General features: G+C 59.5%; 52 protein-coding genes, 1 tRNA gene and 1 riboswitch (2 of these 54 running past the window's edge). Of the genes, 21 read left to right on the top strand and 32 right to left on the bottom strand.

Annotated features, from left to right (window positions below):
* Positions 1–120, bottom strand: partial view of a cobyric acid synthase gene (locus PY649_RS02225; protein WP_285866453.1) — the start only. It extends 1,335 nt beyond the left edge of the window; the window shows 120 of its 1,455 coding nt (coding positions 1–120); the start codon lies at positions 118–120; its stop codon lies beyond the left edge, outside the window.
* 137 nt (positions 121–257) lie between these two features.
* On the opposite strand from PY649_RS02225, the gene PY649_RS02220 reads away from it, so the two are divergent.
* The 5 genes from PY649_RS02220 to bmt all read left to right on the top strand — a co-directional run bounded on the left by PY649_RS02220 (position 258) and on the right by bmt (position 5,710).
* Positions 258–497: a hypothetical protein gene (locus PY649_RS02220; RefSeq protein ID WP_285866452.1), complete on the top strand. Its 240-nt coding sequence runs from the start codon at positions 258–260 to the stop codon at positions 495–497.
* 831 nt (positions 498–1,328) lie between these two features.
* Positions 1,329–2,327, top strand: a complete 999-nt coding sequence (locus tag PY649_RS02215) for an ABC transporter substrate-binding protein (protein ID WP_285866450.1) — start codon at positions 1,329–1,331, stop codon at positions 2,325–2,327.
* A gap of 246 nt (positions 2,328–2,573) precedes the next feature.
* Positions 2,574–3,485 (top strand): ABC transporter permease, encoded by a 912-nt coding sequence (locus PY649_RS02210; protein ID WP_285866449.1) that lies wholly within the window; start codon positions 2,574–2,576, stop codon positions 3,483–3,485.
* Positions 3,478–4,530 carry a quaternary amine ABC transporter ATP-binding protein gene (locus PY649_RS02205; RefSeq protein WP_285866448.1) on the top strand — a complete coding sequence of 351 codons (1,053 nt, stop codon included), beginning with the start codon at positions 3,478–3,480 and terminating at the stop codon, positions 4,528–4,530. The genes PY649_RS02210 and PY649_RS02205 overlap by 8 nt, the downstream gene beginning before the upstream one ends.
* Before the next feature lie 166 nt (positions 4,531–4,696).
* A complete protein-coding gene (bmt, locus tag PY649_RS02200; protein ID WP_285866447.1) occupies positions 4,697–5,710 on the top strand; it encodes a betaine--homocysteine S-methyltransferase in 1,014 nt (337 codons plus the stop codon).
* 120 nt (positions 5,711–5,830) lie between these two features.
* On the opposite strand, the gene glf is transcribed toward bmt, so the two are convergent.
* The 6 genes from glf to PY649_RS02170 all read right to left on the bottom strand — a co-directional run bounded on the left by glf (position 5,831) and on the right by PY649_RS02170 (position 13,819).
* On the bottom strand, positions 5,831–7,006 hold the full coding sequence (glf, locus tag PY649_RS02195; RefSeq protein ID WP_285866446.1) for a UDP-galactopyranose mutase: 1,176 nt from the start codon (positions 7,004–7,006) through the stop codon (positions 5,831–5,833).
* A gap of 156 nt (positions 7,007–7,162) precedes the next feature.
* A complete protein-coding gene (locus PY649_RS02190; RefSeq protein WP_285866445.1) occupies positions 7,163–8,977 on the bottom strand; it encodes an FkbM family methyltransferase in 1,815 nt (604 codons plus the stop codon).
* Between the two features lie 74 nt (positions 8,978–9,051).
* On the bottom strand, positions 9,052–10,515 hold the full coding sequence (locus PY649_RS02185; protein ID WP_285866444.1) for a glycosyltransferase family 2 protein: 1,464 nt from the start codon (positions 10,513–10,515) through the stop codon (positions 9,052–9,054).
* Positions 10,516–10,622: 107 nt separating this feature from the next.
* Positions 10,623–11,345 (bottom strand): phosphodiester glycosidase family protein, encoded by a 723-nt coding sequence (locus PY649_RS02180; RefSeq protein ID WP_285866572.1) that lies wholly within the window; start codon positions 11,343–11,345, stop codon positions 10,623–10,625.
* Positions 11,346–11,441: 96 nt separating this feature from the next.
* Entirely contained in the window at positions 11,442–12,137 is a 696-nt protein-coding gene (locus tag PY649_RS02175) for a 4Fe-4S dicluster domain-containing protein (RefSeq protein ID WP_285866443.1), read from the bottom strand.
* A gap of 101 nt (positions 12,138–12,238) precedes the next feature.
* Positions 12,239–13,819: a trimethylamine methyltransferase family protein gene (locus PY649_RS02170; protein WP_285866441.1), complete on the bottom strand. Its 1,581-nt coding sequence runs from the start codon at positions 13,817–13,819 to the stop codon at positions 12,239–12,241.
* A gap of 261 nt (positions 13,820–14,080) precedes the next feature.
* Between PY649_RS02170 and PY649_RS02165 the strand changes: the two genes are divergently transcribed.
* The gene (locus PY649_RS02165) at positions 14,081–14,782 is read left to right on the top strand and encodes a corrinoid protein (protein ID WP_285866440.1); all 702 of its coding nucleotides are present in this window, start codon (positions 14,081–14,083) and stop codon (positions 14,780–14,782) included.
* 59 nt (positions 14,783–14,841) lie between these two features.
* On the opposite strand, the gene PY649_RS02160 is transcribed toward PY649_RS02165, so the two are convergent.
* Positions 14,842–15,003: an entericidin domain-containing protein gene (locus tag PY649_RS02160; protein ID WP_285866439.1), complete on the bottom strand. Its 162-nt coding sequence runs from the start codon at positions 15,001–15,003 to the stop codon at positions 14,842–14,844.
* An 18-nt stretch (positions 15,004–15,021) separates the two neighbouring features.
* Here PY649_RS02160 and PY649_RS02155 point away from each other — a divergent pair, with 18 nt between their 5' ends.
* From PY649_RS02155 to PY649_RS02125, 7 genes are all read left to right on the top strand, one after another.
* Positions 15,022–15,660, top strand: a complete 639-nt coding sequence (locus PY649_RS02155; protein ID WP_285866438.1) for a DUF1638 domain-containing protein — start codon at positions 15,022–15,024, stop codon at positions 15,658–15,660.
* Positions 15,661–15,896: 236 nt separating this feature from the next.
* Positions 15,897–16,199 carry a virulence factor gene (locus tag PY649_RS02150; protein ID WP_285866437.1) on the top strand — a complete coding sequence of 101 codons (303 nt, stop codon included), beginning with the start codon at positions 15,897–15,899 and terminating at the stop codon, positions 16,197–16,199.
* Positions 16,192–16,770, top strand: a complete 579-nt coding sequence (locus PY649_RS02145; RefSeq protein WP_285866435.1) for a methylenetetrahydrofolate reductase C-terminal domain-containing protein — start codon at positions 16,192–16,194, stop codon at positions 16,768–16,770. Before PY649_RS02150 ends, PY649_RS02145 begins: the two co-directional genes overlap by 8 nt.
* Positions 16,771–16,773: 3 nt before the next feature.
* Entirely contained in the window at positions 16,774–17,880 is a 1,107-nt protein-coding gene (locus PY649_RS02140) for a methylenetetrahydrofolate reductase (RefSeq protein ID WP_285866434.1), read from the top strand.
* A 105-nt stretch (positions 17,881–17,985) separates the two neighbouring features.
* Positions 17,986–18,951 (top strand): methyltetrahydrofolate cobalamin methyltransferase, encoded by a 966-nt coding sequence (locus PY649_RS02135; RefSeq protein WP_285866433.1) that lies wholly within the window; start codon positions 17,986–17,988, stop codon positions 18,949–18,951.
* 2 nt (positions 18,952–18,953) lie between these two features.
* Positions 18,954–19,304: a hypothetical protein gene (locus PY649_RS02130; protein ID WP_285866432.1), complete on the top strand. Its 351-nt coding sequence runs from the start codon at positions 18,954–18,956 to the stop codon at positions 19,302–19,304.
* Between the two features lie 45 nt (positions 19,305–19,349).
* Positions 19,350–21,353 (top strand): ASKHA domain-containing protein, encoded by a 2,004-nt coding sequence (locus PY649_RS02125; protein WP_285866571.1) that lies wholly within the window; start codon positions 19,350–19,352, stop codon positions 21,351–21,353.
* A gap of 17 nt (positions 21,354–21,370) precedes the next feature.
* Here PY649_RS02125 and PY649_RS02120 read toward each other — a convergent pair whose 3' ends face one another.
* Positions 21,371–22,309 (bottom strand): LysR family transcriptional regulator, encoded by a 939-nt coding sequence (locus PY649_RS02120; protein WP_285866431.1) that lies wholly within the window; start codon positions 22,307–22,309, stop codon positions 21,371–21,373.
* A gap of 79 nt (positions 22,310–22,388) precedes the next feature.
* Here PY649_RS02120 and PY649_RS02115 point away from each other — a divergent pair, with 79 nt between their 5' ends.
* The 3 genes from PY649_RS02115 (at position 22,389) to PY649_RS02105 (ending at position 24,236) form a co-directional block, all read left to right on the top strand.
* Positions 22,389–22,634, top strand: a complete 246-nt coding sequence (locus PY649_RS02115) for a hypothetical protein (RefSeq protein ID WP_285866429.1) — start codon at positions 22,389–22,391, stop codon at positions 22,632–22,634.
* Positions 22,635–22,710: 76 nt separating this feature from the next.
* On the top strand, positions 22,711–22,917 hold the full coding sequence (locus PY649_RS02110; protein ID WP_285866428.1) for a DUF1127 domain-containing protein: 207 nt from the start codon (positions 22,711–22,713) through the stop codon (positions 22,915–22,917).
* A gap of 299 nt (positions 22,918–23,216) precedes the next feature.
* On the top strand, positions 23,217–24,236 hold the full coding sequence (locus tag PY649_RS02105) for a GlxA family transcriptional regulator (protein ID WP_349644401.1): 1,020 nt from the start codon (positions 23,217–23,219) through the stop codon (positions 24,234–24,236).
* An 18-nt stretch (positions 24,237–24,254) separates the two neighbouring features.
* Here the strand turns inward: PY649_RS02105 and PY649_RS02100 are convergent, their stop codons facing one another.
* From PY649_RS02100 to PY649_RS02050, 11 genes are all read right to left on the bottom strand, one after another.
* A complete protein-coding gene (locus PY649_RS02100; protein ID WP_285866425.1) occupies positions 24,255–25,586 on the bottom strand; it encodes a diguanylate cyclase in 1,332 nt (443 codons plus the stop codon).
* A gap of 201 nt (positions 25,587–25,787) precedes the next feature.
* Positions 25,788–26,618, bottom strand: coding sequence for a response regulator (locus tag PY649_RS02095; protein ID WP_285866424.1), 831 nt, complete (start codon positions 26,616–26,618; stop codon positions 25,788–25,790).
* A 146-nt stretch (positions 26,619–26,764) separates the two neighbouring features.
* Positions 26,765–29,278 (bottom strand): GcvT family protein, encoded by a 2,514-nt coding sequence (locus PY649_RS02090; protein ID WP_285866423.1) that lies wholly within the window; start codon positions 29,276–29,278, stop codon positions 26,765–26,767.
* 243 nt (positions 29,279–29,521) lie between these two features.
* Positions 29,522–32,143, bottom strand: a complete 2,622-nt coding sequence (locus tag PY649_RS02085; protein WP_285866422.1) for a mechanosensitive ion channel family protein — start codon at positions 32,141–32,143, stop codon at positions 29,522–29,524.
* A 173-nt stretch (positions 32,144–32,316) separates the two neighbouring features.
* Positions 32,317–32,877: a DUF924 family protein gene (locus PY649_RS02080; protein ID WP_285866421.1), complete on the bottom strand. Its 561-nt coding sequence runs from the start codon at positions 32,875–32,877 to the stop codon at positions 32,317–32,319.
* A gap of 74 nt (positions 32,878–32,951) precedes the next feature.
* The gene (locus PY649_RS02075; RefSeq protein WP_285866570.1) at positions 32,952–33,962 is read right to left on the bottom strand and encodes a FecCD family ABC transporter permease; all 1,011 of its coding nucleotides are present in this window, start codon (positions 33,960–33,962) and stop codon (positions 32,952–32,954) included.
* Between the two features lie 60 nt (positions 33,963–34,022).
* Positions 34,023–34,982: an ABC transporter substrate-binding protein gene (locus PY649_RS02070; RefSeq protein ID WP_285866420.1), complete on the bottom strand. Its 960-nt coding sequence runs from the start codon at positions 34,980–34,982 to the stop codon at positions 34,023–34,025.
* A 13-nt stretch (positions 34,983–34,995) separates the two neighbouring features.
* Complete coding sequence (locus tag PY649_RS02065) at positions 34,996–35,775, bottom strand: ABC transporter ATP-binding protein (RefSeq protein ID WP_285866418.1); 780 nt, start codon at positions 35,773–35,775, stop codon at positions 34,996–34,998.
* A gap of 10 nt (positions 35,776–35,785) precedes the next feature.
* Positions 35,786–36,199, bottom strand: coding sequence for a DUF1636 family protein (locus PY649_RS02060; RefSeq protein WP_285866417.1), 414 nt, complete (start codon positions 36,197–36,199; stop codon positions 35,786–35,788).
* A gap of 108 nt (positions 36,200–36,307) precedes the next feature.
* A riboswitch (cobalamin riboswitch) is annotated at positions 36,308–36,524 on the bottom strand.
* A gap of 205 nt (positions 36,525–36,729) precedes the next feature.
* A complete protein-coding gene (locus PY649_RS02055) occupies positions 36,730–38,145 on the bottom strand; it encodes an FAD/NAD(P)-binding protein (protein WP_285866415.1) in 1,416 nt (471 codons plus the stop codon).
* Positions 38,146–38,507: 362 nt separating this feature from the next.
* Complete coding sequence (locus PY649_RS02050; protein WP_285866414.1) at positions 38,508–39,107, bottom strand: RBBP9/YdeN family alpha/beta hydrolase; 600 nt, start codon at positions 39,105–39,107, stop codon at positions 38,508–38,510.
* Between the two features lie 196 nt (positions 39,108–39,303).
* On the opposite strand from PY649_RS02050, the gene PY649_RS02045 reads away from it, so the two are divergent.
* The gene (locus PY649_RS02045; protein ID WP_285866413.1) at positions 39,304–40,521 is read left to right on the top strand and encodes an SfnB family sulfur acquisition oxidoreductase; all 1,218 of its coding nucleotides are present in this window, start codon (positions 39,304–39,306) and stop codon (positions 40,519–40,521) included.
* Between the two features lie 32 nt (positions 40,522–40,553).
* A complete protein-coding gene (locus PY649_RS02040; protein ID WP_285866412.1) occupies positions 40,554–41,402 on the top strand; it encodes a protein-L-isoaspartate O-methyltransferase family protein in 849 nt (282 codons plus the stop codon).
* A 20-nt stretch (positions 41,403–41,422) separates the two neighbouring features.
* Here the strand turns inward: PY649_RS02040 and PY649_RS02035 are convergent, their stop codons facing one another.
* The gene (locus PY649_RS02035) at positions 41,423–41,893 is read right to left on the bottom strand and encodes an RrF2 family transcriptional regulator (protein ID WP_285866411.1); all 471 of its coding nucleotides are present in this window, start codon (positions 41,891–41,893) and stop codon (positions 41,423–41,425) included.
* A 212-nt stretch (positions 41,894–42,105) separates the two neighbouring features.
* Complete coding sequence (locus PY649_RS02030) at positions 42,106–43,563, bottom strand: FAD/NAD(P)-binding protein (protein WP_285866410.1); 1,458 nt, start codon at positions 43,561–43,563, stop codon at positions 42,106–42,108.
* A gap of 988 nt (positions 43,564–44,551) precedes the next feature.
* On the opposite strand from PY649_RS02030, the gene PY649_RS02025 reads away from it, so the two are divergent.
* Complete coding sequence (locus PY649_RS02025) at positions 44,552–46,129, top strand: MFS transporter (RefSeq protein ID WP_285866409.1); 1,578 nt, start codon at positions 44,552–44,554, stop codon at positions 46,127–46,129.
* 224 nt (positions 46,130–46,353) lie between these two features.
* Positions 46,354–47,358 carry an HlyD family secretion protein gene (locus PY649_RS02020; protein WP_285866569.1) on the top strand — a complete coding sequence of 335 codons (1,005 nt, stop codon included), beginning with the start codon at positions 46,354–46,356 and terminating at the stop codon, positions 47,356–47,358.
* A gap of 238 nt (positions 47,359–47,596) precedes the next feature.
* Here the strand turns inward: PY649_RS02020 and PY649_RS02015 are convergent.
* From PY649_RS02015 to PY649_RS01975, 9 genes are all read right to left on the bottom strand, one after another.
* Positions 47,597–47,672, bottom strand: a tRNA-Lys gene (locus PY649_RS02015).
* Between the two features lie 124 nt (positions 47,673–47,796).
* The gene (locus PY649_RS02010; protein ID WP_285866408.1) at positions 47,797–48,714 is read right to left on the bottom strand and encodes a PhzF family phenazine biosynthesis protein; all 918 of its coding nucleotides are present in this window, start codon (positions 48,712–48,714) and stop codon (positions 47,797–47,799) included.
* A gap of 83 nt (positions 48,715–48,797) precedes the next feature.
* Complete coding sequence (locus PY649_RS02005; protein WP_285866407.1) at positions 48,798–49,544, bottom strand: NUDIX hydrolase; 747 nt, start codon at positions 49,542–49,544, stop codon at positions 48,798–48,800.
* Positions 49,541–50,653, bottom strand: a complete 1,113-nt coding sequence (locus tag PY649_RS02000) for an endonuclease/exonuclease/phosphatase family protein (protein WP_285866406.1) — start codon at positions 50,651–50,653, stop codon at positions 49,541–49,543. Before PY649_RS02000 ends, PY649_RS02005 begins: the two co-directional genes overlap by 4 nt.
* A gap of 42 nt (positions 50,654–50,695) precedes the next feature.
* The gene (locus PY649_RS01995) at positions 50,696–51,136 is read right to left on the bottom strand and encodes a 2OG-Fe(II) oxygenase family protein (RefSeq protein WP_285866568.1); all 441 of its coding nucleotides are present in this window, start codon (positions 51,134–51,136) and stop codon (positions 50,696–50,698) included.
* Positions 51,137–51,166: 30 nt separating this feature from the next.
* Positions 51,167–51,694 carry a 2-oxoglutarate and iron-dependent oxygenase domain-containing protein gene (locus tag PY649_RS01990; RefSeq protein ID WP_285866404.1) on the bottom strand — a complete coding sequence of 176 codons (528 nt, stop codon included), beginning with the start codon at positions 51,692–51,694 and terminating at the stop codon, positions 51,167–51,169.
* Positions 51,695–51,781: 87 nt separating this feature from the next.
* Positions 51,782–52,813, bottom strand: a complete 1,032-nt coding sequence (locus PY649_RS01985) for an ABC transporter ATP-binding protein (protein ID WP_285866403.1) — start codon at positions 52,811–52,813, stop codon at positions 51,782–51,784.
* Positions 52,801–54,495: an ABC transporter permease gene (locus PY649_RS01980; protein WP_285866402.1), complete on the bottom strand. Its 1,695-nt coding sequence runs from the start codon at positions 54,493–54,495 to the stop codon at positions 52,801–52,803. The genes PY649_RS01985 and PY649_RS01980 overlap by 13 nt, the downstream gene beginning before the upstream one ends.
* Positions 54,496–54,512: 17 nt before the next feature.
* Positions 54,513–55,493: an ABC transporter substrate-binding protein gene (locus PY649_RS01975; RefSeq protein WP_285866401.1), complete on the bottom strand. Its 981-nt coding sequence runs from the start codon at positions 55,491–55,493 to the stop codon at positions 54,513–54,515.
* 175 nt (positions 55,494–55,668) lie between these two features.
* On the opposite strand from PY649_RS01975, the gene PY649_RS01970 reads away from it, so the two are divergent.
* On the top strand, positions 55,669–56,727 hold the full coding sequence (locus PY649_RS01970; protein ID WP_285866399.1) for an aldo/keto reductase: 1,059 nt from the start codon (positions 55,669–55,671) through the stop codon (positions 56,725–56,727).
* A 215-nt stretch (positions 56,728–56,942) separates the two neighbouring features.
* Here the strand turns inward: PY649_RS01970 and PY649_RS01965 are convergent, their stop codons facing one another.
* Positions 56,943–57,671, bottom strand: the 3' portion of a protein-coding gene (locus PY649_RS01965) for an aminotransferase-like domain-containing protein (RefSeq protein ID WP_285866398.1). It continues 501 nt past the right edge of the window; only the last 729 of its 1,230 coding nucleotides appear in the window; its start codon lies beyond the right edge, outside the window; it ends in the stop codon at positions 56,943–56,945.

Below are 57,671 nucleotides of genomic sequence, written 5' to 3'. Positions count from 1 at the left end.
CTGCGGCTTGAACGGGCGCACACGAACGCCTCGGTTGGCGAAAAGACGGCAGAGCCCGGCGACCAATACCGTTTTTCCGACATCTGAGCCGGTCCCCTGCAGCATGATCGCCTTCGTCATCCCTTATCGCTCCGATATGGCACTACCGCCAAAAACCCCGGGGTTCGCCTTGATTCCGCCGCGATGATTAACGGCAAAAACCGGATCTCCGGGGCAAAAAAGCATCACTTGCTTATATACTCCATTTGCGACATCCGATGACGACTCCATCCATTGTTCGCAATCCTGAAGATGATTATCTCAGCGCCAATTCAAACAACGCCCGCCGGTCGATCCGGCCCGAGGAAACCCCGATGCTCTTCATCTTCAACAACAAGAATTCCATCCAGATCGCCTGGAATTCGAAGCTGCCTTCACGCCGCCCTGAGAGCCGCCTGCAGCAGCTCGATACCCGCTTCGGCCCCATCGGCTTCATCCGCACCTATAACGTCGGTTGATGGGCCGTCAAGCCGCCACCCCGCCTCACCGCAAGCCGCCATGCGACCGCATCGGCGGCTTTGCTGTTTCCGCCATTCAGATGCGCGCCTGTATCGGGTGCCGTGGGCACCTAACTCTCATCTTATATCGATTCTCGGTGAGGCCGTAACGACAAGCCATAAAATGCGAAAACCGCGTGATCCGTGGATCATCGCGGTTTGCCAAAAACGCCGGCTCGCTTGCATCTTACACTGCAAGGCTCGCTTTCTCCGGTACGCACAACCTGATCCGGAGAGGCAGCGGTGTCCCCCGCCACGCTCTGATAGATAGCCGGACATCGTTACCGGAGGGTTATTAATGCCTTAAATAAGGGTGAATCCGAAAATTTTTCGAAAATTTTTCTGGTTTATCTCCAGGGCCAAAAACGACGCGAATGGAATATAAAAAGTCTCCGTCGGACGCGATATTTTAGCAATCGTTAATCTCACCCCACTCGGAGAGCGCAGCCCGCGCCTTCAATGCCCATTTTACAGCCACGAATAGCGGAAAATGGGCCAATTCAAGCGCTTATATAAGCTTTTCGACAAGCCGGAGTAAGTCCGTTCGCTTGGCGACCGGTTGATTTCTTCACTTAAATCCTTAGGCTGCTTGCCGTCGATGCGAAAAGAACACGGCTGCGACAGGGTTCCGCCGCCGCCCAAAGAGGGAACGCACGGCAGCAGGCAGGGGACCGGGCAAACGTCGTCAGCGGCGGGTGAACGGTTGCGGTTCGACCACGCTGACGGGAATCGACAGGCATCTGCCTGGCGTCGATACTGGTAACTTAACGGGAAACTGGGAGACATTATCCAATGAAGAAGCTTATCGCTTCCGCCATCTTCGCACTCGGTGCCTACGCTTTGGCTGGCTCGGCACATGCTGCGGAATGCGGCGACGTTTCGATCGCAGAAATGAACTGGGCGTCCGCCGGCGTCGCCGCGCAGGTCGACAAGATCATCCTGCAAAACGGCTATGGCTGTAACGTAACGCTCGTGACTGGCGACACGCAGCCGACCTTCACCTCCATGGACGAAAAGGGCGAGCCTGACGTCGCGCCTGAGCTATGGGTCAACGCAGTGCGCACGGCGCTCGACAAAGCCGTTTCCGAAGGCCGCCTGATCGAGGCAGCCCCCCTTCTCAGCGACGGCGGCGTCGAAGGCTGGTGGATTCCGAAGTTCCTCGCCGATGCCCATCCGGACATCAAGACGGTCCAGGACGCATTGAAGCATCCGGAGCTCTTCCCTGCCCCGGAAGATTCCTCGAAGGCCGCCATCTACAATTGCCCGTCGGGCTGGAACTGCCAGATTTCTACGGCCAATCTCTATAAGGCGCTTGGCGCCGAAAAGCTCGGCTTCACGTTGGTAGACACCGGTTCAGCCGCCGGCCTTGACGGCTCGATCGCCAACGCCTTCGAAAAGAAGACCGGCTGGCTGGGCTACTACTGGGCTCCGACCGCGATCCTCGGCAAATACGACATGGTGCGCCTGAGCTTCAACGTGCCGCATGACAAGAAGGAATGGGACGCCTGCACAGCCATCCAGGATTGCGCCAATCCGAAGCTTAATTCCTATCCGGTTTCGGACGTCTACACCGTCGTGACCAAGGCCTTTGCCTCCAAGGCGGGCATTGCCATGGATTACGTCAAGACCCGCAAATGGGACAACGGCACGGTCGGCAAGGTTCTCGCCTGGATGACGGACAATCAGGGCACGAACGAAGACGGTGCAAAATACTTCCTGAAGACCTATCCCGACATGTGGACCAAGTGGGTTTCTCCGGAGGTAGCTACCAAGGTCAAAGCTTCGCTTTGATATGAGACACCGGATTGGCGACTGGCACGCTGCCGGTCGCCAATCCCCCGCATTCACAGCGGCTGCGGTGACACTCATACCGACAGACCGGCGCGGCTCCAAGTCGCAACAAGTGCAGAATGGCGCCGACGATTGGTGTAAGAATAGAGTGACGCAGCCTGACGAACCGGTCGCAGTGCTGCCTACCATCCGCGCGTGACGGCCACACGCACCGGCTGGGCAAAACCGGACAAGAAGGGGAAGTTCATGGCTATTCAATGCAGTTTTTTGCCGGATGTTCTGTGTAATTTCCCGGCGATCGACGACACTCTCATTCGCGCTGCGCGCAAGAACATCGATGACGGCTTCAGGGGGATGGTGCGCGCCTATGGCAATGTCATCGACGCCGTGGTCCAGCCGCTGCAATGGTTCTTGAACTACCTGGAATGGCTTTTCACCAATACGCCCTGGTTCGTCGTGCTGCTCGTCATGATGATCGTCGTCTATGCCGCCAGCCGCAATATCAAGATCGTCGCCGGCACCGCCATCTCCATGATCCTGATTGGCGTCTGCGGCCTGTGGGGCGACACCATGGTGACGCTTGCCATGGTGACCGTCTGCACGCTCATCGCCATCGTCATCGGCTTGCCCATCGGCATATTGATGGCCCGTTCCGACCGACTGCAATCGATCATCAACCCGATCCTCGACGTTATGCAGACGATGCCGAGCTTCGTCTATCTTATCCCCGTCGTCGTGATCTTTGGCATCGGTAAGGTCCCCGGCCTCATCGCCGTCGTGATCTACGCCGTCCCGCCGATGATCCGACTGACCAATCTCGGCATCCGCCTCGTCGATAAAGAGGTGCTGGAAGCGGCCGACGCCTTCGGCTCGTCTCATGGGCAGAAACTGTTCAACGTACAGATTCCGCTTGCCTTACCGACCATCATGGCCGGCATCAACCAGACCATCATGATGTCGCTCGCCATGGTCGTCGTCGCCTCGATGGTCGGCGTCGGCGGGCTCGGCAAGAACACGCTGCAGGCGATCAACAACCAGTTCTTCACCGTCGGCTTCCTCAACGGCTTCGCCCTGGTCGCCATCGCCATTATTTTCGACCGAACGAGCCAAGCCTATGGCAGACGGCTCCAGAAGCACTCGGAGGTCATCCATGGCTAGTCACGCGATCCAGATCAAAAACCTTTACAAGATCTTTGGCCCTCGCGGACGCGACTATGTGGATGCGGTTAAGAACGGGATCGGCAAGGCCGAGCTCAACGAGACGCATGGCCACGTGCTCGGCCTGCAGGATATCAGCATCGACATGCCGGCAGGCGCCATCACGGTCGTGATGGGTCTTTCGGGCTCCGGCAAATCCACGCTGATCCGGCACATCAACAGGTTGATCGAACCGACCGTCGGCGAAGTGCTCTATGATGGCGTCGACGTCTGCAAGATGGGCGAGAATGCCCTTCGCGAGTTCCGCCGCCACAAGACGGCGATGGTGTTCCAGAAATTTGCCCTGCTGCCGCACCGCACGGTCATCGAAAACACCATCTACGGCCTGCATATTCAAGGTGTGGCCCGGGCCGAAAGCGAGAAGAAGGGCCATTACTGGATCGAGCGCGTCGGCCTGAAGGGATTCGAGAATCATTATCCGAATCAGCTTTCCGGCGGCATGCAGCAGCGCGTCGGACTTGCTCGTGCACTGACCAACGACGCCGACATCCTCCTGATGGACGAGGCCTACTCCGCGCTCGACCCACTCATCCGCGTTGACATGCAGAGCGTGCTTCTCGATCTGCAGAAGGAACTGAAGAAAACCGTCGTCTTCATCACCCACGACCTCGACGAGGCGCTGCGGCTTGGCGACAAGATCGCCATCCTACGCGACGGTAAGGTCGTGCAGCAGGGCAGCGGTCAGGAAATCGTGCTGAGACCCGCGGACGACTACATCACCGCCTTCGTCAAGGAAGTGAACCGCGGCCGCGTCATCCAGGCCCAGACGATCATGAAACCGATTATCGGCGAGCCGCACGGGGTCCGCGTATCCGGCGACATGACGTTGGAAGTGGCGGCGAAACAGATGACCGACGGCGGACACACCGCCGCCGCCGTTACCGATGCCGCCGGCAAGCCAATCGGCATGATCGATCTGCAAGGCATCATCGCCGCCATGGTGACGCCGACGACGCATGAGGCGGCCGAGATGGCAGCCGCCTAAAACGAGCATCCATCGTGGAGCGAAAAAGCGCCCTGTCCTGGGCGCTTTTTTCTCGTCCGTCGCATTATCGAGCAACCTCTGCCTTTATCCCGGCATTGTGCTCATATAAAGAAATGTTTATATCTGCATTTCTATCCGATCTATCCGACCCATTCGAGGAGACGCCATGACCGTCACAGCCAATCCCCTGACCGACCTTCTTGCCGAAAAGGGCGTGCTGCTCGCCGATGGCGCGACGGGCACCAATCTTTTCGCCATGGGTCTGGAGGCCGGTGAGGCGCCGGAACTCTGGAACGAACAGCATCCCGAACGCATCACCAAGCTGCACCAGGATTTCGTCGATGCCGGTGCCGACATCATTCTCACCAACACCTTTGGCGGTACGCGTCACCGATTGAAGCTGCACCATGCACAAGACCGCGTCCACAGCCTGAACAGAAAGGCCGCGGAGATCGCCCGTGCCGTCGCCGACAAGGCTGGCCGCAAAGTCATCGTCGCCGGCTCCGTCGGACCCACCGGCGAGCTGTTGATGCCGCTTGGCGCGCTGACCTATGAGGACGCGGTTGCTGCCTTCGCCGAGCAGATCGAGGGTCTGAAAGCCGGCGGTGTCGATGTCGCCTGGATCGAGACAATGTCCTCGCCGGAGGAAATCCGCGCTGCCGCGGAAGCCGCCGTCAAGGTCGGCCTGCCCTACACTTATACCGGCTCTTTCGACACAGCCGGCAAGACCATGATGGGTCTGCATCCGAAGGACATCCACGGCGTTGCGAAGGATGTCGGCGAAGGTCCGCTCGCCGTTGGCGCCAATTGTGGTGTCGGAGCATCGGATATCCTCTCCAGCCTGCTCGACATGACCGATGCCGATCCGGCCGCCATTGTAATCGTCAAAGGCAATTGTGGCATTCCGGAATATCGCGGTGCCGAGATCTACTATTCCGGCACACCGCCGCTGATGGCCGATTACGCCCGCCTTGCCCGCGACGCCGGCGCCAAGATCATCGGCGGCTGCTGTGGCACCTCCTGCGGCCATCTCGCCGCCATGCGCCAGGCGCTCGACAGCTACACGCCCAGCCCACGCCCGACCTTGGAAACGATCATCGAGCGGATCGGCCCGCTACGCAACAAGACTGCCAATGAAGGCGGAGCCGCGCCCTCACGCGAGCGCCGCCGGCGGAGCTAGAAACAATCAAGCGGGATGTCCTGTGATAGGTCATCCCGCTCGACAACTTGACAAAGGCTGCCTCGTCCAAGGAACGCCGATCTATGGCAAAACGGCGCCGGTGAAACTCAGTCCGCCTGTCTATTTCTCGCCGCCAATGGCTTGTCCCTCGGCAAAATGCGGAACGACACGGCTCTCGAAAGCCTTCAGGGCCGCACCGATGGCCTGATGCATATCGAGATACCGGTAGGTGCCGAGCCGCCCGCCGAAATGGACATTCGTTTCAGCTTCGGCGCGCGCCCGATATCGCAGGAAGACGTCCTTGTCCTGCCGCGTGTCGATCGGATAGTAGGGCTCGTCCTTCCGCTGCGCCGAGCGTGAATACTCCCTCACCACCACGGTCTTTTCCGTCTGATAGCTTCTCTCGGGATTGAAGTGGCGAAACTCGAGGATGCGCGTGTATGGGATGGTCTCGTCGGCATAATTCATGACTGCCATGCCCTGGAAGTCGCCGGTGTTGAGGGTCTCCTTCTCAAAATCGATCGTACGCCAGCCGAGTTCCCCTTCCGAATAGTCGAAATACCGATCGATGGGGCCCGTATAGACGATGGGAATCCCCGGCGGTACGGAAGATTTCAGCGAAAAGAAGTCGACGCCGAGCGCGATATTGATCTTGGGATGCTTCAGCATCCTCTCGAAGATCGCCGTATATCCGTCGATCGGCAGACCCTCGTATTTGTCGTTGAAATATCTGTTGTCGAAGGTGTAGCGGACGGGCAGCCGCGTAATGATATGTTCCGGCAGATCGCGAGGATCCGTCTGCCACTGCTTGGCGGTATAGCCGCGGATGAACGCCTCGTAGAGCGGACGGCCGATGAGCGAAATCGCCTTTTCTTCCAGGTTCGCTGGATTGCGCCCCGACATTTCGGCTGCCTGATCCGCGATCAGCGCTCGCGCCTGGTCCGGAGAAAGACGCCGGTTGAAAAACTGGGAGATGGTGCCGAGATTGATCGGCATCGAATAAACCTGATCCCGATAAGTCGAATAGACCCGGTGCTTGTAATCGGTAAATCCGGTGAATCTGTTCAGATAGGTCCAGACCGTTTCGTTTGGCGTGTGGAAAAGATGCGCGCCGTAACGGTGAACCTCAATTCCGGTCTCGCTGTCGAATTCGCTATAGGCATTGCCGCCGATGTGACTGCGGCGATCGATCAGGAGAACATTCTTTTGCAGCTGGTTCGCAACCCGCTCGGCAATCGTAGCGCCATAAAAACCTGCGCCGACGATAAGCAGGTCAACGTTGGAAAAATCGATCATGAAACTTTCAGGTCCCCGGGATTGGAAAGGAAATCAACCTGCTGGTTTGGTGGCGCCCTCGATAGATCGCCCGCAACGCCGGCGCGAAGGTCCGCGGCATAGACCACCCCGATCTGCAGGATGCAGATCGGGTCAATCGGCGAAGCATGACGGATGCTAGCTGGCGTGCGGCTCGATCGGCTCAAACCATTTTTCCCATTCATTGCCGGCCGCCGGCTTCAATTCATTGCCATTGCGAATGGTCCAGCCCCTCACGCGCTGCGCATTCTTCGACAAAAGCTCCAGGTAGGAGGATGTTTTTCTGCCGCTGCGGGCAACGAGGTGCACTTCGCAAAGAAAATCCGGATGAAGCGCCACACCGCGCATATCCTCGGTCTCGTGATCGCAAGTGACGAAAATGGTTGGATCGCGCTCGCGCCCGGCAACCGCCAGGATGAATTCCACCAGCCCGTCCGGCCGGTCGGTATCCACAAGATAGATGATCGATGAGCTATCCGCCGCGTCTGATCCGAGGAGCGAGAGCGGGTATATCGAAGACAATACCTCGTCCTGCTTGGTTGAGCTATCATAGCTTGAACCGGTGCCGGCTGCCGATTGGGCATAAATCGACGAACGCGGCACGTCTATCGTCTGCAGCCAGCCATCCTTTCGCGGCACGGCATAGGCCGGAATACTCTGGCGGTATAGATACTCGGCGAGCCAGATGTCCGCCATGTTGCGGTGACGAAAATCGGCGAGCTTCATTTTCACCAGGCTGGAATGGAAGGCACTGGTACCCGTCGCCGCCACGTGGACCCGCCGGCGCCGCATGAGACTACGCTCATAATGAAAGACGGCGCGACCGCGGTCTTTGTAGTAGCCACGGCTCGGCTGCAGGATGATCGAGCCATGTACGCTGACGACCGCTCGACCACGCAGTTGTGCCAGTTCGCCGATCATGCGTGCAACGAAATCGTCGGGGTAGATGATGTCGTCGTCACAGGTGACATAGATCGCATCCTCAACCTGCTCCAGTCCCCAGAATTTTCCGGCATCGCCATAACGGCTGCCATCGGTATCGATGAAATGCCGGATCTTCTGATGCTCGGCAATGAAGCGCGGCGCCTCGGTAAAGCCGTTGAGATAGACATAAAGCCGATCGACCTGCGGCAGCAGCGACATGACCGCCGCCCGCAGCGCGATCTCGTTGCCCGCTACCGTCGCCATGCCGGCCACGATCGCTTTCGTCGGCGGCAGGGCGGCAATATGTGCGGGTTCAATCGCCTGAATTCGATTGTCCGGATCAAGGTCCGCAAATTTCATCTCAAACAAATAGGTCGGTGTCTCGTTGTATACCTTGATCTTGCGATAGCCGATCGGCCGCAAAATGGCCTCCACATCTCGCAAAGCTTGCGCTGTCGCCGCCTCGACGAGCAACCTCGGTCGGCATCGCACCATCGTGCCCATGGCACCGCGCAACACTTCGGTCTCCATGCCTTCGACATCGATTTTTATCAGGTCGACATGCTGCTCCCGAACGACATCGTCAAGACGCGCCACCGGAACCTGGCCGTCGGCTGCAAGCCTGACGCGGGCCATCCCCAACTTGGACGGGTCTTCCTCGACAACATCCCCCATGCCCGCTTCGGCACCCAGCGCTATCGGCTTGACGTCGACGCGATCCTGCAAGCCGTTCAGGCTTATGTTCGCGCGAAGAATGCGCAGCGCTTCCGCATTCGGCTCGATGGCCAGCGTCCGAGCGCCGACCACTGCGCTGAAGAACAGCGTATGATTGCCGATATTGGCACCGACATCGACCACGAAAGCATTTTCAGGCAGGGACGACCCAATATCCTCCAGCATGGCGCGCTCGTAAAAGGCTCGGCTTTGCAGGATGATCCTCTGGATATGATCGTTCGGATTGGGAAGGTGGAACCGGACCGGAATCCGGTAGCTGTTCACTTCACAGGCGACCGTGGCTTGCAGTGTCATCGCGGCTCTTTCCAATATGCAGAGGTTTATCACGGAGGCTTATCGGTGATGCGCTGGCGCGGTCGGGAGCATCGTCAGCGGCCGCCGACGACCATCAATCCGCTACCGCCTATGGCATCGAGACAGAATTTCAGGCCCGTACTGACACTGGCCCAACGCTTGGCGGCCAACTCTTCGATCGCGCGGTCCTCGGCGAAAACGCATAGATTGAAACCGAGAGGCGACAGATTGTTCGCCAATGCCGGCAGCGCAAGCAACGCGCTCTCGGCCGGATAGGCCGTGTTCCGCAGATCCACCACGACCAAGTCGAACTTGACGTCCTCGCTGATCTGTCTTGTGTCCGGAAAGATCGCGGAAACGTCCTCGAAGCTCACATTGGTAGCCTCTGTCTCCATGATGGAAATCCTGTCCGTCTGACCGCTGGCGATGAAGCGCGCTTCGATGTCCCCAACCTGTTCCGGCGAGATACACAGGCAGTTCAGCCCGGCATCGAGACCGGAAATAAGGGATGCCAGCACCAAGGCGGAGCGCGGCGCACCGATATGGAGAATATTCGGCGTTTCGCTCCTTTCGAACGTGGCGCGGCGAAGCGCCCAGATCTGCATCGGCGTCAACGGATCGCGACCGGCGACCGATTGAGCGTCGAGCAAAGTCGGATAGCCGGCGATAAGGATTTCGCTGGCCATCTCCTGCCACGCCTGCCCGGCTCCGGCAACTGTGGCGAGCGGGCGGCTCTCGACGGACGCCGGAGCAACCACCCGCTCCGCCGCCGCATTCTTTGCCGGGCGGGTCAACGGCAGAGGCGGCTTGTTGAACACGTCCTGCGCCGAGCGCTGCTGCGCGGTGGAATTCAGTCCACGCGACTGCGGGTCGAGATTGTGATGAGAATAGGGATTGGTCGCCGTGTACCGATGCGCGTTGACCGGAATGAACTCGTAGCGCCGCGTCTGATCGAGAATAGGCAAGGCAAGCGCGATGTCGCAGGCTGCCATGTACCACTGGCCGGCGCTATCGCGCAAATAGCCCTCGGGAACATTGTCCAGCAAAGACGCACGGAAGCTGAAGAGATGGCTGGTTTTCCAGCCCTGCCGACGCGGCGAAAGGTTGGGATCGAGAGCACCGTTACCACCAATCCCGCCGCCATCGGTGATGAAGTTCGTCCAGACGACATCCTGCCCGTCTGTATAGCACTGCGACATCCGGTCGACGATGGTCGGAATGATCACCTGATCGTCGCCATCGAGGATGACGATAAACTCGGCCATATTCGTACGCGGCCTCAGATGCTCCCAGACGTTGCGCGACTTCCCCCATCGCGCATCGTTGCGAATAAAGGTGTGCCGGTTCGGAAAGAGATCGTTGAGGAGCGCCGCCGCAATGATACCAGTGTCATCCTCGGAACAATCATCGACGAAAAGGACGTGCAGATCATCGTGCGTTTGCCGCGAAAGGCTCGCCAGGGATTGCCTCACATACATTTCGCAATCGCGCGCCGTCATGAAGATCAGAGCCTTTGCCCTGTTTGCAATTTCCGTCATCGATGTTTCGAAGCCCCAATCCGACACTGCGCATCCGAAGGACCTACAATCCTCCCGCTACGTCCATTAGCGAATGTGGCTGGCTCCAACCTTGCGGGCTGCTGAGTTCACTGCGGCAGCGACTCCGTCACGGCGATGATCGGGCCGAGCGGGAACTGTCCGTCCCGTCTCTGCCATTCCGGTATGTCGAGGCTAGAGATACTGCCGTCGAGGAAGAGCGCATTGGCGCAGCCGAGATCGTCGCGGAACAGGGTCGCAAAATCGTGGAAGCGGACGGCGCCGTCGGACGCGGCGAAGATCACCTTGCCGTCCGCCGAGATGCCGACTCCGTTGCGTGTCTTGAAACTGGTGCTGTCGGCGAGAAACGATGGGTGCAGCTTGCCGTCGATCACCAGCATCGGGCCGGATTGCGTCGCGTAGAATGGCTTGATGCCAGAAGCGATGAAGGCTTTGCTCTCCATGATGCCGGCATGGCCTGGCAGGATGTAGAAGACTCCGTTCGGCAGCAGATGAAAATTGCCCCATCCCTTGTTGGTGTTGATCGCTCTCTGCTCCCTACCATTTTCGATATAGAGACCAACGGGCGACTGATCGTCCCTGTACATTCCGCCGTTCATGGCGAAGCGGACGTAAATGCGGTCTTGCATCAAGTCGCTCTCCAGCGCCCGGAAGGAGCCATAGGGTTTGCCGCTGCGGTCGTTCTGGTAAAGCTGGATGCCATCAATGGCGGGATCGAAAGTGCAGACTGTATAGCTGTCGCCGAGATGCAGGACTTTGCGGCAGGCTTCATCAGCAAAGGCCGTGCTAGCGCAGGCGAGAAGGGCAAGCATGGTCAGCAATCGAATCAAACACACAACTCCGGAGCGGATTTCGCGAGCCTTAGAGCGCAGGGGAAATAGGGCAAAAGAAGGAAATCCCTCACCCTTTCAAGATTGAAGTGCCGCCATGTGAAAGGCAAGCTGCGCCCTCGAATAACGATAAGCGGAACCCACCGGACAGGCATTGCGCGCCAGACAACCGCCGATCATGCAGCCGGCCCTTCCCGCCTCGGTACAGAGATGCGACCGACAGCCGGCAGCATCGAAGCCGGTGGGCGCGACGGCATCGACAGGACAAGCGGTCAGGCATGGTTTTTCGGCGCAGTGATCGCAGGGGTGTGAAACAACCGCGCGTGGTGGTCCAGTTTCTCCGATCGCAACGGCAAACCCCAGGGCGCCGCGATAGCCGTGCCATAGGCCGTAGTCCGGGTGGATCAGGATGCCGAGCGGCGATGCCTTCAAACCTTCCGCCCGCATGGCCCAACGCTGAAACGGCTGCCACGGCGGATCGGAGGGAAAATAGGCTGTAGCGTCGAACGCCACGGCGAGAGGCCGGATGATCCCCTTCGACCACTCGTCAAGCGGATCGTGGCGAGCGACATTTTCGGATGACTGCCGCCACCGGGAAAACGGCTCCCAAATCGAACCGCCGATATTGCCGACCAGGATTACGCTCCGAGCCGGCATCCCATCGGCCAGTGCCGGTCCCTCGCCCTCATCAAATAAGACGATCCCACGAATAAAAACTCCGTGCGGAGCAAGCGCCGCACGGAGTCCATCAACAATGACAGAGCCGCCGCTCATCGCGGCCCCTTATATTGATAGTGCGGCCGCCAGACCTCCTTCTGGATGAGATCGGCGACGCGTATCGCACCGCCTTGCTCCCTGGCGGCCTCGGGCTCTCTTCAAGTGAAAGCGTCCGGCATCGAATCCTTGCGCTTCTGGATATAGGCCAGCAGCGCCTCGTCGATCGCGGGATCCAGCGGCGGTGCTTCATAATGGTCGAGCCAGGAGCGGCAAAGCGCATTGGCGCGCTCCTCGATACGTTTCTGGCCCTCGATCTCCCACTGCTCGAAGGAGTTGTTGTCGGCGAGCGCCGAGCGGTAGAAGGCTGTCTGGAAATTCGCCTGCGTATGGCCGCAGCCGAGATAGTGGCTGCCGGGGCCGACTTCGCGAATCGCGTCCAGCGCCTGGCCGTTTTCCGAGAGATCGACGCCCTCGGCCATCTTCTGCATCATGCCGAGCTGATCCTGGTCGATCATGAACTTCTCGTAGGACGAGACGAGCCCGCCTTCGAGCCAGCCGGCCGCATGCAGCACGAAATTCGTGCCGGCGAGCAGCGTCATGTTCAGCGTATTGGCCGATTCGTGTGCAGCCTGCGCATCCGGCACCTTCGAGGCGCAGAGCGAGCCGCCGGTACGGAACGGCAGGCCGAGACGGCGGGCAAGCTGGGCTGAACCGTAGGAAACCAGAGACGGTTCCGGCGTACCGAAGGTCGGCGCGCCCGACTGCATCGAGATGGAGGCGGCGAAGGTGCCGTAGAGCACCGGCGATCCCTTGCGGATCAACTGCGTGAAGGAAGCACCGGCGAGCACTTCGGCCAGGATCTGTGCCAGCGTGCCAGCGACCGTCACCGGGCTCATTGCGCCGGAAAGGATGAAGGGGGAGACGACGGAGGCCTGGTTATGCCGCGCGTAGACCTTCAATGCACCGAGCATGGTCTCGTCGAATACCATCGGCGAGTTGGCGTTGATCAGGTTCAGCGTGACGCAATTGTTTTCGACGAACTCGTCGCCGAAGACGATCTTCGCCATCGCGATCGTGTCTTCCGCACGTTCCGGCGCGGTCACCGAGCCCATGAATGGCTTGTCGGAATATTTGATATGGCTGTAGACCATATCGAGGTGGCGTTTATTGACGGGGATGTCGACCGGCTCGCACACCGTGCCGCCGGACGAATGCATCGACGGCGCCATATAGGCGAGCTTCACGAAATTGCGGAAATCCTCGATCGTCGCGTAACGGCGATTGCCTTCGAGATCACGGACAAAGGGCGGGCCGTAGACCGGCGCGAAGATCGTCGCCTTGCCGCCAACATGGGCGTTGCGGGCGCTATTGCGTGCATGCCAAGTGAATTCCTTCGGTGCGGTCTTCAAAAGTTCGCGGCAAAGCCCCTTCGGGAAATGCACCCGCTGTCCCTTAACGTCGGCGCCGGCTTCCTTCCAGAGTGCCAGCGCTTCCGCGTCGTCGCGAAATTCGATGCCGATTTCCTCGAGCACGGTATCGGCATTGCGCTCGATAAGCTGCAGGCCTTCCTCGTCCAGCACCTCATAAACGCCGATCTTTCGGACGATATAAGGAAGCGATGGACCGGGTCCGCCGCCGCTGCGCGATGCGCGCCGAGCGGCCGCACCTCTGCCCTCGCCGCGCGAACGCCGTCCGCCACCATCACCGCCAGCGGCCGGTTGCTCAATGTTATCGTCCATGATGCTTCCTCACTCCTGCGCATGAATGCGTCTGTCATTGCCCCATGCTATCCGATTCCGTCGCACGGACGTTTCTTTATGCGCCAGCGACTAGCATAGGACAGACATGGGCAAGGCGAAATTGCTTCGTTTCTGTGCGTCGCGATTTATCTGCGCTACGTCGCTTTCGAAAAGGGTTTTGTCAGGCTTCGGGTCTATCGGTAAAGGCAGTACTGTTTTATACAAGCCTCTGATGCATCGCACGAAAACGGGATGGAGCGCATGTCTGACGACGAAATCATTCTCGCAGAACTTTCGGATGAGGAACTCGTGCAGCAGATGCATGATGACCTCTATGACGGACTAAAGGAGGAAATCGAGGAAGCGACCAATATCCTCCTCGAACGCGGCTGGACGCCTTACGATATCCTGACCCAAGCGCTTGTCGAAGGCATGCGCATCGTCGGCATCGACTTTCGCGACGGTATTCTCTTCGTTCCCGAAGTACTGCTTTCCGCTAATGCGATGAAGGCCGGCATGTCGATCCTTCGCCCACTGCTGGCCGAGACCGGCGCGCCGAAGCTCGGCAAGATGGTGATCGGCACCGTTAAGGGCGACATTCACGACATCGGCAAGAACCTTGTCGGCATGATGATGGAAGGCGCCGGCTTCGACGTCATCGATCTCGGCATCAACAATCCGGTCGAAAACTATCTCGACGCCATCGAGCGCGAACAGCCCGATATTCTCGGTATGTCGGCGCTGCTGACGACGACCATGCCCTACATGAAGGTCGTCATCGACACGCTGAAGGAAAAGGGCATGCGGGACGATTATGTCGTTCTCGTCGGCGGTGCCCCGCTGAACGAGGAGTTCGGCAAGGCAGTCGGTGCCGACGCCTACTGCCGTGACGCAGCCGTGGCGGTCGAAACTGCCAAGGATTTCATGAAGCGCAAGCACAACAGCCACGCCGCCAACGCCTGATCGCGACGAATGCCAAGGCGGGCGGCAGGGGTTGCCCGCCCGCCGATCGGCATCCCAAATCAGTTGACGACCGCCCTCTTTACCTGATGACCGGCATTCTCGGTGGCGTTGACGGCATTGGCTGTATCCCTGCCCACGCCGCGAATTGTGTTGGCGCATGAAGCGAGTACCATAACCACTGCGCAAGCGGCGGCGATTTTGGTGAGTGTCGGTGCGGTCATGATCGGAGCCCTCTCGGAATGGATATTGATCGGCAAAAGGCGAAGACGAATACTTCGCCCAATGAACGCATAATCGCACAAAAAGTTCATGTGATCGCGTGCGGTGCAATCGCGCGCGAGATACTGGCGATCACCAGGATCAATAGCCTCGATCATATCGACCTGCACTGTCTTCCCGCCATCTTCCACTCCTATCCACAGAAGATCGCGCCGGCCCTCGAAGAGGCTATAACGGACGCGCGCTCGCGCGGCTTCGAGAAGATTTTCATCGGTTATGCCGATTGCGGCACCGGCGGAGACATCGACAAGATCTGCGAGCGCGAAGGCATCGAACGCCTCTCCGGCCCGCACTGCTATTCCTTCTTCAGCGGCAACAACGCCTTCGCCACTCGGGAAGACGACGTCACCTCGTTCTTCCTCACTGATTTCCTGGCCCGCCAGTTCGAAAGCTTCGTCATCGTACCGCTCGGCCTCGACCGGCATCCGGAGCTGAAGGAAATGTATTTCGGCAACTACCGCAAGGTCGTCTATCTGTCGCAGGAAGAGGATCCGGCACTGCAGGAAAAAGCAAAAGCAGCGGCAGCCTATCTCGGCCTAGACTACGAATACCGCTTCACCGGCTACGGCGATCTCGGCCGCGAATTACTGGCCGTCTGATTACGACATCATCGCCTATCTCCCCACTTGCGGCAGCCACGGGACACGGCCATGCTGGCTGTGCTGAAATCCCTGAATCGCAGCGAAAAACAAGATGATGTCACTCGGAGGTGACTAAAGGCGACGGTTGCGGGGGAGCTTTCTGCATCGCGTCGTTTTTCGGCATGGGCCGCGTCGCCGCAAGCGCAGTCCCGGGGTCGGCGGACGTGCATTCTTGATCAAAGAGGAGAATTTGCATGGCGGATCGCATTGTCGTCTATTGGCGGGACATTCCCGCCCAGATCATCATCAAGAAGGGACGGCAGACAGCGAAGCGCGAACTGTCGCTCCGTTTCACCGAGGCGATCGACATGTGCGCCATGCGCACGGGTGCCGCGGAAACGGACGACTATCTGGCCGAATGGCGCAAGGCCGATCCTGTAGCGGTCTCTGACGATCTTGAAGCAGAAGCCGACAAGGCCGCAAACGAACTCGAAGCCGCCTATGACCGCGAGCGCTTGGTCGCGCTGGTCAAGGCCGGGGGCCGCGATAATGGCTGATGCCGTCCAAAAACCGGGTAATGCCGCCGCGGGCGCGAAGGCGGCCAGCGGCGCCTATACGCCATCAGGCGTTTCGCCGAACCGCCGCGCCCGCCGCAAATACACCGTCCGTCTCTGGGCCGTGCGTCATTCGCGCTTCCTTGAATGGTTTTATCATCGCTTCGCAGACGCCTTCCTCCTGCTACATCCGCTCTGGAAGTCGATCGGCTATGCGCGCGTCGAGCGACCGATCACCGTGATCGAGCGCAATGTGAAGGGCTTTCTCTTCGACTGCCGGATGTGCGGCCAATGCGCCTTGTCATCGACCGGCATGTCCTGTCCGATGAACTGTCCGAAGCAATTGCGCAACGGCCCCTGCGGCGGCGTGCGGGCCAACGGCAATTGCGAAGTCGAGCCCGACATGCCCTGCGTCTGGGTGCAGGCCTGGAACGGCTCGCGCAATATGGTCAACGGCGATGCGATCTTGAAGGTGCAGAAGCCGGTGAACCAGTCGCTGCGCGAAACATCCTCCTGGCTGCGCGTGACGGCGGAGGCCGCAGCGGCGCGTGAAGCGGCGAAGAAGGAAGCTTGATTGATGGCGCATATCGATGAAAATCCGCTTGGCGCGCATCTGCCGCTCGATCCCCTGCCCGGCCATTTCTCGCTCGGGCGGCTGGAACGCGTGCTGCGTCGTGGCGAGTTCGCCGTCACCGCGGAGCTGAACCCGCCCGATAGCGCCAACCCCGAAGACGTCTACGAACGCGCCTCGATCTTCGACGGCTGGGTTGACGGCATCAATGCGGTCGATGCCTCCGGCGCCAATTGCCATATGTCGTCCGTCGGCATCTGCGCGCTGCTGACGCGCATGGGCTATGCGCCGATCATGCAGATCGCCTGCCGCGACAAGAACCGCATAGCCATCCAGGGCGACGTGCTGGGCGCTGCTGCCATGGGCGTCTGCAACATCTTGTGCCTGACCGGCGATGGCGTACAAGCCGGTGATCAGCCGGGCGCCAAGCCAGTTTTCGATCTGGACTGCATGTCGCTGCTCGAAACCGTGCGCATCATGCGCGATAACGCCAAGTTCCTCTCCGGCCGCAAGCTGACGACGCCGCCGAAAGTCTTTCTCGGCGCCGCCATCAATCCGTTTGCGCCGCCTTATGACTTCCGGCCCTATCGCCTGGCCAAGAAGATCGAAGCCGGTGCGCAGTTCGTCCAGAGCCAATATTGCTACGACGTGCCGATGTTCCGCGACTATATGAAAAAGGTCCGCGATCTCGGCCTGCATGAGAAATGCTTCATCCTGGTCGGTGTCGGACCCCTGGCTTCGGCAAGAACTGCGCGCTGGATGCGTTCGAATGTGCCGGGCGTGCACATTCCGGACGCGATCATCAAGCGCATCGAAGGCGCCGAAGATCAGAAAAAGGAAGGCAAGCAGCTCTGCATCGACATCATCAACGAGGTGAAGGAAATCGAGGGCGTTTCCGGCATCCATGTCATGGCCTACCGCCAAGAAGAATATGTCGCTGAGATGGTGCATGAATCGGGCGTGCTGAAAGGCCGCCAGCCATGGAAGCACGAAGCGAACCGCACCGACGTGCTTGTCGCCGAGCGACTGGAACACATCCGCGGGGGCATGGAAGAGAACCAGCAGCAAATGGCCGAAGCCGCCGCCCATCATCCACCGCACCAGACGCATTGAACCTGAATATTCGCAACAGGCAGGCGGAGGAGCCAGCCTGGCTTGTAACCCAAATCATCGCACGATAGATCAACTCTATCGGGCAAACTGACCAAAGGATCAGATATGACGCGCACCATCGTTGCTTCAGCCACTCGCGAAATCATCATCGGTTTCGACCAGCCCTTTTGCGTGATTGGCGAACGCATCAATCCGACGGGGCGCAAGAAGCTGGCCGCCGAGATGATTGAGGGTAATTTCGATACCGTCATCAAGGATGCGCTGGAACAGGTGGCCGCCGGCGCGACCATGCTGGACGTCAACGCCGGCGTCACGTCGGTCAACCCGAACGAGACCGAACCCGGCCTGCTGGTGCAGACGTTGGAAATCGTCCAGGGCCTCGTCGACGTGCCGTTGTCGATCGACAGCTCGGTAACGGCAGCCATCGAAGCGGCGCTGAAGGTCGCCAGGGGCCGGCCCTTGGTCAATTCCGTGACCGGCGAGGAGGAAAAGCTCGAAGCCATCCTGCCGCTGGTGAAGAAATACGATGTGCCCGTCGTCGCAATTTCCAACGACGAGACCGGCATTTCCATGGACCCCGACGTCCGCTTCGCCGTCGCGAAGAAGATCGTCGAACGCGCCATGGATCACGGCATCAAGCCGCATGACATCGTCGTCGATCCGCTCGTCATGCCGATCGGTGCGCTGGGTGACGCCGGCCGTCAGGTCTTCGCGCTGCTGCACCGCCTGCGCAACGAGCTGAAGGTCAACACCACCTGCGGCCTCTCCAACATCTCCTTCGGCCTGCCGCACCGCCATGGCATTAATGCCGGCTTCATCCCGATGGTGATCGGCGCCGGCATGACCTCAGCGATCATGAACCCCTGCCGCCCGCAGGAAATGGAAGCCGTCCGCGCCGCCAATGTGTTGAACGGCACCGATGCCAATTGCACCAACTGGATCATGACCTATCGCGACTACAAGCCAGCCGAAGGCGGCGCAGCAGCGCCAACGTCGACTGCTCCCGCCGCTGGTGGCGGACGTCGTGGCGGTCGTGCTGCCCGCGCCGGCGCGGGAGCTGCGAGGGAATAGCGATGTATCCGAGCCGCCGTCTTTCCAACGATCTCGCGACGCTCTGGTTTCAGGCGCCGATGGTGATCGCGATGCGCACACAACAAATGTGGATGGCAGCAATGACCGGCGGTGCAGTGAACACCGCCGAACTCAACCGGATGGTCTCGGAGAAGATGATGGCTGCGGCGGAAAGTGCCGTCGCGGCCAATATAGCCATGGCCCAGCAGAACATCACGGCAATAACGGCAATGGCAACGGGTGGCGGCACCTCATCGCGCCGCGCCGCCGACGCCGTCGCCCGGGCCACCGTCAAGCCCTACAGCAAGCGCGTCCGATCGAACGTGCGCCGCCTTACCAAACAGAAAGGCTGATCCGTGGCCGAAGCCAGCGACAGCACGAATCCTCTCGTCCTCTTCATGCCCTCCGGCAAGCGTGGCCGTTTTGCAGTCGGCACACCGGTGCTGGAGGCGGCACGGCAGCTTGGCGTCTATGTCGAGAGTGTCTGCGGCGGTCGTGCGACCTGCGGGCGTTGTCAGGTCTCGGTGCAGGAAGGCAATTTCGCCAAGCACAAGATCGTCTCCGCCAACGACCATCTCTCACCGATCGGTCCGAAAGAGCGGCGCTATGCCGAAGTGCGCGATCTTCCCGAGGGACGACGCCTCTCCTGCTCAGCGCTCATCCACGGCGATCTCGTCATCGACGTACCGCAGGATACCGTGATCAATGCGCAGGTAGTGCGCAAGGCCGCAGACGAGCGCGTCATCGCCCGCGATACGGCCGTGCACATGTGCTACGTCGAGGTCGAAGAGCCGGATATGCACAAGCCATCAGGCGATCTCGACCGGCTGAAAGCCGCATTGGCCGCCGACTGGAAATACGACAATCTCGAAGTCGATTTTCACATCATCCCGCAGGTGCAATCGATCCTGCGCAAGGGCGAGTGGAAGGTCACCGCCGCGATCCACCGGGATCATGAGGGCGACCGTCCGCGCCTGATCGCACTCTATCCTGGCCTGAAGAACGAAGCCTATGGCATCGCCTGCGACATCGGCTCGACCACGATCGCCATGCACCTCTCTTCGCTGCTGTCGGGCCGCACGGTGGCGTCGGCAGGCGCATCCAATCCGCAGATCCGCTTCGGCGAAGACCTGATGAGCCGCGTCTCCTATGTCATGATGAACCCGGACGGTCGCGGAGCCATGACCAACGCCGTGCGCGAAGCGCTGAACGGACTGATCGACAAGGTCTGCGCCCAGGGCGGTGTCTCGCGCCAGGACATTCTGGACTCCGTGTTCGTCGGCAATCCGATCATGCATCATCTCTTCCTCGGCATCGATCCGACTGAGCTCGGCGGCGCGCCCTTCGCGCTTGCCGTCTCCGGCGCCGTGCATCTGACCGCGGCTGAAGTCGGCGTACCTATGAATGCCGGCACACGCGTTTATATGCTGCCCTGCATCGCCGGCCATGTCGGCGCCGATGCCGCCGCCGCGACGCTGGCCGAAGGGCCGCACCGTCAGGATGAAATGATGCTGCTGGTCGATATCGGCACCAATGCTGAAATCGTGCTCGGTAACCGCAACCGCGTTGTGGCCGCCTCCTCGCCCACCGGCCCCGCCTTCGAAGGCGCTGAGATTTCCAGCGGCCAGCGCGCCGCCCCCGGCGCCATCGAGCGCGTGCGCATCGACCCCTTGACGCTCGAACCGCGTTACCGTGTCATCGGTATCGAGCCATGGTCAGACGAGCCGGGCTTCGAAGAGGCTGCCGCCACGGTCGGCGTCACCGGCATTTGCGGCTCGGCCATCATCGAGGTAGTCGCCGAGCTGTTCCTGACCGGCATCATCTCCGAAGACGGCGTCGTCGACGGCGGCATGACGGCGCGTTCGCACCGCATCCTGCAGAACGGCCGCACCTACTCCTATCTGCTGCGCGACGGCGCGCCGCGCATTACCGTGACGCAAAACGACGTGCGCGCCATCCAGCTGGCAAAGGCCGCCCTTTATGCCGGCGTCAAGCTGCTGATGGACAAGCAAGGCATCAGCCATGTCGATCGCATCGGCCTTGCCGGCGCCTTCGGCACGTTCATCGATCCGAAATACGCGATGGTGCTTGGCCTGATACCGGACTGCACCCTCGACAAGGTGAAGGCGGTCGGCAATGCGGCCGGCACCGGCGCGCGCATGGCGCTCCTCAATCGCGGCCATCGCCGCGAAATCGAGGAAACTGTTCGCAAAATCGAGAAGATAGAGACGGCGCTTGAATCAAAGTTTCAGGAGCATTTCGTCTACGCCATGGCGCTGCCGAACAAGGTCGATGCCTTCCCGGAACTCTCGAAGGTCGTGACATTGCCGGAGCGCAAGCAGCTTGCCGACGATGCAAGCGGCGAAGGCAGCGGCCGCAGACGTCGCCGCAGCCGCGAATAACTGCAGGCGCGCGGCCGTCAAGCTGCAGCGCGTGCAATCTCCACGAACGCATTGCGGATACTGTCCGCCACAGCCTTCATCGGACCGGTCATCTGCGATGCCGTCAGCAGGCGTATGTCGAAGGCGGTAAGTTCCGGCAGCCCTTCGTTCGGGCCGAGGACAGTCATGTCATCGGTGACATAGGAGCGCGGAAACGGCGCAATCGCCAGGTCCGAGACCACCGCGGCGCGCTGCGCCATCGTATGGGCGCTAAGGTAGGAAACACGGTAAGGCCGCTTCTGCCGCTCAAGCTGCGCCAAAGCCTCCGATCGCCAGATACAGCCATCTTCCCAAATCGAGATCGGCAACGGATCGCGGCGATAGGCCGTCCCGCACTTTGCGCCGGCCCAGACCAAGCGCTCAGTATAGATAACCTCGCCATCTGTCGGGAAAGGCCGCGTCGCGCAGTTGATCAGCGCCAGATCCAGCCGCTGCTCCTCGATGCGCTTCTTCAATTGCAGGCTCATGTCGACGGTCACATCGACCATGATGCCCGGATAACTCTCCGAAAAACTCTTCAGAATGCTCGGCAACAGACGCTCGCCGATATCATCAGGCGCACCAAGCCGCACAACGCCGCTGAGCTCGGGCATGATGAAGCGCGACACGGCCTCATTGGAGAGCGCCAGGATGTTGCGGGCGTAGGAAAGCAGCATCTCGCCATGCTGCGTCAGGTTGACCGAGCGGGCGTCACGCAGGAACAACGTCACACCCAACTGCTCTTCCAGCTTCTTGATCTGCATCGAGACGGCAGAGGGCGTGCGGTAAACCGCATCGGCGGCCGTGGAGAAATTACCGGTCTCGGCGATGGCGACAAAGGTGCGCAGAACTTCATTGTCGAGCAGCGGTATGGGCCGGCGGAACGGTACGGTCATAACGGTGTCCTTCAATTTTTCTGATTTTAAGCACCATATCATTTCATTTGTCTGAATGTCAACGAAGCACCATATTAGTCCTAACGAAATTGATAGAGGCAGCCGAGAAGGAGTAACGACCATGGCTGGCACAGCGCTTCGCGAGGCATCTCGCTTGTTCAATCTCATCCGCGCCCGCGAAATTCAGCGCACGGCGCAGCACACGCTTGACGAAATTGCAACGCGGTTTCCGGCGCATCTGATCGATGACGTCAACGCCCGCGGCCTGCCGCCGGATAGTGTGCTCTCGGCCCTCGAACGAAAGCCCGCCAACGTGCGATCGTTCAAGAATACTAATGGCAGCTATAAGATCTATTCGCTTGATTGATGCGTGAACCACACCCATATTAGCTCGTAAAGGTCGCGACCTTTCGGGCATCGGAAAAACCGGAAGGAACCTGGAAATGACCACGATTACCTACAGAGATAGCGGCAGGATGCGGACCACGCTTCCATCGGGCAGCGGTTTTGTGCAGTTCGCCACCCGGATTGCCGATCGTTGGCAGCGGTGGCGCACCGAGCGCGAACTCGAGTCCCTTTCAGACGACATGCGCAAGGATTTGGGCTGGCCGGCCGTTGACGAAACCAAGAACCCCAAGGCTACCCGATGATTGCGATATGCCATAAATCCTGAAGGCGGCGCTCAATCATAACGAGTGTCGCCTTTCGGACATTTTTGCTTCTGAGTGCGTATTTGTTTTTATCTTGATTATTAACCGCATATATATTTGGTTGCTTCTGGAAATTGCTTACCCGCCCCGCCTGCTTTCTTTATAGCGACAATTTTAGTGAGCCCGCACAAATATCCCTTTGCGGCCGCTATTATCCATGCCAATGTCGCTATTAGACCATCGAACCGACGCATTTGACGCAAGGTATATAGATGGTGGTGGAGGTGGATTTTTCTGATATGAGCAAGACTCCGATTAAGACGCGTTCCCTGGTTTTCTTTCTCGTTCCCCATTTTACCATGCTGCCGTTTTCCGCTGCGGTCGAAACGCTGCGGATTGCGAACCGCATGCTTGGTTATCCCGCCTACACGTGGCGGCTGGCCTCGACCGACGGCCAGAAGGTCTACTCCTCCAGCGGCATCGGCCTCGAGGTCAATACGTCGCTGGCCGACGAGCGCCGAAATCTCGGCGGCGAAAACCGGCCGAACATGGTGCTCGTCTGTTCCGGCATCTATGTCGAGGAGTTCCACAACAAGTCGGTCAACGCATGGCTGCGCGAGACCTATAATCGCGGCGTCGCTGTTGGTAGCCTCTGTACGGGCGCGCATGTGCTGGCGCAAGCCGGCCTCCTGAACGGCAAGCGCTGCGCCATTCACTGGGAAAACCTTCCGGGCTTTGCCGAGACTTTTCCGCAGGCCGAAGTTTATGCCGATCTCTACGAAGTCGACAGCAATCTCTACACCTGCGCCGGTGGCACCGCTTCACTCGACATGATGCTCAATCTGATCGGGCAGGATTTCGGCGAAAACCTAGTCAACCGCGTCTGCGAGCAGCAGCTGACCGACCGCGTCCGCAGCCCGCATGACCGCCAGCGCTTGCCGCTGCGCGCCCGCCTCGGCGTTCAGAACGCCAAGGTACTGTCGATCATCGAGCTTATGGAAAGCAATCTCGCCGAGCCGCTGTCGCTACTCGAAATTGCCGACGATGCCGGCCTGTCGCGCCGTCAGATCGAGCGCTTGTTCCGCCAGGAAATGGGCCGCTCGCCTGCCCGCTACTATCTTGAAATCCGCCTCGATCGCGCGCGTCACCTGCTCGTGCAGTCCTCCATGCCGGTCGTTGAGGTGGCTGTTGCCTGCGGCTTCGTTTCCGCTTCGCACTTCTCCAAGTGTTATCGCGAACTCTACAATCGTTCGCCGCAGCAGGAGCGCGCCGAACGCAAGCTCACCATGTCGTCCAACCGTACAGGCGTCGTTGTCTGATACTGGCGATAAAGTGGCTTACTCCGCGGCTTCATCCGTCATCTTGATGTCGGAATAGACCTGGTTGCGGCCCTTGTGCTTGGCCATATAGAGAAACTGGTCGGCGGCATTGAGATAGTTTTCGAATGCCTCATAGCCCGCAACCTCGGCGACACCGATCGACACGGTCACCGATAATTCCTCGTCGTCCGCATTCACTTTCAGATTCGAGAGATTGACGCGTACCTCGTCGCAAACCGCGGTCGCGGCGCGTGAATCCATCTCGGTGAACAGTATAGCGAACTCCTCGCCGCCAAGCCGGGACAGCAGGTTTTCGCTGCCTTCGAATAAGGAATGCAGCCGGCCGGCGACGGCCTTCAGCACCTGATCGCCGATCTCGTGGCCGTAGGTGTCGTTCAGATGCTTGAAGTGATCGATGTCGAGGATCGCAACCGAGGTCGGTCGATGATGACGCAGGCATTCGTTCACGATCCGCGGACCATGATCGTAGAAATAGCGCCTGTTATAGAGCCCGGTCAGATAGTCGCTTGCCGCGGCGGCGCGCAATTGTTTGATCTGCATCAGCGTTTCGACATTGATCGCGATGCGGCATTGCAGCTCTTCGGCCACGAACGGGCGATAGATGAAATCGCTGGCGCCGGCCTTCAGAAACGTCGCCGACAGCAGGCGGTCGGTCGAGGAGGATATGCCAATGACCCGCATCCGATCCGAACCATAGCGATGGCGAATACGCCGGGTCAGTTCATAACCATCCATGTCGGGCATATGATGGTCGGTCACGACCACTTCGATGTCGCTATATTCGTCAAGCACCGCCAGGGCTTCGACGCCGGTACCCGCCTCGGCGACCTTGAACTGCTGCGCCTCCAGAAGCTCCACGAGCACGCGCCGTGCGGACGGCAGGTCATCTACCACCAGTACCCGCGTGCTGCGATTGGAGATGGCGCGCCGCACGGTGGAAACGAGATTGTCGAGGGCGAACTCGTTGTCCTTCAGAACATAGTCGACAATGCTGCGCTCCATGATGCGGTTGCGCATGTCCATGTCGAAAGACGCTGTGAAGACGATGGTGGGAATATGGTAGGCGATGGCAACATCCAGCGCCTCGCCATGGGGTGCATCCGGCAAATTGAGGTCGACCACCGCCATGGTGAAACCATGCTCGCCGATCGCCAACGCCTCATTCAGTTGCTTCAGCGAGGCGCAGTGGGTGACGCTCAGTCCGAGCTCAGTTTGGAACCGATGAGACAGGACAGAAGAGAACATGCGCGAATCTTCAACCAGAAGCATCTTCTGGCTGCCACGGCGATGACTATGGCCATCGCTGAGGAAATCCGCGCGGAACACCATTCCCCTTAAGTCCTCCCAGACCATACGGCACGCCCAGATCGGCGTTGCACGTTATGGGCGAAACAACATCGCCCGTCAGATCCATCGTGAACAGGATTCGTGAAGAAATTGGAACCGTAGATTGCAGAAATCTTGCACAAAAGATGAATTATCCTCATATTTTGTATTTCTGAATATCGATCGATCCCTGCTGCTGGCATGTCAGGCGCTCAGCCTTATCTGCCGCATCGATTGAATCTGCAGCAATGTGTCGAGATTTTGGTTCACGCGGCAGTAGAATTCTTCATCAATGAACGGCCGCAGAATGAAATCATTTCCACCCGCCTTGAGAAAGCGTGCCGACAACAGCCGGTTCGTGGAAGACGAGACACCGATGATGCGCAACTCATGCGAGCCGACGCTTGCGCGGATGCGGCGCGTCAGTTCGAATCCGTCAATATCGGGCATGTTGTAGTCGGTGACCATCAGGCCGATGTCGCGATTGGCCTTCAGAATCTCCAGCGCCTTGGTGCCGTTCTCGGCGACGCTGACACGGAAATTATACCGCTTCAGGCGGCTCGACAGCAGCGCACGTGCCGTGGCGCTGTCGTCGACGATCAGCACATGATGACGATGATTGGTAAGGAAGCGGCAAATCGACTCCGCCAGCAGGTCGACGGCGAAGATATTGTCCTTGAGGATATAGTCGACAATGTCTTTCGCGATCAGTTCATCGCGCATGCCTTCCTGGAACGTGCCGGTGAAGACAATCGTCGGAATGCTGAGATCGATCAGATATTCCAGCGCCTCGCCCTTTTCCGCTCCTGGCAGATTGATGTTGGAGATCGCCAGCCGGATCGGCTCCGCCGATTTGTCGTAGGCAAGCTGCAACTCTTCGAAATTCCTGCAGATTTCGATGTCGATGTCGAAGAGTTCTTTCAACTTCTTGCTGATCATCGACGTAAAGACATTCGAATCCTCGGCGAGAAGAATGCGCGCTCCAGCAAGCGAGCCGCCGGAATACTGCATTCCCGAAATACCTAAAAATGGCATGATAAAACCTGCTAATAGAAAATCGGCCCCGTCCTAATTTTCTACAGCAAAGCGCTTGAGTTTTTATTAAGTCGACTGGTTTCCCATTAATGAAAAAGGCGACCGCTGGGTCGCCTCCTCAATACTTATACTCTGAAGGTCAGATATCAGGCGCGTAGCGCCGCATTGTCCGGATCATACGGGCTCTCGCCGACAACGGTGGCGGTATAGATAGTTCCCAAAATCTTGATCTTGAGCTTTGTGCCTTCGACGGCATAGCCCGGCTTCAGCATTGCAAGCGCCAGTGACTTGCCGATGCGGAAACCGTAGGAGCCGTTGGTGGCGCGACCGACAAGTTCGCCGGCTTCGTTATAGATCGCTTCCGAACCGCGGGCATCGACATCGTTGCCGGTCTCGACCACCAGCGTCGCGAAATTCCATTTCAGGCCCTTGTCCTTGTAAGCCAGCAGGCCTTCGCGGCCGAGGAATTCCTTCTCCGGCTTGATAAAGCGGTCGAGCGCCGATTCATAGGCATTGTACTCGATCGACATTTCACGCGGGATCAGCCGGTAGGATTTTTCGACCGACATGGCGAGCATGGCGCGGATGCCGAAGGGTTTGATTCCGAATTCGGCGCCGGCTTCCATCAGCTTGTCGAAGATATAGTTCTGCATTTCGATCGGATGATGCAGTTCCCATCCGAGCTCGCCGACGAAATTGACGCGCAGTGCATGGGCTGTCGCCGCTCCGACTGAGATCTCCTTGCCGGAAAGCCAGGGGAAATCCTTGTTCTCGAGGCTGGTGCGGGTGAGCTTCTTCAGGACATCGCGCGACCGCGGGCCGGCAAGTACGAGAACGCCGAGGCGCTGGGTGATCTGCTGCAGACGAACGGAACCGTCCGTCGGCGCGAGCTTGCGCAGATAGTCATGATCATGCGCCTCATAGGCACCGGCCGAGACCAGGTAAAAGCGGCCCGGAGCCCATTCATAGACCGTGAATTCGGCACGCACGCCACCCTGCACCGTCAGGAGATGGCAAAGCGCAATGCGCCCGCGCTTCTTGGGGATTGCATTGGCGAAGATCGATTCCAGCCAGGCGCGCGCGCCCGGGCCGGACACTTCCATCTTGGCGAAGGCGGACATATCGAGGACGCCGACCTTCTTGCTGACGTTCAGCACTTCGTTGCCGACATGCTCGAAATAGTTCGAACGGCGGAACGACCAGCGCTCGACGATACGGCCATCTTCCGTGGCCGGCGCGTGATTGTGGTTGGTCAGGACATCGGCGCCAACGCCGAGCTGGTCCTTCGGCACCTCGTAGCCTTCCGGCGCAAACCAGTTGGCGCGTTCCCAGCCATAGACGGAGCCGAAGACGGCACCCATGGCTTTCAGGCGATCATAGATCGGCGTCGTCTTCAGCGGACGCGCGGCGGCCCGCTCTTCGTCCGGATAGTGCATGGTGAAGACGTTGGCATAGGCCTCTTCGTTCTTGGCGATGAGATAGCCTTCGTTCGCATAGGGGCCGAAGCGGCGGGGATCGACACCCATCATGTCGACGGTCGGTTCGCCGTCGACAATCCATTCGGCAAGCTGCCAGCCAGAGCCGCCGGCGGCGGTGATACCGAAGGAATGGCCTTCATTGAGCCAGAAGTTCTTCAAGCCTGGCGCCGGGCCGACGATCGGATTGCCATCCGGCGTGTAGGCGATGGCGCCGTTGTAGACCTTCTTAATGCCGACCTCGCCGAAGGCCGGAACGCGCGTGATCGCGGTTTCGATATGCGGCATCAGACGGTCGAGCTCTTCCTGAAAGAGCTCGTATTCGCTGTCATCGGACGGACCGTCGACGTAGCAGGCCGGCGCACCGTGCTCATAGGGGCCGAGCAGCAAGCCGCCATTTTCTTCGCGCATATACCAGGCGCTGTCGGACTCCCGCAGCACGCCCATTTCCGGCAGGCCCTTGGCCTTGCGCTCCAGGATCGCCGGATGCGGCTCGGTGACGATGTATTGATGTTCGACCGGGATGACGGGAATGCTGATGCCGACCATCTCGCCAGTCTTGCGCGCGAAATTGCCGGTGCAGGAGACGATATGTTCAGCGGTGATTTCGCCCTTGTCCGTTGTCACCTTCCAGAGACCGTCGGGCAATTGCTCGATCGCCGTTACCGTGGTGTTGCGATAGATCGTTGCGCCGCGGTCACGTGCGCCCTTGGCGAGCGCCTGTGTCAGATCGGCCGGCTGAATATAGCCGTCGTCCGGATGCTGGATAGCGCCGAGCAGGCCATCCGTTTCGCAGAGCGGCCAGATTTCCTTGACCTGCTCGGGCGTCAGAATGTTCACCTTCACGCCGATCGTCTCGGCAATCCCGGCGTAATACATGTATTCGTCCCAACGGTCCTTGGTCCGCGCGAGACGAATATTGGAGACCTGGCTGAAGCCGACATTCATGCCAGTCTCTTGCTGCAGTTCCTGATAGAATTTCACCGAATATTTGTGGATCTGGCCGACCGAGTAGCTCATGTTGAAGAGCGGCAGCAGACCGGCTGCATGCCAGGTCGAACCGGAAGTCAATTCCTTCCGCTCAAGCAGGACGACATCGTCCCAGCCCTTGTTCGCCAGGTGATACAGCGTCGAGACACCGACGACACCACCCCCGATAACGACGGCCCGTGCATGTGTTTTCATGGAAAAGCTACCTCTTTAGGATTGAGCGACCCCGGCTCCCATCCGGGTGAAATCACCAGTGCGATGGACTATGCAATTCCGACAGACGCGCCAAATGCCTGATTACGACATGGGGAAAGCTTGCCGCGACGATGTGTGGATAGACAAGCGGGAAATCGCTTTTTTCCGCATTTTCATGCGGCTCGGGCAAGGATGGTTCAGCACCCTCGCCCGCTCCAGCGCTATCGAATTGTCGCGATCACGTCACTGGGCAGACGCCCTTCCGCGACGACGGCCAATGCTCTTGGCCCCCTGCGGCAATTCTTCTTCGACCGGAGCGATGTCGGGCACGACAGTTTCGCTTCCGACCTCCGGTCCATCCGCCGAGTCAGCGAGATTGGTGCTTGCCAACAGATCGGTCTGCCTGCCGCGCCTGCTGTCGCGAACGATGTGCAGTTCCTGATGAGGATAGGGAATGGAAATCCCCTCCTCGCGAAAACGCTTCAGGATATCGATGCGCAGATTGTTGCGGATCTCCATGCCGTCGGAAAGATCGGAGAGATAGAACCGCATCTCGAAATCGAGCGCGGACGGACCGATACGCAGGAATTCGACATGCGGCTCCGGATTTCTGAGCACCTTCGGGATGCCGCGTACTAGCTCCAGCAGAATGTCCATCACCTTCTGCGGATCGGAATCGAAACTGACGGAAACAGGGATTTCAGAGCGGGCCAGCCGGTTGCGGTGCGTCCAGTTGCCGACCGAGCCGTTGATCAGCTCGGAATTCGGCACGATGATCGACTGCTTGCGGAAGGTTTCGATCTCAGTCGCGCGCACCGAGATGCGCTTGACAATGCCTTCAGAGGTACCCGAGACGATCCAGTCACCGACCTTGAAGGGTCGCTCGACCAGAAGGATCAGGCCCGAGACGAAGTTCGACACGATATTTTGCAGACCGAAACCGATACCGACCGAGAGCGCGCTGGCAACGAGTGCCAGGCTGGACAGGTCGATGCCGGCCGCTGAAATGGAGATGATCGCCGCCACGGCGACGCCGAGATAGCCGATGCCGGTCTTGACCGAGTTGCGGACACCCAAGTCCACCTGACCGCGCGCCATGACATTGCTGTCCAGCCAGCGCTGGAACCAGCGCGTCACCAAATAGCCGCCGGCAAAGAGCAGGACGCCCGCGAAGATGCCGACCAGCGAAATCGACATATTGCCGATGCGGATCTCGGTGAACAGCCGATAGGCAAGCAGTTCCAGATCCTGAATATGGAATCCCCAGGACAGCAGGATCAGCGGAATCCCGGTCAAAAGTGCGACCGCGTAGGTCGCGAGGCCTGCGCCAAGACCAGCCTGATCGAGCGCGACGTCACCGAGCTCGAAGCGGTTTTCGAGGAAACGCCCGATAGCGGTCTCGGCAAAAACGCCTTGCCGCGATACCGACTTGCCGAGCTGGAAGCCGAGATACATGGTCACCAGAACAGCGCTGGTGACGATCAACTGCGTTGCGATGAAACGCGCCAGGCCGACATAGCCGATAAAAGCCGTGAAGATCAGCAATATGCCGAGGACCCGCAGAATGATCGCCATACCATGCGGCCAGTGACGACCGGGAGCATCGGGATCGCCGTTCTTTGCGAGGATCGGCGTTCCGAAGGAGGCAGCAATCAGGATCAGCCCGATCAGCAGGGCCGCAAAGAAGCTCTTAGCCACCGTGACGACAACCGGAGAACCCATGGATTCGCTGATGCGGTCGAAGACGTAATCAAGACCATTGACGACAGCCATGGCCTGCATGCACCAGGTGAGAGAGCGGGCTCCCTTGTTGGACAGCTTGACGAGCCGCCAATGCGGCCTGAAGGGCGCGAAAACGGCATTGGTTAGGCGACCGACGAAATAGACCAGTCCGATGAAGCCGAAGAGAGCTGCCAGTATCGGCGCGATATCCGGCCGCAGCACGTTGAAATTCGAAAGGAAGAAAAAGGACGTAACGAGAAATGCGACCAGCGACAGCGTGCGGATCAGCGTCGACCAGAAGGCGACCGAGAGGCGGCTGATATAAGGCGGATTTTCGATGTTCTCGTCCCGCAGATAGTACCTGCCGAACAGCCGGTAGCCCCCAGAAAGGAACAGAAACGCCGCGCCAAGCGAAAGGAAGAGAGCGGCCAGGAGCGAACCAAGTTTGGCCTTGACAACGAAGCCGATCCAGCTTGTCACGGCATCGCGGAACTCTACGCTCTCGTTACCGAGTGCGGCGCCCGCATCCTCGAACGTGCCGGCAGAGATCCCCGTACGCTTGAACAGCGTCTCGGCAAACAGTTTGCGACGGACCTCGATGAGCTGCATCGCGACCCGGTTGGCCGCGGCAACCAGATTGTCGGAATCGACGTTGACGGCGCTGATTTGCGAACGTTCCGCGTTGAGACGGTCACGTTCTTGCGTGACGATCGCCGCTTCCGGCGGCTGGCCATCCTTGGGCGGCGGGCCGAGTTGCGTTAGGCGCGCATCGATCTCTGTGGAGCGCGGCTTCAGTCGTGTCGAAATCGCCGCTACGGAACGGCTGAGCTCATCCACCCGACCGGAAAGCGCCACCAGTGCGCTGTCGTCAGCTCCTTGTTCCTTGGCTTCCGCCTCGATCGAGGCAAAGTCCTTCTTGGCCTGGTTGAGGTCGGCAACGGCGGCGTCTAGCAAACCGTTGGCAAGCTGCGGCGACTGCGGCGACTGACCGGAAGGCTGTTGTTGCGTTTGCTGAGCGGGTTGCGCCGCCTGCTGATTCTGCGCAAAGGCGTGCCCGCCCGCCAAAGGGCCAGTCGCCACGGCGGCGCTCAATCCCAAAAGCAGCACGGGCAAAAAACGGAGACGGTGTTTCAGCAGGCGCAAGCAAAGCTCCTCGTCGCAGATAAAGTCGCCGGCGGCTGATTAAACGGATTCGCCGCACGAAAAAATGGAAGAACAGGGTCTTCCCATACTGTGATTGCGAATTTCACATTCCCTACGCGTACGCCTTGTAATGCAAAGAAAGGCGACACAAAGGCATTTACACCTTTATTCCCTCAGAATCCTGCTCCGGGTTTGGCAAGGTAATCTTTCTCAGCCTCCGTCGAAACACGCCCAAGGATAGCGTTGCGATGCGGAAAGCGGCCATAAGCAGCAATAACGGCACGATGCCGGAGCGCATAGTCGATCTGTTCTTCGAGACCGAGCGCGCTGAAAAGAGCGACGGCCCGATCTTGTTCGACAATGTCTTCCGCATGCTCGAACGGCAGGTACAAGAATATCCGCCATTGCGCCGGCAATCCGCGATCCGCATCAACCTCTAGAGCCTTTTTCGCTTCCTGCAGCGCCAAACCATCTGTCGCAAAAGCAAGCGGCGTGCCGCGATAGATGTTACGGGCGAACTGGTCGAGCACGATAATCGCCGCCAGCCGCCTTTCGGGCGTTGTCCGCCAATGATCGGGCACCCCCGCGGCCAATGCCAGATGCGTGTCGCGAAACCGACGGCACATCTCTTCGTCCAGAGCAACGGTCGAGCGGAACCAATCCTCGTTCGTGCACTCCTCGAACCAGAAGCTCAACACCTCTTCAGGCGTACAAACAATCGGATCTGCGGCCATTCCTTCCCTCCCGGATGTCCGTCCGGAGATAGGCCCGTCAGCCGCTGACGGCAATGGTAAAGACCATCCGTTGCTCAGCTTTTTCGCAAAATCAGAATGAAAGCGATGCCCCCGACCAGGCCGGTGACGATGCCGATCGGCATGTCCTCCGGGGCCATGATCAATCGCGCGGCGATATCGGCCCAGATCAATGTCAGCGCTCCGAAGGCGGCGCTCAGCGGCACGACACGCACGTTGTCGCCCCCAACAAACAGCCGGACGAAATGCGGCACCATCAGTCCAACAAAACCGATTGCTCCCGAAAAGGCGACCATGACACCCGTCAGCAGCGCCGTGACAACGAACAGCAGGAAACGAAATTGCGTTACGGCAATGCCAAGCGTCGCTGCCGTCTCGTCACCCATGGCAAGCGCGTTCAGCTCCCGTGATTTCAGCATCAGCACGGAAAGGCAGGCGAAGAGCACGCCGGCCGGATAGATCAGATGCTGCCACTGCGCCAGTCCCAGACCGCCGAGCATCCAGAAGACGACGGTATTTGCCGCCCTGGGGTCGCCGAGAAAAATCAGGAGATTGCCGAGCGCGGTAAAGACAAAAGCGACGGCGACACCCGACAGCACCAGCCGGTCGGCTGAACGTGAGCCCATCAGCTTGGTCACCAGTGCCACGGCGGCCGTGGCGAGCAGCGCGCCGGCGAAGGAGGATAACGGCACGGTCAACAGCCCCAGGACGAGCCCCGTGTGCAGCAGCGCCAGGATCGCGCCGAAAGCGGCACCTGAGGAAACGCCGAGGAGATGCGGATCGGCCAGCAGATTTCGGGTAAGCGCCTGAAGGACCGCGCCGGTGACCGCAAGCCCCGCCCCCACCAGCAACGCCAGAATGACGCGTGGGAAACGCACGTCCCAAACGATGCTTTCCTGTCCGCTGGACCAAGTGACTGGCAACAAGCCGGCATGCAGCTTGTTGCCGACGATCGACCAGACAGTCGCAAACGGGATAGGCGCCGCGCCGAAGGAAACGCCGGCTGTGATCGATATGGCGAAGAAGGCAGCAAGAAGAAGGATCAGAATGGAAAGGCCAAGGCGCATGCGAAAATCCACGAAGCAATCCGTCCAATGATCGACTGGACGGATCGGCATTGTCATTTGTTACATCGCTTCCGGGTGGAATGCCTTCGCCAGAGTAGCGATGGCCTCGATGTTGCGCGGTCCCGGCGTGGCCTCGACATAGGGAAGCACGACGAAGCGGTCGTTTTTCACCGCGTCGATATTCTTGAAGGCCGGATTGTTCTTCAGAAATGCGGTCTTCTGGGCGGCGGTGACTTCGCCGTAGTCAACGATGACAATGACTTCCGGGTTCTTCTCGATCACCGGCTCCCAGGAGACCTCCGTCCAGCTCTTTTCGACATCGTCCATGACATTGGTGCCGCCGGCCGCTTCGATCATTGCCGTCGGGATGCCATAGCGGCCGGAGGTGAAGGGCTTTTCCTCACCGGAATCATAAACGAAGACGCGGGTCGGACGGTCGACATGGCTGATCTTCGACTGGATATCGCCGAGTTGCTTGCGATAGCCGGCAACCAAAGCCTCAGCCCTATCCTCGACACGGAAAATCCTGCCAAGGTTCAGCAGGTCGACGAACATGTCGTCCATTGTGGGCTTGTTCTTCTGCATGACGAAGATGCAGGATTCGGTGAGCTCATAAACCTTGATGCCAAACGGCGCCAAAGTCTCCGGCGTCACTTCGCCGCCCACTTTCATGCCGTAATTCCAGCCGGCAAAATAAAAGTCGGCATTGGCGCCGAGCAGCACCTCCTTGTTCGGATATTTCGGCGACAGTTCCGGCATTTCCTTGATGCCGTCCCGCAGCTTCTCATCCAGCGTCTTCCAGCCGGAAACGCCGGTATATCCGACCATGCGATCCCTTAGCTTCAGCGCCAGCATCATTTCAGTGAGGTTGACGTCGTTGGAGACGGCGCGCTCCGGCACCTTGTCGAAGGTCACGTCGCGATTGCAGCTGCGCACGGTAACGGGTTCGGCCAAAGCGGCACCGGCAACGAGCGCGCCGAATAACAAGGCAGTAGCGGACAATGACATACGGAAAGACATGAATGGCTCCAAATTATCGAAGAGAAAAAGTAAAACGATGGGATGTGTCGCCCGCGGCCTGGCGGCTGGCCTCGACACGGAATGCGGATGAGATACGCTCGGGGGTCAGAACTTCCGTTGGCAGGCCATGGCCGGTCAGGCGGCCGGAATCGAGCACCGCGACATGCGTCGCGAAATCGGCCGCAAGATTGATGTCATGCAAGGTGGTGATGATCGTCCGGCCGAGGCCTTTCAACAACTCCAATATCTCCAGCTGATGACGGATATCGAGGTGATTGGTCGGCTCGTCGAGGATGATCAGCTCGGGTTCCTGCGCCAATGCTCGGGCGACCAACACCCGCTGTTTCTCGCCGCCGGAAAGCGACGCGAATTGCCGGAGCGCCAGATGCTTGAGCTCCAGGCGGACTAGTGTTGCCGCAGTTGCCGCATGATCCTCCTCGCTCCAACGCGCCATCCCCTTGCGATGGGGAATGCGGCCCATCATCACTACATCACGGACGCTGAAGGGAAAATCGCCCGGGGTCTCCTGCAGGACGACGGCGATACGTTGCGCCGCCTCTCGCGGGCCGATCGACCAGAGATCGATGCCGTCGAGACGCACCATACCCCGTTGCGGCCGGACACCCCGATAGAGGCATCGCAGCAAGGTCGATTTGCCCGCCCCATTTGGGCCGATAATGGCCAGCCGATCGCCGGCTTTCACAGACAAGCTGATGTCTCGGATGATCGGCTTGCCCTTATGCGGTCCCCAACTGACGCCGTCGGCTTCCAGTCGCAAGCATTTTTCCAGCATGATCCGCCCCCTAGTGCAAAAGCGTTGCTTGGCGTTCGGCCGAAACGATGGCTGCCGGAATGCGGGCCAAAGTCTTGCCGCTAAGCGCTCTCGGACGTTCGCCTTCCCGCGTCATGCCATCGGGACGATCACGATAAAGCTCAGCAAGGGAGACGAGCGCGCCGATGTCGGCTTCGCCCCCGATGTCGCCGAAGAGGTAGGTCGCTTTCGCGGTCGCCTGGAAAGCGACCGTGCATGGCCGCTCGCAGCCGGCCATGCAGACGCTGCCTTGCAAACTGAAATCGTCTGAAAGTGCCGCGCCAGCGCGGGCGATGGCGGCCTGCAGATGTTTCAGCAATTCGAGACCGGGACGGCACGGCGCCCCGGTGTGGCGGCAATCCGTGCATACGGTGATCCGATGCGTCTGCTCTTTTGCCTTGTCCATGAAATGCCTCCCGGAGATCTCGCCGGAGGCAAAGTCAATATAGGGCCTGCGGACGCAAACGCGCCCTTGCCCAACCACTGAATTTCCATCGGAACACCCCGTCCGTTGCGGTTGACGTTATCGATGGCAGGTCTCCTGGCTCGCGGGTCACAGCCCGTTCGCACCTTCCCGGCATCAAGCCAGTGGCATGTCGCGAACGCGCTCTCCGCTTACAGTTGCGGGGGCAGCCACGGTTTTGGCCCCTGATGGGTAATCCGCACCGTGTTCCCTTTTCAGCCGCCCACCGGATGATTCCGGCGGCAGCACCATCGGCATCGTTCATCTCACAGAAAATCGAAACGGGCAATGGCGGTGTCATCAATGTCCGCACTTGTCCCCGAGCCTCAACTGGCAACAACCAACAGCTAGATTGTTATGTTATTACGTTACGTATTTCAACGAAAAAATCAGATTTAGCTGCGGACAGGAAATCGCGATTACAGGTGAATTCGAAGCCCTATCTCGCCTCTTGACGAGCACCACAGCTCTCGTCAGACCGCTTTGCACTGCGGATAAAATCGCGTTGCTACGCCTTCGGCGGCGGTATAGGCCTGCGTGACGATCTCCGGCACGAGATCGATATCCGGCAGGCTCCCGAGTCCCAGCGGGCCGATGGCAAAAAGCCCCTCGGTCGTGCGGCCATCCACAGATAGCGCACCCGTCGCTTCCACAGCTAGGCCAAGGCCGAGTTCGTCCGGCATAGCGAGGCCCGCGCCGATCAGGCTCCGCATCAATGGCGTGTCGAGATCAGGCTCCTGGCAGCGACAGTCGATCACTTCATCGGCATAGATCTGCTCCGCGCCCTGCTGACCAGTGGGCTTCAGCGTCAATCCGGTCGGCGTGCGCCGCAGGAATTGCCCGCGGCGCAGCAGCGTATTGCCTTCCGCCAGCTCCTGTTTCAGCCGTACATGCAGCGCTTCCGGCAGGCGATTGCGGTGGCTGTCGTAAAGCGCACGCAGATGGCGGTTGAATTGCTGCTTCTGTCCCGCCGGCAGCGAGCGCCAGAGCGAGCGCGCATGTTTGCGCAGGCCGTTCATGACGGATTGCCAGCTTTGCTCGTTCGCCTCGGCATTCTCGCAAGCCCGCCGGATAAAACGTACGATCTCGCTGAGACTGCCGGGCATTGCCTCCGCGGGAAAGACCGGGTCGGCATTGCTGCGGGTATGGCTTTGCGGCAGAAAGCCGTGTTTCGAGACGATGGTGATCTGGCCGCCATAACCATTGTCGCGCATCTGCAGCAGTCGGTCGACCACGCGGAGACCGCTGCCGAGCAATACCGTATGCGGGCGCGACACTAGACGGCGAGCACGAACAGCCGTCGGCGTCGCCACGGGTTCACCGCTATGTGGCGCGCGATCGGACATGCCGTAACCGGTCGCCAGGATCACGGTGTCGAACAACGGATTGGAAGCGCCAGCGCTCTCAACCAGAACGCGGTCGCCATGGCTGCGGCGAAGGCCGATCACCGTCTCTGCACTGACTTGCACCGTAATATCCCGCCGCGAGGACAATGCCTCGGAAAAGCGTTGATAGACATAATCGCTGAAAATGCTCTTCGGCACGAAAATCTGCAGGAAGCCCGGTATTGCGGCCGGCACCGCGCTGCGGAACGTCGCATTGCTGCAGAGCCAATCATTGAAATCGTCGGGATCGCCAGCGGAAACCGAGAGATCGCGGACACGGCTGTTCAGGATTTCGCTGCTGCGGCCAGAAGCCAAGGCCTGACCGCCGCTGACGCTGGAATTGGGATCGAAAAGCTGCAGGTGAAAAGGCGTCCGCACCGTCTTCATCAAGGCGATCGCCATCATCATGCCAGAAAAGCCGCGGCCGATGACAGCGATGCGCGGCATCACATAGGCCTGTGCCGAGGCGGTGCCCTTGGCCGAAAAAAGTCCCTGAACCGTCATATCAACTCCTGGGGCAAGAGGTGGTCGATCATGTTTTTCTAAGGGATACTGATACTTTGCGCGGCCACTTAACGCCTGGCCGCTAGAGGGCCGCGCATAAAATAAACGCATAGGGCCGCTCTGTTTTCTTGAACCCAGAGATCCTCTTCGTTTCGATGTTCCACCTGAAAACGGAATGCTCTGGGCGGCTTCCCCGTCAAGCTAGGAAGCCCGTTACCTTCGTCAACCTGCACGCCTCGATCCCACACGGCCGAGGAATGTCATTATTACTATTGTCTACTTATTTAGTCGTATATGAAAGCGCGAAAATGCGCCCGTAGCAAGCGCTTTCTTGCGACCGGCGTTTTGATGGCAGTTTGTCCCTACGACATCGCAGCGCACGAGATGTTGTGCAGCTGCGGTCTCACCGGCCCCGGCTCCTGATTTTCGACCCTCTTGGCGAACGTTGAAAACAATTGGTAGCCCTGCTCCCAATGGCCGAAACCGCTGGCGATGTTGATGTGGCCGGCATGGCCGAGATCATGAAGTTCGCTGCCCCATCGTGCCGCATGCTGGCAAATTTCTGTGGAATCCATATAAGGATCGTCGCGGCTGCCGACGACAAGGCTCGGAAATGGCAGGGTGCTTGTGGGCATAGCGCCGAAATCGATAGCGCCGGGATGCAATCTCTCCGTTCGTCCGAGATCGCAGGGCGCGACGAGAAAAGCGCCCTTCACATGCCGTGCAACAGGACGATTTGCGAGGTTCGCGGCAAGCAGGCATCCGAGACTGTGCGTGACAAGCCAAGCCTCTCCTATCAGCTCCAACTCGCTTTCCAACGCCGTCAGCCAATGCCGCAGCACCGGTCGCGACCAGGAAGCCTGGCCGACGATCGCGGCAGAGGCGTGGTCGCGCGCCCAATGGCGCTGCCAATGGCCCTCGGCGGAGCCGTTCAAACCGGGAAGGATCAGTGTCGCGACCATGGCGCTCTCCTGGATGGCAAGCGATGGCTGCAGCGAGCCGCACGCTTACAATTTTTCCATTCACCGCCTATTATGGCCGATACCGAAATCTGGATAAGCAAAGAATATCTAATGTATAGTACATCTATAGAAATTGCGCGCTTATCAGTTTCATACAGCTAAGTCACTGATATGCCATCGGCTGATGGAGTGATGGATGGGAACTGTTTCACAGTTGCATGAGCGAACCAGGCCGCTCGCATACCGCATTCAAAGCGACGAGGAAGCGCTGGAGATTGCGCGATCTCTGGCCGCGCAGTTTTCTCAGCAGGCGAGCGACCGCGATATCAACCGCGTGCTGCCCTATGAAGAACTGGAAGCCCTGTCGCAATCCGGACTGCTTGGCATCACAGTGCCAGCCGAATATGACGGCCTCGATATCTCCAATTCCGTTCTCGCCGAAATCGTCGCAATCCTGGCTGAAGCGGACCCTTCGATCGCCCAGATTCCGCAGAACCATTTCTACATTCTCGAAGCAATGCGCATCGATGGCAGCGAAGAACAGAAGAATTTCTTCTTCACCAGGGCACTGGCCGGCGACCGTTTCGGCAATGCATTCTCCGAGGTCGGCACCAAGACAGCGGGTCAATACAATACCCGCTTGACGCCGGACGGACTTGGCCATCGCATCAATGGCCGCAAATTCTATTCGACCGGCGTGCTTTTCTCCGACTGGATCGCAATATTTGCGCTCAACGCGCGGGACGAACTCACCATGTCCCTTGTCCCACGCGGCACAGAAGGCATCCAGGTCATCGATGACTGGGACGGTTTCGGTCAGCGCACATCCGGCAGCGGTACGACCATCCTGCATAATGTCTACGTCAACGCCGACGCTGTCGTATCGCATCACAAAGGCTTCGAGCGAGCGACGACCATCGGCTCGGTCGGACAAATTATCCATGCCGCCATCGATCTCGGCATTGCCCGAGCCGCTTTCTCCGCGACCGTGGAGTTTGTGAAGACCAATGCCCGCCCCTGGATGGACAGCGGTGTCGAGCGCGCGGCCGATGACCCTCTGACCATCGCAAGGATCGGCCAGATCGCCGTCCGCATCGAAGCCGCCGCCGCAATGCTCGAACGCGCCGGCAAGAAGATCGACGTTGCCCAGGTCAACCCGACGGAAGACCATGTGATCGAGGCCACGATTGCGGTGGCGGCCGCGAAGACCTTGACGACGGAAATAGCCATCGAAGCCTCGAACACGCTGTTCGAGCTCGCCGGCACCTCCTCAACGCGCATCGGCCTCAATCTCGATCGCCATTGGCGCAACGCCCGCACCCACACGCTGCACGACCCGGTACGCTGGAAGTATCACATCGTCGGCAATTACTACCTGAACGGCGTGACGCCGCCGAAGAACTGGACGCTCTAACAAATTTTGTAGCAGGAAGGTGGAGAGAGGCCGTGACTGTAGATCGCCGCGCCAGTTTGGAAGAGATACGAGCTTTTCACGCGAAAATGATGGCTGCCGCCAGCAATTCCCCCGATGAAAGGCTTGAGCGGATTTTCGAGCTTGTACCGCGCGAAGCGTTCCTGGGTCCTGGCCCCTGGCAGATAAAGGTCAATCGACGATATGTTGAAACGCCCAGCGCCGATCCTTCCATTCTTTATCAGAATGCGCGCATCGCTTTGGACAGAACAAAAGGCATTAATAATGGCGAACCGTTCCTGCACGCGGCCTGGATCGGCATTGCCGCTCCCAAGTCCGGCGACACTGTCGTCCATATAGGAGCGGGTACAGGATACTATACCGCACTCCTCTCCATGCTGGTGCTGCCAAACGGCCATGTTCATGCATTCGAAATTGAAGAAGATTTGGTCAGCCGCGCGCGCGCAAATCTGGAGCCATTCGAGGGGATTTCCCTCGTACAGGGCGACGCGACCACTGAGGCGTTGCCGAATGCCGATCTCATCTACGTGAATGCCGGAGTCATCGCCCCGCCGATATCGTGGCTTAAAGCATTGCGGCAGGGAGGCCGTATCATCTTTCCTTGGCAAGCCAACAAGAGGGCGGGGATTGCTGTCCTGATCACCCGCACCGAAACAGGCTATGCAGCACGGCCTTTGATGCCGGCGTGGTTCATTCCCTGCGTCGGCGCCTCGGATCTGGCCCAATGTAGCAAATTACCAAGCGGTGACGACGCTTGGTCGATCCAGACGCTTTGGCTCACCGAGGATCGCTCGCCCGATGAAACCGCCGCCGCGGTCTATAATGACCTTTGGTTCTCGAAAGCTGGAGACGGAAAACAATAAGCGTGTCCGGGAACTCTGGGTCAGCCGATATTCGACGCCCGATAGTCTTCCTGTTCCTCGATCTCCAATCCCGATCCGCCGCCGGCGACGAACTGTTCCAGCGTCATGTTGTCGAGAATGGCCGCGATCGCGTCGCGGACTTCCGTCATGGAACGGCGCACATGACAGTGCTCCGGATCGGCGCAATCATCACAGGCTTCATAGGCCGTACGGCTAGCGCAGCGGATCGGCGCTAGCGGGCCGTCGAGCGTGCGGATGACATGGCCGATGCGGATCTCCGAGGCGGGACGCGACAGCGAATAACCGCCGCCCGGTCCCTTCTTAGAGCGCAGCACGCCAGCATTGCGCAGTTCCAAGAGGATAGTATCGAGGAATTTCTTCGGGATATTGTTGCGTGCCGCAATGTCATTGATAAACGCAGTCTGGCCCGGCTCGAGGCGAGCCAAATCCACCAGCGCTTTCAACCCGTATTTTCCCTTTTTCGTGAGCATCGCTGTTCGCTTTACTGCAAGGTCTGTTGTTGGGAACCCGGCATGGTTCGATCGAGACTCGGCCGGACGGTCCTGTTCGTCATTGACCACGGAAGTAGCGCCGTCGCCCTACTCGAACAAGACAATAACTCACAAATTGTATAGTTTATATGAGTAAATTTAGGCAAATGTATCGACCAAGCAACGATTTTGCAGTTTTTTATGCCTTTACGCTACACTGCCATAGAGTTTCGGCCGTCCTGCTTGCGCCCGGCGTAGCCGGCTACGAGTGACGCCACCTGCTCGGCGACGAAGACGGCATGCTCGACCACCTCCGGCAGACCCATAAGCTCGCCGAACGTGCCGCGCGCCAGGGGTCCCGAAATGAACAATGATGGCGCCGCCTTACCGTCGGCTCCGAGCGCCAGTGATGCCGTGTTGCAGGCTAGGCCGAGCCCCGTGGCATCGATGGCAAGATAGCCTGCGTCTGCAAGCCCGCGGATCCAGCTTTGCGACTTCAGAATGCCGCGATGGCCCGGCCCGGTCGTCACCACTACGGCATCGAATTGACGATGGACGCTCTTGCTGGAACGACTGAGGTGAAGGGTGCAGCCGATCATCCCGTCCTTGACCTCTACAGAGGCGACAGATGCCGCGAGTACCTCTAGCCTGCCGGCGCCGATCGCCTCTTCGCTGACTGCCTCCACCTGTGGCGCAACGCGGAAGCGGTGTACATCCCAGAAGGGTCGCAAATGCCGCACCAGACGCCGGCGCTCATTGACCGGCATCGCCCGCCATAAATCCCCTCCCTGCGTGCGCACCTGATCGATAACCGCATGCCAGGTCCACCCCTCGCCTTCCGCTTCGCGAATGGCGGAACGCACGCGCCGCAGAAGGTCGAGCGCCGTTCGAGACGGGTGACTGACGAAATCGCCGAACAATTCCTGCTTGACCGGCGCATGCCCGCGCGAGCGCAGACCGCGTCGGGAAATAGCGGTGATCGGTCCCTTGTGACCGCGCAGATCGAGGGAGGCGATGACGTCTGCGGAGGTCAGGCCATTGCCGACCACAAGCACCTTGTCGTCGACGTGGATAGCGTCGAGCGCGTCCGGCCGCGTCGGGTCCGCGACAAAACGCGGATGGCCGGCGAGCACATTTTGCAGCGGCTGCGGCGGCTGCGGCGACGGATGGCTCGTCGCAATGACGAGGATGTCTGCCTTCAGGCGCCGCCCGGCTTCGCCGGTGATCACCCAGCGTCCGTCCTGACGCCGGACATCTTCGGCTCTCTCCGCAATGTGGGTGACGGCGCCGCTTTCGACGAAAGGCTGAACCATGCTGTTGATATAGTGACCAAAAACCGCGCGCCGCGGAAACAGGCCGCCGTTCGCCGCGACTGCCGTCTCGTCACCCGCCAGCGCATCGTCTTCTTGAAGCCAGCGCTGGAAATGCTCGACATCATCGGGCAGCAGGCTCATCTTCGCCGCCGGCACATTGATGCGGTGCGCTGGATCCTGTGTGTCATAGGCAAGCCCTTTTCCGAGGCTCGCACGCGGCTCGAAAACGAAGAGCTGACCGGGCTGCAGCGGTTCATATTGCAGCAGGTGAAAGGCAACCGCCGCTCCCGAGACGCCGCCGCCGATGATTGCGATGATTGGCAGATCACGCGACTGATCTTGAGAATAAGTGGTCATCGCCAGATCCTTCTAGATCGATCTATTACGCGGTGGCTCGCCGCCGCCATTCGCGCCTGCCCTTACGGCATAGCAATATACTCTATAAATTTTATTGACAATAGAATGCGCACGGCGGCCGGATGGTTCCCGAAAACCAAGCGTCACCATTCAAGCCGATATCGCCTTTGCAAACAAGGACTTGTTTTGTGCCCCGCACAACAGTGTTATTGCACCGCAGGATGTAAAAATCTTGGCATACACCAAACAAAAGCACATACTGAAAATTGTTCTGGTTCATGTTCTCTGGGAGGAGAAACAACATGGAACTACTGCATCTGCTAACCCCCTTCGACTATACGCTGATCCTGGTTCTCGCAGCCATTTTCGTCTTCAGCGTCATGGAAGGCGGCGGGCATAAAAGGCATTAGACACGCGCCGACTCGAGCGGCGGAATGCACCCGAAATGCAACGATGATGAGTTGAAGGTTTAGCACCAGTCAGCGCCACCTAACCCATTTTTCCTCCGCAAATTTTGTTGCTTTGATCAGGCTTGGACAATGGCGATCTGTAGATCATATCGATAAGCAGACCCGCTGACTCTTAATCAGCGGGTCGTTGGCCCATTTTTGCCCCGAACGGATAGCGCCTACAACTCGCGGCTTTGACATCCATAGCTGGAAACCGCGGCTCCGTCATTCGCTCCGTTGCGAGCCGGGATCCCCATATCGATGTAATCCTGAGAAATTTTGGTGATGTGCGCTGGCGAAGCGCCGAAATGTCATTGATGAGCTTTAGCTATAGCACGATTTCGTGAAAAACCGTGGGCGCCAAAGCTCTTGAAACCCACTAGCGTGTGACGTCTCCCAGCAGGCACGTCACCCGTGCTCGCCGCGTCCTAGCAATTCTTCGCTTCTTGTATTAGCATTCAGCATTCGGTTGGCCTGTCCATAAAATGCCGCGCTATCTGGAACCAATTCCGAACTGGACGTCCGACGAGCGGCCGCGAATGGCAGGTTCGCCGTCGACGCCGTACCATTCGCCAGTGGTGAGATTGGCCTACGCGTTCGTGGGGGTGCTTGTTGGCATAACCGGCGGCCTCGGCAATGCTATGGTGTTGGCGAACCTGCCGCAGATTCAAGGCGAACTGGGGCTTACGCCGGTCGAAGGCGCTTGGCTCCCTGCCGCCTGGGTGATGGTCAATGTTTCTTCCAACCTGATCCTGTTCAAGTGCCGTCAGCAATTCGGGATACGCCGGTTCGCCGAACTCGGATTGATGGCTTATGTCTTTGCGACCGTTCTTCAGCTTGCCGCCCACAACTATCCAATGACCTTATTTGTCCGCGCAGTGACAGGGTTTGCATCGGCGCCCATCAGCGCAGTTGCCAATTTCTACATGATGCAAGCGTTCCCAAAAGCCAAGCTTGGAGCGGGCATGTGTATAGCTCTTGGCGTTGGTCAGCTTGCGACGCCGCTCGCGTGGATACTCTCTGTGCCGCTACTCGATGTCGCCGAGTGGCACGTGCTTTATGTTTTTGAGCTCGGCCTCGGTCTCTGTTCGCTTGCCGCCGTCGTCGTACTGAAGTTGCCGCCCGGCATTCGCATAAAGGTTTTCGAGCCTCTGGACGTCTTGAGTTTTCTGCTGATTTCCCCGGCCTTGGCGCTCATTGCCGCCGTGCTCGCGCTAAGTCGTGTTCAATGGTGGCCGGACCAGCCCTGGATGGCGCATGCATTGATAGCTGCTCTGCTTCTTCTTCTGTGCGCATTCTATCTCGAGCATCACAGGGAGCGGCCGCTGGTTCGCACGCGCTGGCTGGGGACATCCGGTACGATACGCTTCACCTTAGGGGCGCTGAGCATCCGGCTGCTTCTGTCAGAGCAGACCTATGCCGCAACGGGATTGATGCGGACCTTGGGAATGGGACCCGATCAACTGCAATCGCTTTATTCGGTGATATTCATCGGAACGCTGACAGGCACCATCGTCTCGGCTCTGCTTTTCGGACCTAAGACGGCGCTGCCCCTGATCTCCGCTTCAGTCGCTCTGATTATCATCGCAGGGCTGATGGACCGGCACGCCACGAACCTGACCCGACCCCACGATCTCTATGTCAGCCAGTTCTTTGTTTCCTGCGCTGCAGGAATGTTCATCGGACCTTTGCTTCTCTTCGGCGTCAATCGCGCCCTGACAGAGGGCGCAGACCACATGGTTACCTTTATCGTGCTCTTTTCGATTACCCAGGGGATCGGCGGATTGGCGGGGCCGGCGCTGTTCGCGACCTTCCAGCAATATCGCGAGCACGAATACTCGGCGCTTATAACTGCCCATACCCAACAGACGGATCCGGCTGTTGCTTTGCGGCTCGCACTCCAGTCGCAGGTCTACAAACCCGTAATCACCGATCCTGCGCTTCGAAACGCGCTGGGTGTGGCCGCGCTCTCGCAAATAGCCACGCGCGAGTCGAATGTTCGCGCATACAACGACGTCGTTGTCTTGAACACGATGCTGGCGGTCATCTTCCTCACTTGGACGATGGCGCGCGCTTTTGTCCTCGCGCGTGTGGCGGCAGGATCCAGCACGGCTTGAATCGAAGGAGCGCAGTCGAGATGAAAGATCACGAACCAGATGCTTTCCAGGAGCGGCCGTCGATGGAACCGTTGCGCGGCGCCCCGGTGGGGCTGGATCCGTCGCCTGATGGCGGCAAGACACCAAACTGGCCCGGTGGCGCGGAGGGTTCCGCAGCGCTGCCGGAAGCAGCCGTCGCTTTTCCGCCGAAGAAGTTGACCCCCAAGCCCCTGACGGTTGCCGCGATGCTTGTGGTGGCGATCGTCGGCGTCACCCTCATCCTTTTCGCGTGGGGGCTGTGGCCCTTCGCATCGAGCATCGTGACGACAGACAATAGTTTTATTCGCGGCAAGATCACCGTCCTGTCTTCGCAGGTGAGTGGCTATGTGGTCGAGGTGCCGGCACGCGACTTTCAAAGGGTTCGTGCTGGCGATACGCTAGTCAGGATCGATGACAGAACCTACAAGCAGCAACTCGAGCAGGCTCAGGCCCAGCGCGATCAGGCGATCGCAAACCTCGCCAACGTGGAACAGACAACGGCGCAAAACCGCGCGGAGATCGTTGCACGCAGGGCGGATCTTCTGCAAGCTCAGGCTGAGCTGCAGCGAGCAACGGCGGATACCACTCGCGTGGAAGCACTTGGTCGCCAGGGAGTTACCCCTCAAGCGCAGGCCGAGCAATCGCAGGCGACCCTAAGCGCCGCCGAAGCGGGCGTTAAGCGCGCCGAGGCCGCCATCGCCATCGCGGAGCAGACGTTGACGTCCACGGAGGTTTCCAAACAGGGACTTCAGGCTGCTTTGAGGATGGCCGACGCGCAGGTCAATGTCGCGAGCATCAATCTCTCGAATACGGTGATCACCGCTCCGAGAGATGGCCAAATCAGCGAGGCCTCGGTGCGTCTCGGGCAATTTGTGACGTCCGGATCGCAGTTGATGTTTTTGGTACCATCGGACCTGTGGGTGGTTGCGAACTTCAAGGAGACCCAGACGAACGACATTCGCGTCGGCCAGCCCGTCTGGTTCACTGTCGACGCGCTCAATCGGGCCCGACTGACAGGCAAAGTGGAAGAACTGTCGCCCGCAACCGGTTCCGAATTCAGCATATTGCGCCCGGATAACGCGACGGGAAACTTCACAAAAATCGTCCAGAGACTGCCGATTCGCATAGCCATCGATCGCGGTCAACCCTTGGCCGAAAGGCTGCGGCCTGGAATGTCGGTAATCACCCGCGTGGACACGTCGGAGCGGTAGACGCAGGCCCGGACGGCTTGCGCGCGCGGCGTGGGTCGATACCTGGCCGGGCGCGTCACGATGATTGTTGACAACTTCCGGGTGCGGCACCCTCCCACAAACCGTCTGGGAAATCACCTCGGGATTTTCGCGGGAAATCCGGTTCGTCACCCGGATGTTTCTGGCCAACTCGCTCGCGTCGGCAACCAACTCTATAGCGGCTAGAAACTAAGTTTTATTCTAGCATTTCAAAGATATTTGGTGGGTGATGTAGGGCTCGAACCTACGACCCGCTGATTAAGAGTCAGCTGCTCTACCAACTGAGCTAATCACCCGTAACCGCTCGCTCGCGGTGTGACCGGGCATATAAATAGGATCGGTTTGATTGTCTAGCGGCCAAATGAATTTTCTTTGGCTATTCGTCAAAAAAATTTTGAAGAACGACAAAAACCTACAAAATCAAAGCTCAAGAATTCCTTTCGCAACGCACACAGCCTGGCCGCCAATGCGGGCGTTGGCGATATCGCCGCCGTCGATGTCGATATGGAGATGGATAAAGGACGGGCGGCCCATCTCGACTCCCTGCTCGACAATGACGGGATGATGGCCATCCGGCAGCCGGTCGAAGTGGTTGATGGCGCCGGAAAGGGCGGCTACGGCCGAGCCGGTTGCGGGGTCCTCGACAATGCCCATCCCAACCGGGAACATCCGGGCGTGGAACTTGGCGGTATGGTTGACCGCACCACGGCAATAGATGAAGGCGGAAGCGAGCGCGCCATCGACGAAAGGCACTGTCTTTTCCCAGAGCTGCGGATCGAACTCCATTCGCTCGGCCGCCCCGACATCATGCACCGGCACCAGCAGGAACGGTACGCCGGCGCTCCAGATCGACGGTACGTGATTCTCGAAGCCGATGTCGGTGATCTTCAAACTGAGCGCATTGGCGATATCGGCCCGGTCGAGTGGCAACATGATTTGCTGCGACTTCCGCGGCAGGTCGAATTCGGCAAAGCTCGCCTTTTCCTGCCGGAGCCGGACAGCGCAACGCACCGGCCCTACCCGCTCGTCCAGCACCGAAACCAGGTCGACGTCACCGCCATGCGTCGCATGCGCCCGTTCAGCCAGCGCGATCGCCGTGCCGACAGTCGGGTGGCCGGCGAAGGGCAACTCGCGACCGGGCGTGAAGATGCGCAGGCTCGCGGTATGGGTCGGATTCTGCGGCGGCAGAACGAACACTGTTTCGGGGAGATTCATCTCCTTGGCGATGTCTTGCATCGCCCGGTCGCTGAGGCCCTCCGCGTCGAAAATAACGGCCAGCGGATTGCCCGCGAGCTTTCTGTCGGTGAATACATCATAGACACTGAAGCTGCGGGCCACCCCTGCCTCCATCACATCACTCTAGACCATACAACCAAGGCCCAATCATACATAACGGCAACACATTTGAGCGCAAGCTAAAGCTATTCCTGACGATCGAAGAACCATGCAAGGATGGGCGGCATGGCCGAACTATAGTGATGCGCCGCAGGATCGGCCGAGCGGATAGCAACCGCGCCGTCGATCTCCTTCTCCTCGTCCACCAGCATATGGGCCTTGATCCGCTCGAGCATTTCCCCGGCTGTCCAGGGAAAGCGGAAAACACGAAACAAGGTGAGGGAGAGGTTCGTATGAGTGGCATAATAGCCCGGCTCCGCGATCGCACCGTGGAGGTCGAGGCCGGTTTCCTCCATGACTTCGCGCCGCATGTTGCCCTCGATATTGCAGCGCCCGTCGACGATGTCGTTTTCATCCATCGACCCCGCCGCGCAATAGACCTGGCCGGGATTGGCCGTGTGCTGCGCCATGCGGATGGCGATGACAGCGCCATCGGAGGAAACGGCGACCGGAAAGGCGAAAACATGGAAACCGCCTTGCCGCTCCCTTTGTTTGCGCCACCAGAGGAATGTCGAGAAAGGGGTAATATAGGCTTCGCCTTCCACGGCCTGCTCGCTGACCGAAAGACGATGCTGAAAGATCATCCGGCCATCGTAAAGTGCGGGATTGGCGGCGATCTCCTTCTTCCAATTCTCCTGCGCCGCCTTGGCCTGGCTGAGATGAAAGGGATGGTCGCCGGCAATCACCGTAAGATCGATTCGGGCGACCGGGAATACGGTGTTTTCCGGCGGCCAATCGGCCTTGTCGTTTTGGAGTTTGAAAGCGGGGGTCATAATAGATCCAATGTCATGACGACGGGGCAATGATCGGAGGCCTTCGGCCTGTCCCAACCGGTGCGCGGATAACGTTCTACCTCTTGGCCGGGCGGAAATATGGTACGAAAGGGCTGTCCGGAGCGAACGATGTCAGGCATGCGCGTCGCGTTGGCCTGCGCCAGGGCCGGAGACAGCCAGATATAATCGAGCTGGCAGAGCCACTGCTCCTGCGGCCCGCGGGCGTGATAAAGCGTCCAGCGGTCCAATATATCGCGCCGGCGCATGATATTTTCGACGAAACCGTCTTCACTGAAGACGTCGAGCGCGCTGGTCTCTTCATCCTGATGTTTGAAGCGATAGCCCGTGTGGCGCGTGCCTATGACGTCCACACGCTCCTGATAGTCGTTCATATCGCCGCAAATCGCGAAATTCTTCCTCGCGGTGTGACCTGCGCCAAAACGGTTCTCGATGATGCGGCGCACAGCCAGTGTCTCGGCGCGGCGAATCGGCATGGTTGAATGGCGCCCATCAAGGCCCTCCCGCATCGGCCCCATCGACTTCAGATGCACGACATACAAGGAGAACGGCACGCCGCCGATGGCCAAATCAAGCTCGAGGCAATCCCGCTTGAAGATCTTGTCATCCTGATGAAGTCCAAGTTCCGCCAGTTCGTCGTTGAAAAGACCGAAATCGCGATATGTCACCATGGCGTGACTTCTGATGTCCTTCAAGACGATCGGCTGACCGTCGCGGGTCTCCTCGCGCATCATCACCGCGACATCGATACCCCTGGCGTCATTGCCTTCGATCAGGAATTTCTGCCGGTAACCATTGCCGACCATGCGGTAGAGATAGCCGTATTCGAAGGCCTGCAGCGCCGCCATGTTATCGACTTCCTGCAGGCAAATGATGTCGGCGTCCGCATCGGCGATCGCAAGCGCCGTCATCTGCCTCGTGTCGTCGGTGGCAGCGACGACACGCGCCGCTTCGAGCTGCTGGTAGATGGCTTCGTTCTGCACATCGAACAGCTTCAACACGCGGTCCTGGCGCAACTGATTGCGGAAACCGGTGTAATCAAACCGCGTCAACAGATTTTCGACATTGAAAGTAGCAAGGCGGAGCGACATCTAGCATTCCGGGTTGTAGCGATATGAGCCGGCCCGCCCAAATCAATTGGTCTTGGCCGCCGTGACGGTCGATTTGAACTTGCCCATAAGATAAGGGCCGGAAAGAACGGGGCCATATTTCGGTTCCTCCCCCAGCGGAAGGCACGACGGCAGGCAGGCGATCTCGGCAAACCAGTTCGGCTGATGAAAAAACGCCAGCGACTGCCGTCGCTGCATGCCGCCCTCTTCCGGTGGCGGATTGACGACACGATGCACCGTCGAGACCCAACGATCGTTCGTCCAAAGCGCCATCAAATCCCCGATATTGATGACGAAAGCGCCCGGTACCGGCGGCACCGGCGTCCATCGGCCGTCCGGCGCGATGATCTCCAGGCCCTTGGACCCCGGTTGCGGCAAAAGGATCGTCAGGCTGCCATAGTCGGTATGCGCGCCGGCGCGCAATTGACCCGGCTGTGGCGCAACACGCTGCTCAGGATAGTTCAGCGCCCGGAGCGCACTGATCGGCGCATCGACTTAACTGTCGAAGAAATGCTCGTCGAGGCCGAGCGCGGTGGCAAAGACCCGCATGATCCGCGCCGCCAGATCCTCCATCGAACGGTAATAGGCCTTCCATGCATCCGCAAAGCCTTCCGGACCATCCGGCCAGATCGTGGCGGCATAGCAAAAGCCGAGCGCTTCCGGATCGGTCATGCCGGCCGGCACGACAAGCGGCCCGCCGTTGAAACTCTCCTTGAGGTCTGGGGGCGTGTCGACATTGCGCGATTTCGCCAGAGCCTCGGTGCCTGGGCCGAGATAGCCATAGGGATAGCCGGGATAAGGCGCGTTTGCCCGTTGCTTGACATCGGCGGGGCGATCAAAAAAAGCGTGCGTCTTGGCCCACACGGCTGCGATCACAGCCTCGTCGACACCATGGTTCGCAATCGCCAGAAAGCCGGTCGAACGGCAGATCTCATCGACCTCAGCACCAAGCCGCCTCTTCCCCTCATCGTCAGCCACCTCGAAGGTGCCGAGATCGAAAATCGGGAAGCTTTGGTCGGACATGGCGCGACTCCCATTCGTGACATCGGGCAACTCAAGCACAGGTGCGGACCGCGAACAACCGTCTTCTCTCGCCGCCCACTACGCCGATCACAGCCGCCATGCCGACCGGATAGCAACCGCATAGACGTCGCCCGGCTTCACCGCATCGCGGCTATAGGCCCTCAACATCTGACCATCGGGCAGCGACAGCCGCAGCGCGTAACGTTCGCCTTCGTAAAGGACGGTGTCCACCCTGCAGGAAATGCCATCAGCCTCGGCGACAACGTCCTCGGGCCGTACGAGGATGTCCGCGCGCGCGGTCTCGTTCCCCTGCTCTCCCCAGATCGTCTTCAACGCCGGCCAATCGATAAGCCTCGGCTTACCGTTCGGAACGGCAAGCGACAGGATCGCGCCCTGCCCCACCAATCCGCCGACCAGCCGGCCCTCCGGCCGCGCATAGATCTCCGCTGGCGCCGCGACCTGCAACAGCCGTCCCTCGGACATCACGGCGACATCGGTCGCCAGCGCCATCGCCTCGCTCTGATCATGGGTGACATAGACCATGGTGGCGCCAGAGCGCTGATGGAATTCACGGAAGGTCTCTTCCATCTCCTTCTTCAGGTGGCGGTCGAGATTGGCGAGTGGTTCATCGAGCAGAACGACGTCAGGCGATGTCACCAGGCAGCGCGCTAGAGCGACACGCTGACGCTGCCCGCCGGAAAGATCCGCGGGCCGCCTTTCGGCATAGTCTTCCAGCCGTACGGTCGCTAGCGCCTCGCGCACCTTCTGGCGATAGCGCTCGCCGGAAATGCCACGCACTTTGAGAGGATAACCCACATTGTCGGCAACGTTCATATGTGGCCAGAGCGCGTAGGACTGGAACACCATCGCCATGTTACGCCGCTCCGGCGGCAGCATATTTGTCGCATCGGCAAGGAGGCGTTCACCGAGATGGATCGAGCCATCCGTCGGCTGCTCGAATCCAGCGAGCATTCTGAGTACGGTCGTCTTGCCGCATCCGGACGGCCCGAGCAATGCCAGGAAACCGCCTTCGCGGACCTCCAGCGACAGCGCCTTGACCGCCGGGCGGCCGCCCGTGCCGAAATCCTTGCTGACGTGATTGAGAATCAGCTTCGCCACGGCACCACCCCTTTCGGCAGACGCTTGGCCAGGATTTCCAACAGTAGCATCATGGCGACGACCATCGCGATGACGATGACCGACATCGCGGAGGCGAGATCGGCACTGCCGCCATCATCGAGATTGTAGATGACGACGCCGAGCGTCTGAGTGCCCGCCGACCACAGCAAAGCGGAAACGGTCAGCTCGTTGCAGGCAATAAGGAAAACCAGGATCACCGATGCACCCGCAGCCGGTGCGATCAGCGGCACGATGATATCGGCAAGGCGGCGGAAGAAGCCGGCGCCCGAGAGGCGCGCGGCCTCCTCCAGCGCTGGATCGAGCTGCAGGAAGGCGCTCATCACCGGCTTGAGGCTGACGGCGAAGTAGGCCGAGAAATAGGCGAGCAGAATGATCCAGATCGTGCCATAGAGCGTGATGTTGAGGACGGGCAATGGTGCGGCAAAAACCAGGATGAAACAAACGGCAACGATGATCCCTGGCAACGAATAGGGAATCTCGATTAGTCCGCCGACGACGCGGCTCAGCATATCCTTGCGTCGCGTCAGCGCGTAAGCCGCCAGGACGGTTAGCGCGAGCAGACCAAGCGCCGTCATCCCGGCGAGGAACAAGGAATTGGAAAAAGCGACGCGCGTCACTGCCTGCCGAAACAGGATTTCGGTGAAGGCATGCAGCGATGCCGTCTTGAAAGTCAGCGGCACGCCGTAGGCCGGCACCAGCGCGCCGGCGACCAGCGCGAAAAAGGGCGCGACCAGCATGATGAATAGGATCGCCCAAAGCAGCGGCAGAGCGGCAAGACGCCAGTGGCCGAGCGCGAACGCGGCGGAAGCGCCGGAAAGGCCAATGACCCGATAATCCCGCCCCTTTAGCGCCTTGCCCTGTACCGCGAGACCGGCAACTGAAATCACCGCGATCATCGCCGAGAGCACGGCGATATCCCCGAAGGTGCGCGGGCCAAAACTGGAGAATTTGGTGAAAATCAGCGTCGACAGCGTGAAGATCGAAGCGGGTATCCCGAGGATAGCCGGGATGCCGAAATTGCCGATCGATGAGACGAAGGCAATGGCCGCGCCGGCAATGACACCGGGCAGTGACAGCGGCAGGATAATGTCGCGAAACACACGAATTCCCGAAGCGCCCGAAAGCCTGGCCGCCTCGACGCCGTCGCGCGGCAGCGCCATCAGGCCGGCCCGCAGCGCCAGATAGACCAGCGGCGCATGCTGCACGCCATAGAGCAGCGCAATGCCGCCGACGGAATAAAGCGGCTGCGGCGAGCCGAGCGGCGGCGCAATATGCAGCGCCTTCAACAGGGGGCTGGATGGGCCGGACATCTGCACCCAGGCGAGCGCCGTCACCTGCGGCGGGATCATCATCGGCAGGACGAAGAGAAAGCTAAGAGGCCCCCTGCCAGGAATGTCGGTCAAAGTCAGCAGGAAAGCGAAGAGGCAGCCGAGCAGCACGGAAATGACCGTACCGAGCACGGCTGTCTCGACCGTATACCAAGCCGCGCGCCAGAGGGCCGGATCGGTGATCAGTTCGTAGGCACCACCACGCAACAGCGCCTCGATGCCAGCCACCGCCAGCCGCGCCAGTGGCAGCACACTGAGCAGCATCACGATGATAACGACAAAAGGAAACAGCCAGGCTGGCTGGCTGTTTCCCTTACGCACATATCCGTACATCGACCGTCCAGATTGGATCACTTCGATCCGTAGTAGGAAGAGAAGGTCTTCAGATCCTGGTCGGTATTCTTCAGAGCTTCGGCCGCATTCAACGGCAAAACCTTGATGCTGTCACGCGCCGGGAAACCGGCGGGCAACTGCATGCCGTTGCGGGCCGGGATATAGCCGAGCTTGAGGAAGCCCTGCTGGCCTTTTTCGGACAGAGCGTAGTCGACGAACTTCTTGGCGGTGTCGACATGCTTGGCGCTAGCGAGAATACCGACCGGCTCGGTCACGGCCGAAACACCTTCGGTCGGGAAAACGAATTCAAGCGGTGCGCCCTTGGCCTTTTCACGGATCGGCATGTAGTCGACGATCATGCCATAGGCCTTTTCGCCCGAGGCGACGGCCTTCAGCACCGCGCCATTGCCGCCGGAAGCGATTGCGCCGTTGGCGGCAAGATTCTTGTAGAAATCCCAGCCGAGGCTGCCGACGCCGGCAAGCGTCTGCGCGTGAATGAGAGCGGCACCCGAGGCAAGCGGGCTCGGCATGGCAACGAGGCCCTTCGCTTCCGGCTTGGTCAGATCCTGCCAGCTGGTCGGCTTCATCGAGGCGGCCGTGTTATAGACGATGCCGGTGGTGATCAGCTTGGTGGAATAGTAATAACCGTCCGCGTCATAGAGTGCCGGATCGTAGTTCACAGCTTCCGGCGACTTGTAGGCCATCAGTTTGCCGGCTTCCTTTAGGCGCTCCAGCGTCACCGTGTCGGCGATCAGCAGAACGTCAGCCACCGGAGCGCCGGCCTGGATTTCAGCCTGCAGCTTGGCAATGATCTGCGGGGTGCCGTCACGAACCCAGTCGACCTTGATGCCTGGATTGGCAGCCATGAAGCCATCCACGGTCGCCTGCGCATCCTCGTTCGGCTGGCTGGTGTAGAGGACGAGATCGGCAGCAAGAGCCGAGCCGGAGAAAAGGGCGACGGCCAGCAGGCCGGCGAGAGCGGAAACAAACGTCTTCATAAAGCGTCCTCGGCTGGGTGATTAGAAAGGTTCCTTAGCCGCGCCGGTTAACATGATTGTGACAATCCGCAATGGTGGACCGAACCGTTCATACTATCATGCGACCTTGACCGTCGACGCCCCGCTCTATCTCTTAGCGCACGAATTTCAGACCTGATTTTGGAGGGTAAATCGAATGGAATATCGTCTGCTTGGCCGCTCCGGCCTCAAAATTTCGACCATTACCATGGGCACGATGACTTTCGGCGGCGTCGGCTGGGCGAAGACCGTCGGCGATCTTGGCGTCAACGAGGCGAAACGGCTGGTCGACATCTGCCTCGATGCCGGCGTCAACCTGATCGACACCGCCGATGTCTACTCGCAAGGCGCTTCCGAAGAAATCCTCGGCGAGATCATCGGCGGCCCGCGCAAGAACGGCGTGTTAATCGCCACCAAGGCCCGCTTCTCCATGGGCAGCGACGTCAACAGCGCCGGCTCCTCCCGCCAGCACCTGATCCAGGCCTGCGAAGCCAGCCTGAAGCGCATGAAGACCGATGTCATCGATCTCTATCAGCTGCATGAATGGGACGGGCAGACGCCGCTCGAAGAAACGATGGAGGCGCTCGACACGCTCGTCCGCCAGGGCAAAGTGCGTTATATCGGCTGCTCGAATTTTTCCGGCTGGCATATCATGAAGGCGCTCGGCGTCAGCGAGCGCGATAAGCGCGAACGCTTCGTCAGCCAGCAGATCCACTATACGCTGGAAGCACGTGACGCCGAATACGAACTGCTGCCGATCGGCCTCGACCAGGGCCTTGGCGTCCTCGTCTGGAGCCCGATCGCCGGCGGCCTCCTCTCCGGCAAGCATCGCCGCAACCAGGCGACGCCGGAAGGCACCCGCCAGTTCGCGGGCTGGACGGAACCGCCGATCCGCGATGAGAACCGCCTTTGGAACATCGTCGATACGCTGGTGGAGATCGCCGATGGTCGTGGCGTCTCGGCTGCACAGGTCGCACTCGCCTGGCTGATCGGCCGCAAAGGCGTGACCTCCGTCATCATCGGCGGCCGCACGGAGGCGCAATTCAAGGACAATCTTGCCAGCGCCGAGCTGAAGCTGACGGAAGAAGAGCGCAAACGTCTTGACGACGTCAGCCTGCTGCCGCTGCTCTATCCCTATTGGCACCAGCGCAACACCGCGAGCGACCGGCTCGGCGATGCCGACCTGTCGCTGATTGCACCGCATCTGGCGAAGTGATGGAAAGCCAAAAACCTTCTCTCCCCGGAGAGAAGGTGGGCAAGAACTGCTGAACGCAGTGAAGCAGTGATTGGCCGGATGAGGGGGAGCTCGTCGCATCGCGGCGAGCGCCTTGAGCGGCTAGCGAAATGCATCCCTCACGGTGCAGCGCCCCTCAACCCGAGCTTCGCTCCACCTTCTCCCCATTGGGGAGAAAGTCAAAATTGAAGCAAAAGCTAAGCCGCCATCGCCCCGATTTCGCTGGCAATCAGCTTGCCGAGCCGGGAGATTCCCTCGTCGATCATCTGGTCATTGGCGCACGAGAAGCTGACGCGGAAGGTGTTCGGGCCGGAGCCGTCGGCGAAGAAAGCCTGGCCGGGCACGAAGGCCACCTTTACCGTCTCCAGCGATTTTGCCAGCAGCTTTGCCCCGTCCATGCCCTTCGGCAGGGTGATCCAGACGAACATACCGCCCTCGGGCTTCGTCCAGCTAGTGCCTTCAGGCATGTATTTCGCAAGCGCCGCCAGCATGCAGTCGCGGCGATGGCTGTAGGTCTTGCGGATCTTGGCGACCTGCGCCTCGAAGCCGCGTTCGGCAACCTGATGGATGGCAATCTGGTTGATGGTCGAGGAATGCAGGTCGGCCGCCTGCTTCATCAGCACCAATTTGCGGATGACGGGCGCATTGGCAACGACGAAGCCCACACGAAGACCGGGCGCCAAGGTCTTGGAAAAGCTGCCGCAATAGATCGTCCGCGTGTCGTTGACGTTGCCCTTCCGGGCGATTTCCAGCGCCAGGATCGGCGGGATCGCGTCGCCGTCATAACGCAACGACTGATAGGCAGCGTCTTCGATGATGGCGATATCCAGCTCATCGGCGAGATCGATCAGCTTTTCGCGGGAGGCGAGATCGACGGTTTCACCGGTCGGATTGGCGAAATCGGCCGAGAGATAGGCGAATTTCAC

The organism is Rhizobium mayense, assembly GCF_030272705.1.
Taxonomy (GTDB): Bacteria; Pseudomonadota; Alphaproteobacteria; order Rhizobiales; family Rhizobiaceae; genus Rhizobium; species Rhizobium mayense.
This window is presented reverse-complemented; position numbering and strand designations above follow the sequence as displayed.

Bases quoted from the DNA above. Each gene is read 5' to 3' on its own strand.
- PY649_RS02210 (WP_285866449.1), top strand. From the start codon at position 2,574: ATGGCTATTCAATGCAGTTTTTTGCCGGATGTTCTGTGTAATTTCCCG.
- PY649_RS02165 (WP_285866440.1), top strand. From the start codon at position 14,081: ATGTCTGACGACGAAATCATTCTCGCAGAACTTTCGGATGAGGAACTC.
- PY649_RS02035 (WP_285866411.1), bottom strand. From the start codon at position 41,893: ATGCTCACGAAAAAGGGAAAATACGGGTTGAAAGCGCTGGTGGATTTG.
- PY649_RS02130 (WP_285866432.1), top strand. From the start codon at position 18,954: ATGTATCCGAGCCGCCGTCTTTCCAACGATCTCGCGACGCTCTGGTTT.
- PY649_RS02080 (WP_285866421.1), bottom strand. From the start codon at position 32,877: ATGGCCGCAGATCCGATTGTTTGTACGCCTGAAGAGGTGTTGAGCTTC.
- PY649_RS02070 (WP_285866420.1), bottom strand. From the start codon at position 34,982: ATGTCTTTCCGTATGTCATTGTCCGCTACTGCCTTGTTATTCGGCGCG.
- PY649_RS02125 (WP_285866571.1), top strand. From the start codon at position 19,350: ATGCCCTCCGGCAAGCGTGGCCGTTTTGCAGTCGGCACACCGGTGCTG.
- PY649_RS02205 (WP_285866448.1), top strand. From the start codon at position 3,478: ATGGCTAGTCACGCGATCCAGATCAAAAACCTTTACAAGATCTTTGGC.
- PY649_RS02140 (WP_285866434.1), top strand. From the start codon at position 16,774: ATGGCGCATATCGATGAAAATCCGCTTGGCGCGCATCTGCCGCTCGAT.
- PY649_RS02175 (WP_285866443.1), bottom strand. From the start codon at position 12,137: ATGAGCGGCGGCTCTGTCATTGTTGATGGACTCCGTGCGGCGCTTGCT.
- PY649_RS01990 (WP_285866404.1), bottom strand. From the start codon at position 51,694: ATGTCCGACCAAAGCTTCCCGATTTTCGATCTCGGCACCTTCGAGGTG.
- PY649_RS02095 (WP_285866424.1), bottom strand. From the start codon at position 26,618: ATGCCATTTTTAGGTATTTCGGGAATGCAGTATTCCGGCGGCTCGCTT.
- PY649_RS02220 (WP_285866452.1), top strand. From the start codon at position 258: ATGACGACTCCATCCATTGTTCGCAATCCTGAAGATGATTATCTCAGC.
- PY649_RS02185 (WP_285866444.1), bottom strand. From the start codon at position 10,515: ATGACGGAAATTGCAAACAGGGCAAAGGCTCTGATCTTCATGACGGCG.
- bmt (WP_285866447.1), top strand. From the start codon at position 4,697: ATGACCGTCACAGCCAATCCCCTGACCGACCTTCTTGCCGAAAAGGGC.
- PY649_RS02155 (WP_285866438.1), top strand. From the start codon at position 15,022: ATGGATATTGATCGGCAAAAGGCGAAGACGAATACTTCGCCCAATGAA.
- PY649_RS02000 (WP_285866406.1), bottom strand. From the start codon at position 50,653: ATGTCGCTCCGCCTTGCTACTTTCAATGTCGAAAATCTGTTGACGCGG.
- PY649_RS02060 (WP_285866417.1), bottom strand. From the start codon at position 36,199: ATGGACAAGGCAAAAGAGCAGACGCATCGGATCACCGTATGCACGGAT.
- PY649_RS02170 (WP_285866441.1), bottom strand. From the start codon at position 13,819: ATGGACGATAACATTGAGCAACCGGCCGCTGGCGGTGATGGTGGCGGA.
- PY649_RS02065 (WP_285866418.1), bottom strand. From the start codon at position 35,775: ATGCTGGAAAAATGCTTGCGACTGGAAGCCGACGGCGTCAGTTGGGGA.
- PY649_RS02135 (WP_285866433.1), top strand. From the start codon at position 17,986: ATGACGCGCACCATCGTTGCTTCAGCCACTCGCGAAATCATCATCGGT.
- PY649_RS02120 (WP_285866431.1), bottom strand. From the start codon at position 22,309: ATGATATGGTGCTTAAAATCAGAAAAATTGAAGGACACCGTTATGACC.
- PY649_RS01970 (WP_285866399.1), top strand. From the start codon at position 55,669: ATGGAATATCGTCTGCTTGGCCGCTCCGGCCTCAAAATTTCGACCATT.
- PY649_RS02145 (WP_285866435.1), top strand. From the start codon at position 16,192: ATGGCTGATGCCGTCCAAAAACCGGGTAATGCCGCCGCGGGCGCGAAG.
- PY649_RS02020 (WP_285866569.1), top strand. From the start codon at position 46,354: ATGCTTGTGGTGGCGATCGTCGGCGTCACCCTCATCCTTTTCGCGTGG.
- PY649_RS02050 (WP_285866414.1), bottom strand. From the start codon at position 39,107: ATGGTCGCGACACTGATCCTTCCCGGTTTGAACGGCTCCGCCGAGGGC.
- glf (WP_285866446.1), bottom strand. From the start codon at position 7,006: ATGATCGATTTTTCCAACGTTGACCTGCTTATCGTCGGCGCAGGTTTT.
- PY649_RS02075 (WP_285866570.1), bottom strand. From the start codon at position 33,962: ATGCGCCTTGGCCTTTCCATTCTGATCCTTCTTCTTGCTGCCTTCTTC.
- PY649_RS02190 (WP_285866445.1), bottom strand. From the start codon at position 8,977: ATGACACTGCAAGCCACGGTCGCCTGTGAAGTGAACAGCTACCGGATT.
- PY649_RS02180 (WP_285866572.1), bottom strand. From the start codon at position 11,345: ATGCTTGCCCTTCTCGCCTGCGCTAGCACGGCCTTTGCTGATGAAGCC.
- PY649_RS02025 (WP_285866409.1), top strand. From the start codon at position 44,552: ATGGCAGGTTCGCCGTCGACGCCGTACCATTCGCCAGTGGTGAGATTG.
- PY649_RS02105 (WP_349644401.1), top strand. From the start codon at position 23,217: ATGAGCAAGACTCCGATTAAGACGCGTTCCCTGGTTTTCTTTCTCGTT.
- PY649_RS02110 (WP_285866428.1), top strand. From the start codon at position 22,711: ATGACCACGATTACCTACAGAGATAGCGGCAGGATGCGGACCACGCTT.
- PY649_RS02160 (WP_285866439.1), bottom strand. From the start codon at position 15,003: ATGACCGCACCGACACTCACCAAAATCGCCGCCGCTTGCGCAGTGGTT.
- PY649_RS02090 (WP_285866423.1), bottom strand. From the start codon at position 29,278: ATGAAAACACATGCACGGGCCGTCGTTATCGGGGGTGGTGTCGTCGGT.
- PY649_RS01980 (WP_285866402.1), bottom strand. From the start codon at position 54,495: ATGTACGGATATGTGCGTAAGGGAAACAGCCAGCCAGCCTGGCTGTTT.
- PY649_RS01975 (WP_285866401.1), bottom strand. From the start codon at position 55,493: ATGAAGACGTTTGTTTCCGCTCTCGCCGGCCTGCTGGCCGTCGCCCTT.
- PY649_RS02005 (WP_285866407.1), bottom strand. From the start codon at position 49,544: ATGACCCCCGCTTTCAAACTCCAAAACGACAAGGCCGATTGGCCGCCG.
- PY649_RS02115 (WP_285866429.1), top strand. From the start codon at position 22,389: ATGGCTGGCACAGCGCTTCGCGAGGCATCTCGCTTGTTCAATCTCATC.
- PY649_RS02100 (WP_285866425.1), bottom strand. From the start codon at position 25,586: ATGGTGTTCCGCGCGGATTTCCTCAGCGATGGCCATAGTCATCGCCGT.
- PY649_RS02215 (WP_285866450.1), top strand. From the start codon at position 1,329: ATGAAGAAGCTTATCGCTTCCGCCATCTTCGCACTCGGTGCCTACGCT.
- PY649_RS02045 (WP_285866413.1), top strand. From the start codon at position 39,304: ATGGGAACTGTTTCACAGTTGCATGAGCGAACCAGGCCGCTCGCATAC.
- PY649_RS02055 (WP_285866415.1), bottom strand. From the start codon at position 38,145: ATGACGGTTCAGGGACTTTTTTCGGCCAAGGGCACCGCCTCGGCACAG.
- PY649_RS02150 (WP_285866437.1), top strand. From the start codon at position 15,897: ATGGCGGATCGCATTGTCGTCTATTGGCGGGACATTCCCGCCCAGATC.
- PY649_RS02030 (WP_285866410.1), bottom strand. From the start codon at position 43,563: ATGACCACTTATTCTCAAGATCAGTCGCGTGATCTGCCAATCATCGCA.